Origin of the sequence: Paracidovorax oryzae ATCC 19882, assembly GCF_000687165.1 — a bacterium.
Lineage (GTDB): Bacteria > Pseudomonadota > Gammaproteobacteria > Burkholderiales > Burkholderiaceae_C > Paracidovorax > Paracidovorax oryzae.
In genome coordinates this window covers 1-54,548 of the sequence record NZ_JMKU01000030.1, presented here as the reverse complement: position 1 = coordinate 54,548, position 54,548 = coordinate 1, and the positions used below count along the sequence as shown (strand labels likewise).

The following is a 54,548-nucleotide window of genomic DNA, read 5'->3' as shown; positions in this document are numbered from 1 at the left end:
ACGGCGTTGACGGCGGAGGCGATGTCGGCGGCCGTGCCGGAGGCGGCGACGTTGACGGTCTTGGTCTGCAGGCCGGCGATCACCACCGTGCCGGCGGCGGCGCCTGCCGAGCCGGCCGAGGCGCCGGTGGTGGCTGCGCCGGAGGCCGAGGCCGTCAGCTGGGCGCCATAGTTGTTGGTGCGGAAGTTGCCCGTGGTGGCCGTGATGGTCTGGTTGGCGTTGGCGCCGACCTGGAAGGTGGCCGAGCCGAAGGAGCCGTCCAGCAGCTTCTGGCCGTTGAATTCGGTGTTGCCGGCAATGCGGTCCATTTCCGACAGCAGCTGGCCGACTTCGGCCTGGATGGCCTTGCGGTCACCGGAGGAGTTGGTGGCGTTGGCCGACTGCACGGCCAGTTCACGCACCCGCTGCAGGATGTCGCCGGTGGACTTCAGGGCGCCTTCCGCCGTCTGCGCCAGCGAAATGCCGTCATTGGCGTTGCGCACGGCCTGGTTCAGGCCGCGGATCTGCGAGGTGAAGCGCTCCGAGATGGCCAGGCCGGCGGCATCGTCCTTGGCGCTGTTGATGCGCAGGCCCGAGGACAGGCGCTGGATGGACGTGTTGAGCGACGACTGGCTCAGGCTCAGGTTGCGCTGGGCGGTAAGCGAGCTGACGTTGGTGTTGATGGTGGATGCCATTGCAAATCTCCTGAAAAGAACTGACTGGATATGGCGTTGCCGCCAACTGGGCCCAGAACGCCTGGCCACAGAGTTCACAGATCCTTGCGAGCCATCTGTTGAACGGCGGGCCGACTCGAGTGCTGCTCATACGTCCCGTTGGAGATGTTTTCGGGTGTCCGCCAGAAAACTTTAGGCACGAACACATGGATTGAGCGGTTTTTGTGTGTCTTATCCCCCCAATGCCCCGGGGCAGGCTCCCCAACAATCCTTCCATCGTTCCCACAAAGTCCGCCGGAGGGGTAGCGCTTGAGCCGGCAGTAATGTTTGTTCCCAGCCTCGCAGGAGTTCCGCCATGGCGTCCACCATCAACACCAACATCAGCTCGCTCACTGCCCAGCGCAACCTGAGCCTGAGCCAGTCGTCGCTCAACACCTCCATCCAGCGCCTGTCCTCGGGCCTGCGCATCAACAGCGCCAAGGACGATGCCGCCGGCCTGGCCATCTCGGAGCGCTTCACCTCGCAGATCCGGGGGATGAACCAGGCGGCGCGGAACGCCAACGATGGCATTTCGCTGTCCCAGGTGGCGGAAAGCGCGCTGGCGGGCGCGGGGAACATCCTGCAGCGGGTGCGGGAACTGTCGGTGCAATCGGCCAACGCCACCAATTCGGCCGGTGACCGCAAGGCCATCCAGGCGGAAGTCGGCCAGTTGCTGTCCGAACTCGACCGTATCGCCGGCACAACAGAATTCAACGGCCAGAAGCTGCTGGACGGCTCCTTCGGCTCGGCCACCTTCCAGGTCGGCGCCAACGCCAACCAGACCATCACGGCCACCACGGGCAATTTCCGTACCATCAACTATGGCGCCCAGCTGACGGCCTCGGCCTCCGGCGCGGCTACCTCCGGCGCGTCGGCCGGCTCGGCAGGCGCCGCTGCCGGCACGGTGGTGATCGCCGGCCTGCAGACCAAGACCGTCAACGTCGCCGCCTCCGGCACGGCCGCCGACATCGCCTCCGCCGTCAACGCCGTGGCCGATTCCACCGGCGTGACGGCCTCGGCCCGCAACGTCTCGGAACTGAAGTTCTCCGGCGCCGGCTCTTTCTCGCTGGCGGTCAAGGGTGAGAACAGCACGGCATCCAACGTGACGTTCAATGTCACGGCCACCAGCTCGGCCGCCGGCCTGGCCGAAGCCGTGAAGGCCTTCAACGACGTGTCTTCGCAAACGGGCATCACCGCCAAGCTCAACAGCGACAACACCGGCCTGATCCTGACCAATGAGTCGGGCAAGGACATCAACATCGCCAACGGCGCCAGCAGCGCCGCGGGCATCACGCTGGCTTCGCAGGACGCCACCCAGACGCTGTCCACAGGCGACCTGACGTTCACCACCGCCACGGCGGCCGGCACCGGCACCACCGTGGCCTCGCGCGGCACAGTGGAATACAACTCCGACAAGGGCTATACGGTGAGCGGCACGGGCGACACCATGACGACCACCACGGCCACCACCTCCAGCATGAAATCCGTGAGCACCATCGACGTATCCACGGTGGACGGATCCACGCGCGCACTGAAGATCATCGATGCAGCGCTTTCCGCGGTGAATGGCCAGCGTGCAAGCTTCGGTGCCTTGCAGTCCCGATTCGAGACCGCGATCGCCAACCTGAACACGTCGTCCGAAAACATGTCCGCCTCGCGCAGCCGTATCCAGGACGCGGACTTCGCCTCGGAAACCGCCAACCTGTCGCGCGCCCAGATCCTGCAGCAGGCCGGCACGGCGATGGTGGCCCAGGCCAACCAGTTGCCCCAGGGCGTGCTGTCCCTGCTGAAATAAGCCATCAAGCCGGCCGAAGGCCCCGCCGGCCGACGCGCGGCCATCGCCGCCGTCCCCTGTGGGTGGGTTTTCTTGTTTGCAGCAGGAGGATCGTGCTGGCGGCAATCCGTCGGGAAGTTGTCCTGGGGTCATCCGGCAGCACTGCGGCGCAACTGGCAGCTGCCATGCTTGCGCACAATACGCCCATGTGAAAACTTCTAGGGACTTCCCATGTCAGAACGGCAGCAAGAAACACCGGTTTACGTCACGCAGCCGTACCTCCCGCCCCTGGAGGAATTTCTTCCTTACCTGAGAGGCATATGGGACAGGAAGATCCTGACCAACAACGGCCCCTGCCACCAGGAACTTGAATTCAAGCTGCAGGAATACCTGGGACTGCAGCACATCTCCCTCTTCGCGAACGGAACGATTGCACTGGTCACCGCCCTGCAAGCCCTTCGTATTACCGGGGAAGTCATCACGACTCCCTACAGTTTCGTAGCCACCGCCCATTCGCTTCTCTGGAACGGTATCAAACCCGTTTTCGTGGACATCGATCCGCAGACATTGAACCTCGATCCAGCGAAGATCGAGGCAGCGATCACGCCCCAGACCACCGCGATCCTGCCCGTGCATTGCTACGGCCACCCCTGCGATGTTGCCGCCATCCAGAATATTGCCGACAACTACGGGTTGAAGGTGATCTACGACGCAGCCCATGCGTTTGGCGTGCGCGATACGGAGGGCAGCATATTGCGGCATGGCGACCTGTCAGTGCTCAGCTTCCACGCCACCAAGGTGTTCAACACATTCGAAGGGGGCGCCATCGTCAGCCCCGACGCGAAAACCAAGCGGCGCATCGACCACCTCAAGAACTTCGGATTCGTCGATGAAGTGACCGTAGTGGCGCCAGGCATCAACGGCAAGATGAGCGAGATCAATGCCGCCTTCGGCCTGCTGCAGTTGCAGCACATCGACAAGGTGATCGCGCGCAGGGCCGATATCCACGCCCGGTACCGGCGGCTGCTGGCCGGGATCGACGGCATTGCATTCATCCAGAGCGACGCGCACCGGCACAACCACGCATATTTCCCCATCCTGGTCGGCGAGGACTATCCCATTTCGCGCGATGCGCTCTACGAGCACCTGAAGCTCCATGGCATCCATGGCCGGAGGTACTTCCACCCGCCCATCAGCAGCTTCCCGATGTACAAGGCACTTCCGTCCGCCAACGCCCAGAACCTGCCGAATGCCCACCGCGCTTCGGCATCCATCCTCTGCCTGCCGATGTTTCCCGCCCTTGCAGACGACACGGTGGAGATGATTGCCGCCCTGATCAGGGACATCGGCAGTGGTGCAGCGGCAGCGTAAGCCAGCAGGCCACCGAAAGCCCCGGTTCATCCATGGAAAGCCCGGCACAGATGCAGCAGCAGATCGCAGGCAACGGCGGAATGCCGGAAAGAAGGGTCCTTGTATTTCCCGCCGGAACAGAAATCGGCCTGGAGATATTTGCAGCGCTCAAAGGCTGCCGCAACACGAGCCTTTTCGCAGCGGGCGAAGACATTCCCAATCACGCCCGCCTGCTCTACAGAGAGTACCATGTGCTCCCGCATGTGACCCATGCGGCATTCTCGTCAAAAATCGCCGGACTCTGCAGAAGGCTGGAGATCGATTACGTATTTCCTGCACACGACGATGCCCTGACGGCACTCAGCAAGATGCAGGCCTCGCTGGGCGCCAAGGTAATCGCTCCTTCCGCAGACACCTGCGAGATCACGCGCTCCAAACGGGCCACCTATCAACGCCTCGAAGCGTTCATCCAGACACCGAGGGTATTCCACGACCCTCGTTCCATCGACACGTTTCCCGTCTTCATCAAGCCCGACCGCGGCCAGGGTTCCCTGAATGCTTTTCGCGCGGATGACGAGGAGCAACTGGCACACGCCCTGAGAACCGCCCATGACCCGCTGGTATGCGAGTACCTCCCCGGCGAGGAATACACGGTGGATTGCTTTTCCTCGCTTCGCCAGGGGCTGCTCTTTTGCCATGCCCGCCGCCGCGACCGGATCCGCAATGGCATATCCAACTGCACGGTGACCGTGGAGCTGCCGGGCATCGACCACATGGCCCGGGCCATCGCGACCCAACTGGAGATGCGGGGCGCCTGGTTCTTCCAGGTGAAGCGCTCGTCTGCAGGAGCCCTCACGCTGCTGGAGGTGGCACCCCGTATTGCAGGCGCCATGGCGGCCCACAGGGTCCAGGGGATCAACTTCCCGCTGCTCAGCCTGATGGAACAGGACGGATTGAACCTTCAAATACAGCAAAACCAGGGCAGCGTGGAACTGGATCGCAGCCTGCGCAACCGCTATCGGCACGACATTGAATTCGACGCGCTCTACATCGACCTCGACGACACGCTCATTCTCAATGGCGAAGTGCATCTGGAAGCATTGAAGCTGATATTTCAGTGCATCAATGCAAAAAAGCCCGTCACGCTCCTGACACGGCACGCACTGGATATTGAAAAGACACTGCAGCAGCACCGGCTGCATGGCTTGTTCGACCGGGTGGTCCATATTACCGATGGGAGCATGAAGTCCGCCCACATCCAGCGCGATGGCCACCCCATCTTTGTGGACGACAGCTTTTCCGAACGCCAGGAAGTCCGGAAAACCCTGGGCATACCGACATTCGACCTGAGCATGATCGAACTTCTCACGGAGCAGGGTTTCGCGCCGCGCCCACACCCCCCATCGCTGGAGGAAACCCATCATGGATGAAAAGACGTTCCTGGAGAGCCTGGCTGCCACCTACACCACGGCTGACAGCCCCCAGGATGCGGCCATCAGATCCATGGCCATGCGGGCATTCACGCCCCATTTCGCCCAGCACAGCCATGCGCTGGAGCTTGGCTGTGACTTCGGCTACATGACCCAGCTGCTGGCACCGCATTTCGAAAGCCTCACGGTGGTGGACGGATCCTCCGTCTTTCTTCAAAAAGCCCGATCGCACGGCATTCCGAACGCGGTATTCATTCAGTCGCTGTTCGAAGAGTTCGAATCCACGACGACGTACGAGCATATTTTCCTGAGCTACGTTCTCGAGCACGTGATAGACCCCCGCGCCCTGCTGCGCAAGGTTCGCACCCTGCTCGCCCCACGTGGCAAGGTGTTCATTGTGGTGCCCAATGCGCGTGCGCTGTCCAGGCAGATGGCACGCCACATGGGACTGGTCGACGACCTTTATGAGCTGACGGATAACGACCGGCGGCACGGCCACAGGCGGACCTACGACCGCGTGCAACTGGCGAGGGACATCTCGGCAGGAGGACTTTCCAGCATGCATACAGGCGGCCTCATGCTGAAGCCGTTCGCGGACTTCCAGATGAATGCGATGTTCGCGGGCGGAATCCTGGGGGCCACCCAGCTGGAGGGCCTCTACCAGCTGGGGCTGGAATATCCTGATCTTGCAGGTTCCCTGTTTTCCATCTGCTGCGCAGCCAGTTAACGCCATCACCAGAGCACTTCCACCATGGCTTCTGTCCCCACCGACCTTTTCACGTGCCCGGTCTGCGGAAATGGCGTCACGCACTTCCTCCCCGTACCGGATCATTACGCTTCGTCCCTGCGCAAGCACGGCGCATCGTTTTCGATGTCGGATTTCGAGACACTGAACACCGCGCATTACAGCTGTCCTGCATGCATGGCCTCGGATCGCGATCGCCTGTATGCCTATTTCATTCGGCGCCACCTGCTGCGCCCCAGCCTGCCGCAGTTGCGGATTCTGGACATGGCGCCGGCCCCGGCGCTTTCCACCATGCTGCGAGGTCTCGGTGGGCGCAATTACCGGTCGGCGGATCTGCAATCCCCGCTCGCAGATGATCGCGTGGACATCACCGACATGCGGATCTATGCAGACGATTCCTTCGATCTCATCATCTGCTCGCATGTCCTGGAGCATGTGAACGACGATCAGCTGGCGATGCGCGAGCTGCACCGGGTCCTGGCGCCAGGCGGCTGCGCGATCCTGATGGTGCCCCTGCTGGCCACGGCCACGACCACGGACGAGGATCCCCAGGAGAACCGGATCGAAGAGCGCTGGCGCCGGTTCGGCCAGGACGACCACGTGCGGCTCTACGCGAAGAAGGACTTCATCGGACGCCTGCAGCATGCAGGTTTTGCGATGGCTTCGCTGACCCGGGACGACCTGGGCGCAGCGGCCTTTTCCGAGCATGGCATCAGCGCCGGCTCCGTCCTGCACATCGGGCGCAAGCCCGCCGAGCCAGGATGCGCCCATCCCAGCTGGTTGCTGCGCAGGGAAGCGGAGGACGGCGCCGGCGAGCAAGGCGAGCCGGATTCCGCGGCCCCCGTGCAGGTCACGGTGGCCATCCCGGCCTACAAGGCGACCTATCTCGACGCCGCGCTGCAAAGCGCGCTGGCGCAGGAGTTCGACAGCTTCGAGATCGTGGTCTGCGATGACAGCCGGGGTGATGCCGTCGAGAAAGCGGTCGCGCCCTACCTTCGCGGCAACGCACAGCCGCGGACATCGCCCGTGGCCATCCGCTACTTCAAGAATCCCGAACCTTTGGGGGAGGAAGGCAACGTCGGCAAATGCATCCGCCTGGCCCGCGGGGCCTACATCAAGTTTCTCTACGACGACGACATTCTCCTGCCGGGATGCCTGCGGACCCTTGCCGACGTGCTGGACCGGCATGACGACGTCTCGCTCGTGTCCTCGCGCCGGCAGGTCATCGACGAGCAGGGCCGCAGGCAACCGGACATCGCGGCAACCCAGTACCCTTTCACCGGAGACGTACTCGTAGAAGGCGGGGACCTCGTTTCCTTGCTGGCCGACTGGACCGTGAATTTCATCGGCGAACCCAGTACCGTCATGGTGCGCAGGGAGCATGTGCTGCCGCTGGCGGGCAGGCAGTTTTCGCTGGAGAACGAACCCGTCTACTGGCTTGGCGACGTGACGATGCATGTCCAGCTGCTGAGGCTGGGCCACCTCGCATTGCTGCAGGAGCCACTGTCCTGCCTGCGCATCTCGAACGAGCAGACCAGCCACCTCGGGCGGCTCCACGCCCATATCGGGAGAGAACGCTACGCCTACTTCAGCCGCACCCTGAAGCAGTTGGGGTGGGTCCGATCCACCAACAACCAGTTCGTCCGCGTCACGCCGCTGGCCCTGCCAGGGGTGTTCGATACGGTCGATCTGGGCACGCGCCTGGAGCGCATGCTGAGCGGTGCTCCACCACTGGTGGATGCGTTGGGGCCCTGGCTCTCCGCGCGCATGCCCTGCGAAGCCCAGCTGCAGTTGATGAAGGGTCATCTGCAAACCGTGGTGCCTGCACCGTCCGTGCACATCTTCGTGCGTGATGCCCAGGGAGACGGCAACCAGGTAGAGGCCACGCTTCACAGCCTGGAAGCACTGCGCTTGCCGGGGCTCGCATTGCAGGCCACCGTGCTTGCACGCGCTCCCGGCCCGGCCCGGCCCGGGGCCGAACATGTGGAAATGCAATCCCTGGCCGAATGGCCGGCGATCGCCAACCGGCAGGCGGCCGCGGCCGGTTCCGGCTGGTTGCTGTTCGTGGAGGCCGGTGAGGTTTTCACCCCCCATGGCCTGTGGACCCTGCTGCTGGAAGCCGGCAGCGCCCCGCAATGCCGGGCCATCTATGCAGACGAGTTGGTGGAAACGGGCACCGGCAGCCTGGGAACCCTGTTCCGGCCCGACTTCAACCTGGACCTGCTGCTTTCGTGCCCCCAGGGCATGGCACGGCACTGGCTCTTCAGGCGTGACGCATTCCTTCAGGCAGACGGTTTCGATCCGCAGGCCCCCGGGGCAGCGGAGCTGGATCTGATCCTGCGGCTGATCATGGCCGAAGGGATCGAATGCATCGGCCATGTCAGCGAGCCGCTGCTCGTTTCCGCCCTGCCGCATCTCTCCAGCCACCCTGACGAGATCACGGCCATCGCACGGCACCTGCATGCGCGGGGATATGTGCAGGCCAGGGTCGATGCCAACCTGCCGGGGCGCTACCGGGTGCACTATGGCCATGAGGCCACGCCGTCCGTCTCCATCATCATCCCGACCAAGGACCAGTTCGCCATGGTGGAGCGATGCGTGAGCTCCCTCCTGGAAAAGACCGCCTACCAGAATTACGAAATCATCCTGGTGGACAACCAGAGTTCCGAGCCTGCCGCCTGCGCGTGGCTGGACGGGCTGGAAGCGATGGACGATCCGCGCATCCGCGTGCTGCGCTATCCGCATCCGTTCAACTATTCCGCCATCAACAACGCGGCGGCGCGCATGGCGCGTGGCGAATACCTCATCCTGCTGAACAACGACACGGCCACGCTGCGCGGCGACTGGCTGGACGCCATGCTCAACCATGCGCAGCGGCCCGAGGTCGGCATCGTGGGGGCCAAGCTGCTGCACGCCGACGGCACCATCCAGCACGGCGGCGTCGTGCTGGGCCTGCGCGGCCCGGCAGACCACCCCTTCATCGGCCTGCCGGCCGATGCGCCCGGTTACATGAATCGCCTGGAGGTGGACCAGAACTACAGCGCGGTCACTGCTGCCTGCCTGATGATCCGCCGCTCGGTCTTCGAAGAGGTCGGCGGGCTGGACGAAGAAGCCTTCAAGGTGTCGTACAACGACGTGGACCTGTGCCTCAAGGTGCGCCAGGCCGGCTACCTCATCGTCTGGACACCGCACGCGGTGGTGCTGCACGAAGGCAGCGTGAGCCAGAAGTCCGTGGATGTGGCCACGCAGGAGGCCAAGCGGGCTCGCTTCATGGGCGAGCAGGACGCCATGTACCAGAAGTGGCTGCCCGTCGTGGCACGCGACCCGGCCTACAACCCCAACCTGTCGCTGCATGGCACCGGCTTCGACGTGGAGACCGACGCTGCCATCAACCGCCGCCCCCTGCCATGGCGGCCCCAGCCGGTCGTGCTGGCGCTGGCCGCCGACCATTCCGGTTGCGGCCACTACCGGGTGATCGAGCCGGTGCGTGCCATGCACGGCAGCGGCATCGCCGATGCGCGGTTCGCCAGCCGCTACTTCACGCCCGAGGAACTGCACCGGCTGCAACCCGACGCCCTGGTGCTGCAGCGCCAGGTGAATGAAGAACAGCTCCAGCTCATCCAGCGCATCAAGCGCCTGTGCCCGGGGTTCATGGTGGCCGAACTGGACGACTACCTGCCCAACCTGCCCCTCAAGAATACGCACCGCCAGGAGATGCCCAAGGACGTGCTGCGGCAGCTGCGCCGCTCCGTCGGCATGATGGACCGCTTCGTCGTCTCGACCGACGCGCTGGCCGAAGCCCTGAAGGGTATTCACCCGGACATGCGGGTGGTGCAGAACCGCCTGCCGCCGCGCTGGTGGCGCGGGCTGCAGGGCGGCCGCCAGACGGGCGGGCGGCCGCGCGTCGGCTGGGCGGGCGGCATCAGCCACCAGGGAGACCTGGAGCTGATCACCGATGTGGTGAAAGAGCTGCACCGCGAGGTGGACTGGATCTTCTTCGGGATGTGCCCGGACCGGATCAAGCCCTATGTGCGGGAATACCACGGTCCGGTGTCCATCGAGCGCTATCCGGCCATGCTCGCCAGCCTGAACCTGGACCTGGCGCTCGCCCCGCTGGAGCAGAACCTCTTCAATGAATGCAAGAGCAACCTGCGGCTGCTGGAGTACGGTGCGTGCGGCTATCCCGTGATCGCCAGCGACGCGCGGCCCTACCAGTGCGGGCTGCCGGTCACCCTGGTCAAGAACCGGTTCAAGGACTGGGTGGATGCCATCCGCGCCCATGTGCACGACCCGGCCGCCGCCGCACGGTCGGGCGATGCGCTCAAGGCCGCTGTCGAGCGGGACTGGATGCTCGAGGGGGCCCACCTCCAGAACTGGCTCCGCGCCTGGCTGCCGGAATAACGGACAGCGGAGCCCCGATTCCATTCAAGTGTGGAGAATGCTGTCCGATACCATTGATACGATCCGTATTCTCCCCTGGCCGCCTTCGCATAGTCCTGGAAGGCGGCCTTTTCCTGGCCCTGCATACCCTCGAGCACCTGCATGTTCGTCATCATCGGTTATATCGTCTGCCTGGGGTGCATCTTCGGGGTCTTCATCGCACACGGCGGCAATATCTCCGTGGTGCTGCATGCGCTGCCGTTCGAGATCGTCACCATCCTGGGCGGCGCCCTGGGCGCCTTCGTGGTGAACAACCAGCCCAAGGTGCTCAAGGCCACGCTCAAGGCCCTGCCCATGGCGTTCAAGGGCTCCAAGTACACCAAGGCGCGCTACATGGAGCTGATGGCGATGCTCTACGAGATCCTGCAGAAGGCCCGCAAGGAAGGCCTGATGGCGATCGAAAAGGACGTGGAGGCGCCCCACGAGTCGGAAATCTTCAAGAAATACCCCACGGTCGGGCACGACCACCACGTGATCGAGTTCACCACCGACTACCTGCGCATGATGGTGTCGGGCAACCTGAACGCGCACGAGATCGAATCGCTGATGGACAGCGAGATCGAGACCCACCACCAGGAGGCCCACGCCCCCGTGGCGGCCCTGGCCCGGCTGGCCGGCGCCCTGCCCGCCTTCGGCATCGTGGCCGCCGTGCTCGGCGTGGTGAACACCATGGGCTCGGTGGGCCAGCCGCCCTCGGTGCTGGGCGGCATGATCGGCTCGGCCCTGGTGGGAACGTTCCTGGGCATTCTGCTGGCCTATGGCGTGGTGGAGCCGCTGGGCGGCCTCGTGGAGCAGAAGCTCGAGGACGCCGCCAAGGAACTCCAGTGCATCAAGACCACCCTGCTGGCCAGCATGCAGGGCTACAACCCCGCCACGGCCATCGAGTTCGGCCGCAAGGTGCTTTTCTCGGGCGACCGGCCCAGCTTCGCGGAGCTGGAAGGGCACGTGAAGGGCAAGAAGTAACCCGGGCATCCGCCGGAGGTGCACGCCATGGCCGACAAGAAGCTCCAGCCCATCATCATCAAGCGCGTCAAGAAGGGCGGCCATGCCGCCCATGGCGGCGCCTGGAAGATCGCCTATGCCGACTTCGTGACGGCCATGATGGCGTTCTTCCTGCTCATGTGGCTGCTGGGCTCGACGGCCAAGGGCGAGCTGCAGGGCATCGCCGCGTATTTCGCGTCGCCGCTCAAGGTGGCGATGCAGGGCGGCGACGGCTCGGGCAACAGCTCCAGCATCATTCCCGGCGGCGGCAACGACCTCTCCAAGGTGCACGGCCAGGTCCGGCGCTCGGACTCCGACACCGCCACCAGCCGGCGGACCAACATCGAGAACGCCCGCGCCGAGCAGGCCCGGCAGGACCAGATGCGCATCAAGGCCCTGCAGGCCAAGATCGACGCGCTGATCTCGGAAAACCCGCGCCTGAAGGAGTTCAAGTCGCAGATCCGCATCGACGTGACGCCGGACGGCCTGCAGATCCAGATCGTGGATGACCAGAACCGACCGATGTTCGACAGCGGCAGTGCGTTGGTAAAACCCTACATGCGCGATATTCTTCGGGAAATCGGTGCGGCGCTCGGCGGGGTGGAAAACCGCATCAGCCTGGCCGGCCACACCGATGCCGCGCCCTACGGCAACGGCGACCGGGGCTACAGCAACTGGGAGCTGTCGGCCGACCGCGCCAATGCCTCCCGGCGTGAACTGGTGGCCGCAGGCATGCCCGACGCCAAGCTGGGCCGCGTGGTGGGGCTCGCGGCCAGCGATCTGCTGGAGCCCGAAAACCCGCGCGCACCCGTGAACCGGCGCATCACCATCACGGTTCTGACCAAGGAAGCCGAGGAACGGCTGCTGGGCAAAAAGGCCCCGCAGATCCCCATATCGGAACTGGCGGCCGAAAAGCGTGAAAATCCAGCATCGACACAGCAGCCGTAACGTCTTGTCACCAAAGCGGCTGCCCCTGACAATAGCTCCTGCAATTTCCGACCGAAAGGGTCCCACGTGACCACTGCCCTTCGCTTTTTGATCGTTGACGACTTCTCCACCATGCGGCGCATCGTGCGCAATCTGCTCAAGGAAAGCGGGTTCACCGACGCCGACGAGGCCGAAGACGGCGTCGTGGCACTGAACAAGCTGCGCAACAGCAAGTTCGATTTCGTGGTCACCGACATCAACATGCCCAACATGAACGGGTTCCAGTTGCTGGCCGAGATCAAGAAGGACGACAAGCTCAAGCACCTGCCCGTCCTCATGGTCACGGCCGAGGCCCGCAAGGAAGACATCGTCGCGGCCGCCCAGGGCGGCGCGGCCGGCTACATCGTCAAGCCTTTCACCAAGGCGACGCTGGAAGAAAAAGTCACGCTCATCCTCAAGAAGCTGGGACTCTGACCATGGACACGCCGGACCACGACGCCCCGGACTCCGCGGATGTCCACAACAAGATCGGCCAGCTCACCCGCCAGCTGCACGATGCGTTGCGGGAACTGGGCTACGCCGAGCAGTTGAAGGGCTCCATGGGCGAGCTGCCCGATGCCCAGAGTCGCCTGTCCTACATCGCCCGGCTTACCGGCGAGGCCGCGGAGAAGGTGCTCAACCGCGTCGAGCAGGCCAAGGCCCAGCATGATTTCATCGCCGAGGAGACGCGCCGCGTGGTGGCCTCCCTGGTGAAAGACCCGGTGGCCGCCGTGGCCAAGGGCGAGATCATGAACTTCCTGCACGACGTGGAGCGCGTGACCAAGGAAGCCGACGTGCATCTCACCGAGATCATGATGGCGCAGGATTTCCACGACCTCACCGGGCAGGTGATCGCGCGCGTGGTGAGCCTGGCCGGCACGATCGAGCAGCAGCTGGTGCAGCTGCTCATCCAGACGGCCCCCCCCCAGGCCCAGCCGGTCATGCCCGCGCCTGCCCCGGTCGCCGCCGCCCCCGAGCCCCGGCGCGAACACCTGGCCGGCCCGGTGGTGGATCCGGAAAACACCCCCAACGTCGTCTCCAGCCAGTCGGAAGTGGACGACCTGCTGGCCAGCCTGGGCTTCTGACCCCCGCCGGCCCGGCAGCGGGCACGGCAGCCCTGCGCCGGCCCGCCCCTGGTTTCCCGCACAGCCCTGCCCGGCCGGGCTTTTCCGGCCCGGCAGGCCGTTTTCGCAGCGGGCCTGCACGGCCACCGTCCCTGCCCCCTGGACGGCGCGGAGGAATAAGCGGCTTCCCGGCCGTCTATTCGCACTTTAGATTCCGGCACCCCTCACGACAATCGGCATGACCCCCTCCGTCATGCCACCATGGACTCCTCCAGCCAAGACAAACAGCTACCCGCGACCGAGCGCAAGCTCCAGCAAGCGCGCGAGGAAGGCCAGGCTGCGCGGTCCCGCGATCTTTCCCATCTCGCCGTCCTCGGCATGGGCGCGGTCAGCACCTATGCGCTGGCCCCTTCCCTGATCGAGCACCTGCAGCGGGCCATCGCGCACCACCTTTCGTTCAACGCCGAGACGGTGCACGCCACCAGTTCCATGCTGCAGCGGCTGCAGGACATGGCCTTCGTCGGGGTGGCAGCGAGCTTTGCCTTCGCCGTGCTGACCACCGTGGCCGCCGTGGCGAGCGCGATCGGCTCCGGCGGCTGGCTGTTCACCTTCAAGCCGGTGATGCCCAATTTCAGCCGGGTCAACCCTATTTCCGGCTTCTCGAACCTGTTCTCGAAGCAGCATATGGTCACCGTGCTCAAGATGGTGCTGATGACCGGCATCCTCGCCGCCGTGGCCTGGAGCTTCATGAGCACCAGCATCGAGAAGATCGCGATGCTGGTGCTGCAGCCCTCCCCCGTGGCCCTGCGCTACGTGGCCGAGTGGATCACCGGCGGCATGGCGTTGCTGCTGCTGGTCGTGTTCCTCGCGGCCCTCATCGACGTCCCGCTGCAGATCTTCTTCTTCAAGTCGCGGCAGAAGATGTCGCACGAGGAAGTGAAGCAGGAGCACAAGCAGTCCGAGGGCAGCCCCGAAGTCAAGGGCCGCCAACGCCAGCGTGCGCGCGAGATCGCCAACGGCGCCAGCCTGGGCAACGTGGCCAAGGCCGACTTCGTGGTGATGAACCCGACCCACTACGCCGTGGCGCTGCGCTACGACGAGGCCACCATGGGTGCGCCGCAGGTGGTGTCCAAGGGCACGGACCTGCTGGCATTCAAGATCCGCGAACTGGCCAACCAGCATTCCGTGCCGGTGCTGCAGTCGCCCATGCTGGCCCGTGCGCTCTATGCCAATGCCGAGCTGGAGCAGCCGATTCCCTCCCAGCTGTACGCGGCCGTGGCGCAGATCCTGGCCTACGTGTACCGGCTCAAGGCCGCACTGCGCGGCGAAGGCCGCATGCCAGACGCCCAGCCCGACCCCTACGTGCCACCGGAGCTCGATCCGCTCACGAAGGCCGCCCCGTCCGACGCTTCCACTGCAGGTGACGCGCCATGAAGACCCCCACGATCGCCTCCGCCCGCCAATGGGCCGGCACCAATGTCTCCGCACTGCAGGGCCTGTCGGCCCCGCTGCTGGTGGTGGCCATCCTGGCGCTGATGGTGCTGCCCATCCCCGCCTGGCTGCTGGATACCTTCTTCACGCTCAACATCGCCGTGGCGCTCATGGTGATGATGGTGGCGGCCTACATGCTGCGGCCGCTGGATTTCGCGGCCTTCCCGTCCGTGCTGCTGCTCACGACCCTGATGCGGCTGTCGCTGAACGTGGCCTCCACCCGCGTGGTGCTGCTGGAAGGCCACACCGGCCCGGGCGCCGCCGGCGCGGTGATCGAGGCCTTCGGGCACTTCCTGATCGGCGGGAACTTCGCCGTCGGCCTGATCGTGTTCGCCATCCTGGTGGTGATCAACTTCGTGGTGGTGACCAAGGGCGCCGAGCGCATCGCCGAGGTCTCGGCACGCTTCACGCTGGATGCCATGCCCGGCAAGCAGATGGCGGTGGATGCCGACCTGAGCGCCGGCCTGATCGACGAGAAGGAGGCCAAGCGCCGCCGCGCCGAGGTGCAGGAAGAAGCGAACTTCTTCGGCTCGATGGACGGTGCCTCGAAGTTCGTGCGCGGCGATGCCGTCGCCGGCATCCTGATCCTGCTCATCAACATCGTGGGCGGCTTCGCCATCGGCATGCTGCAGCACGACCTGTCCGCTTCGCAGGCCGCCAACAGCTACATCCTGCTGGCCGTCGGCGATGCGCTGGTGGCGCAGATTCCCGGCCTGCTGATCTCGGTGGCTGCCGCCATGGTGGTGTCGCGCGTGGGCAAGGACCAGGACATGGGCCGCCAGATCGTGCAGCAGCTCTTCATGTCGCCGCGCGTGCTGGGCGTGGCCGCCGCGATCCTGATCATGCTGGGCCTGATCCCCGGCATGCCGCACGCCGTGTTCCTGGTGCTGGGCAGCGGCATCGGCTATGCCGCCTGGCTGCTGTACCAGCGCGCGAACGCACCCAAGCCGGTGGAGGCGCCGCCCGCCCCCGCGGGCGACGGGGAGGCCAGCTGGGACGACCTGCAGCCGGTGGACCTGCTGGGCCTGGAACTGGGCTACCGGCTGATCTCCCTGGTGGACAAGAGCCGCCAGGGCGACCTGCTGACCCGCATCAAGGGGGTGCGCCGCAAGTTCGCCCAGGAAGTGGGCTTCCTGCCCCCCGCCGTGCACGTGCGCGACAACCTCGAGCTCAAGCCCAGCGCCTACCGCATCACTCTGCGCGGCGTGGTGGTGGGCGAGGGCGAGGCCTTCCCGGGCATGTTCCTGGCGATCAATCCCGGCGGCATCAGCACGCCGCTCATCGGCACGCCCACCACAGACCCGGCATTCGGCCTGCCGGCCCACTGGATCGACGAGCACCAGAAGGAAGCCGCACAAATGGCAGGTTTTACGGTCGTTGATTCCGAAACCGTGATGGCCACCCATTTGTCACACTTGATGCAAGTACAGGCCGCCAAGCTCCTGAGCCGCACCGAAACGCAGCAGCTCGTGGAACACGTCGGCAAACTGGCCCCCAAGCTCATCGAGGAAGTGGTTCCGAAAATGGTGTCGATCGCAACGTTCCAGAAGGTGCTCCAGCTGCTGCTGGAAGAGTCCGTGCACATCCGGGACATCCGCACCATCATCGAAACCCTCGCCGAGCATGCGGGCACCGTCAGCGATCCGGTGGAACTGGCGCGCCGCGTGCGCATCGCCCTCTCCCCGGCCATCGTGCAGCAGATCTACGGCCCGACCCGCGAGCTCAACGTCATCGCGATCGAGCCGGGCCTGGAGCGCCTGCTGGTGCAGGCCCTGGGCAACGCAGCCGGCCCGTCGCTCGACCCGGGCGTGGCCGACATCCTCACGCAGAAGGCCGCGGAAGTGGCCATGCGGCAGGAAGAGATGGGCATGCCCGCCTGCCTGCTCGTACCCGACGCCATCCGCAACGCCGTCTCGCGCCTCGTGCGCCGCGTCGCCCCGCGCCTGCAGGTGCTCGCCCACAGCGAGATCCCTGAAACCCACACCATCCGCATCGGCCCGATCCTCAAAGGTGCAGCATGAACATCAAACGCTTTACCGCTCCCACCTCCCGTGAGGCCCTGGCCAAGGCACGCATGGCCTTCGGAGACGGCACGCTGATCCTGTCGAACCGCCAGATCGCCGGAGGCGTCGAGGTGATGGCCACCGCGGAAGACACGCTGTCCTCGCTGGAGAGCGCCGCTGCCGAGCCGGCGCCCGTCGCCTCCAGGCTCCAGGAACGCGCCCCGGCCGCCTCCCGGCTGCAGGAACGCGCCGCCGACATGGCCGCCAACCCGGCGCAGTCGAGCCGGCCGCTGCGCGCAGCGCAACGGGCCGAGGCCCCGCGCAACCCGGTGGCGCAGGACACGGAACAGCTGGCGATGAGCACGCTCTCCTTCCAGGACTACGTGCGCGAGCGCATGCTGCGCCGCCGCCACGAAGCCATGCACGGCGCTGCACCGGCTCCCGCAGCCGCGCCGCAACAGCTCCTGCAGCCCGAACGCGCGCCGCTGTCCCGCCCCGAAGCCCCGCGCATGGCCGAACGCGCCATGGCGCCTGCCAGCGCCCCGCTGCCGCGGCACAACCCGATGCATGCCATCCCACTGGGGCTGCCGCCCGAGCAGCCAGTGCGCGAACGCCGCGTGCAGGCCCCCGTGCCCTCGCTCGCCCAGGAAGCGGGCCAGCAGAACCTGATGAGCGAGCTGCAGTCCATGAAGGACCTCATCGAGGACCGCTTCAACACGCTGGCCTGGCTGGGCCAGGCACGGCAGAACCCGATCCAGTCCAACCTGATGCTCAAGCTCATCCGGGCGGGCTATTCGCCCTCGCTGGCGCGCGCCGTGCTGGAGCGCCTGCCCGAAGAGCTGGGTGCCGGCCATGCCGTGCGCTGGCTGATGGAAGTGCTGGAACGCAACCTCAAGACCGATGCGCACCAGCGCCCGCTGTATGAAGAAGGCGGGGTGTATGCGATGGTGGGGGCCACCGGCGTGGGCAAGACGACCACGACCGCCAAGCTCGCCGCCCTGTGCGCCCGCATCCACGGCCCGGCCAGCGTCGGCCTGATCACCCTGGACACCTACCGCGTGGGCGCCCACGAGCAACTGCGCTCCTACGGCCGCATGCTCGGCGTGGTGGCGCACCTCGCCCACGACCGCGCCGCCTTGCAGGACCTGCTCGGCCTGCTGGCCGGCAAGAAGATGGTGCTGATCGACACCACCGGCATCGCCCCGCGCGACCCGCGCAAGCGCGACATGCTCGACGTGCTCGACCTGCCGGGCGTGAATCGCCTGCTGGTGCTCAACGCGGGCTGCCACGGCGACACGCTGGACGACGTGCTCACCGGCTTCAAGACCAGTGGGTCGCAGCAGGCCATCCTCTCCAAGGTGGACGAGGCCGTGAAGCTCGGCCCGGCCGTGGATGCGCTGATCCGCCACCAGATGGTGCTGCGCGGCGTGACCAACGGCCAGCGCGTGCCCGAGGACTGGGAAGCGGCCGATGCCCAGAAGCTGATCGCCACCTCCATGCGCTCGCCCGCGAAGTCGGCGTTCGACCCGAAGGCTTCGGACCTGAACTTCTTCTTCTCGCACTCTCCCGAACTCGCCACGGAAAGGGCCCTGGTCGATGCTTGACACTGCCTTCCACCAGGGCGCGAGCCTGCTGCGCCTGATGCCCGAGTCGCCCCTGCGCCTGCTGGCCATCCTGGCGCAGCCGGATGCAGCCTACGGGCTCGAAACCTTCTTCCAGGTGTGCTCGGCCCTGCAGCGCATGGGCTATCCCGTGGCCGTGCTCGACGGCACCGCGCGCGAGACTGATGCCTCCCCCGGCCTGGCCCATCTGCTGGCCGAGCCGTCCTGGCAGGATGGCGCGCCGCTGGACACGGGCGGCGCCGCGGCGGCCTCGCTGGCCGTGCTGCCGGCCGCCTACGGACTGCGCCGGCTGGCCCGGCAGAGCGCCGACGCGGTGGCCGCCCAGCAGACCCTGCAGCCCTTCTTCCGCTCCTACGCGGTGCTGGCGATCTATGCCCCTGCGGAGGCACTGGCGCCCCTCGTGCGCGACACGGCCGCGGTGCCGCTGCTGATCGCCGAGGGCGGCGACCATGCGATGCGCAGCTACCGCCAGCTCAAGCACATGGCGCTGCACGCGGGCGTGCCCTGCACGGTGGCCTCGGTACTGCCCACCGACCGGCCCGCGGGCCTGCACCGGGTCCATGCCACGCTCGCCACCCTGCAGCGCTGCGCCGAGCGGCACCTGGGCAGCGAACTGCGCACCACCACCCTGCGGGCCAACCATCCGCAGGATCTGCAGCGCCTGGCCTTGCAACTGCTGGAAAACGCGGGCACCATTGGCGCCGCGCCGGTCGCTGCCACCCCGCCCTTCGGTACGCAGCGGCCTGCCCAGCCCTTCGCACGGAGCCACTGATCCGATGTACACCGCCAAAGGACAGCTCAACCGCGATGCATTGATCCGCCAGCACGCGCCGCTGGTCCGACGGATCGCGCACCACATGATCGCGAAGCTCCCGCCCAACGTGGAGCTGGACGATCTGATCCAGGTCGGCATGATCGGGCTCAGCGAGGCGCTGTCGCGCTACGAGGTAACGCAGGGCGTGCAGTTCGAGACCTTCGCCTCCCAGCGCATCCGCGGCGCCATGCTCGACGAGCTGCGCGAGGGCGACTGGATGTCGCGCAGTTCACGCAAGAGTCAGAAGGAGATCGAGCACGCCGTGACCCGGCTGGAGCAGAAGCTCGGCCGCAGCCCGCTCGAATCCGAGATCGCCACGGAGCTCGAGCTCAGCCTGGCGGAATACCAGTCCCTGCTGAGCAAGGTGCGCGGCACCCAGCTGGTCTACCTGGAAGACATGACGCACGGCGACGACGACGACGGCTTCCTCGACCGCCACGTGGCCGACAGCGCGGCCGACCCCATGGCCATGCTGCGCGACCAGCGCCTGCGTGCCTCCCTGGTGGCGGCGATCAAGGCGCTGCCGGAGCGGGAGCAGCAGATCATGGGCATGTACTACGAGCACGACATGAACCTGAAGGAAATCGCCGCGGTGCTGGGCGTGACCGAATCGCGCATCTGCCAGCTGCACAGCCAGTCGATCGCCCGGCTGCGGGCGAAGATGCGCAGCCACTGACGCCGCCGGATGCCGGCATCCCGGCCGTCCGGGACAGCCATGAGAAAGAAAAAGGGCCCCTCGGGGCCCTTGGTCTTTGTGGCGCAGAACTCCTTGCCTGGGCCGGCCGACAGGCGCCGTTCAGCCCTGCGAGCGGTAGATCCGGGCAGCCCCGCCGTGCATGCCGGTGCCGGCAGGGCCGCGGCTGCCATAGGTGGCGCCGTTCTGGTCCGGAGGCAGGAAGGTGGCCACCTGGCGGTTCGTGAGCGCGGCGAGCCGGGCCAGCTGTTCGCGCTGCAGCGACAGCTGGCCGCGCACGGCCTGGATGCGGCGCGCCCAGTCGTCCGGCAGGGGCGGCGCGGAGGCGGGCCGGCTTTCCAGGAAGCGGGACAGGTCGAGCGCTGCCTGCTGCAGCAGCGGGGCGCGGCGCTCGAGCGCGGGCGCATCGGCCTGCAGCAGCAGGGCCCCCACGTCGGCCAGGAGCGACTCGACGGCGCCGAGCAGGCTTTCAGGAGAGCGGGGGGAAGACGGGGAGGCGGGAGAGGGGTGCATGGGTCGGTCCTGTGCCGACCGGCCCATGCGGAGCGCGGACCGTGTGCGCTACGGCCACGCCGGGACAAGGGCCGGGATCAGTGGCTCTTGGGAGAGTGGGCGATGATTTCCTGGGCGTTCGAGAGCAGCTTGCCGGCGATGGCATCGGCATCGACCTTGAAGGTGCCCTTGTCGATGGCCGCGCGCACGGCCTTGACCTTGTTGGCATCGAAATCCGCGCTGCTGCGCAGCGACGGGTCCAGGGCCTTGGCGGCACTGGAGAACGTCACGGGCGTACCGCCCGAGGTGGCGACCGTGGTCGCGGTCTTGGTGGCCTCTTCGGCGGCGGGCGCAGGGGCGGCCGCCTTGGCCTGTTGCTTGGCAGCCTGGACCTGCTGCGTCAGCGAATTCGGCAATTCCGGGTTTTGACTGATCTTCATCGCACTCTCCCACCCCGTTCGATGTGGGGCACAGTAGCAATGTTTTCGACCATCGGAGCGCGGACTTTAGGCTTTTATCGGAAACAGGACGTCACAAGCCGACCTCGACCGTTCCATCACTGGACACAATGCCAGCGATGATCCGGCCATTGTCCATGCGGACACGCACAGTCTCTCCGATCGAGCCTGCCGTGACGGCCTGCCCCGCGGATGTTACCGAATAGCCGCGTCCCTGGGCAACGACCCGCACCGGCGATCCGGCGCGGAAGGCCATCGGGGCCTTCACCATGTGCTGGCGCAGCGCCTGCCCGGCCATGAGCGGCCGGGATGCCACCTGCCCCACCCAGTTTTCCGGATTGGCCACGATGGCGGTCGTCTCGGCCGCCCAGTCCACTTCGGCCTGGGTGGCATCGGCCTCGGTCAGCACGGCGCCGGAGGCGACGTTGCCGGTGAGCACCCAGGCGGGACCGTAGGCCTTGACGGTGACGGGCAGGAAGACATTCCACGCCGTGGCACCCTCGACGCAGCGCAGGCCCAGCCGCGTGCGGCCCCAGAGCCGGGAGCCGGCGGGAAGATAGGGCTCCACCCGGGCGCAGGGCGCGAGGCGCAGCCGCGAATCGAGCTGGCCGACGCTGACTTCCATGCGCAGCGGCATGGAGCCGCCCGACACCTGGCTGCGCTGCAGGGCGTCATCGATCCAATGCTGGGTGATGGAGCCCAGGTCGGCCGTCGCGTCCGCTGCGGGCGCGCCCTGGGCATGCACGGCCGCGGCGGCGCTCCAGGCCAGCAGCGCGGCGCCGGCCATGCGGGCCAGCGCCCGGGCGCGGCACGGGGCGGGGCGGGAAGACGGCAGGTGGGAATGGGGGGACATGGGGGCCTCCTGGGCAGCCGGGCTGCGGCGATGGACGGGGCCGGCCGGACGGGGCGGTCCGCGGGCCATTGCACAACCTGAACTCTAGGGCGTGGGGCAGGCAGCGATGGACCGAACTGCGCGCCAATCCCCGCGTTCTTCGCGCTTTAGAAAAAAGGGGCCGTTTCCATAATCGGACCACGCCGGAAAACCCGTGGCCCCGTGCCGCGCGGCGACCCCGATTCCCCCGATCTCCGCAAGGTGCCCCATGCTCGACAAGTTGACCGAAAGGCTGGATTTCCACGGCAACGCGCTCATGCTGCGTGCCGAGCGCCAGCGTGCGATCGCGAGCAACATCGCCAATGCCGACACCCCCGGCTACGTGGCGCGCGATTTCAATTTCGCCGATGCGCTGCGCGATGCCACCGGCCAGGGCGAGGGCGCCTCGTTCAGCGCGGTGGAGCGCGCCCTGCAGCGCCAGCAGAGCACGACCGATCCGCGCCACATCCCGCTGCCCGGCGCCACGACCGGCAGCAGCGCGCCCGGCACCCTGGGCTACACGGTGCAGACCCAGCCGAGCCTGGACAACAACACGGTGGACCTGGACCGCGAGCGGGCCGCGTTCGCCGACAACGCCGTGCGCTACGAGGCCACGCTGCGTTTCATCAACGGCAACGCGCGCACCATGCTGAGCGCGATCCAGGGCCAGTGAGGGCGCACGCACGCCTTCGCCGCCCGCAACGCACCAGGAAAGCGATCACCGCCATGTCCATGTTCTCGATCTTCGGCGTCTCCGGCAGCGCGATCAGCGCGCAGGCGCAGCGCCTCAACGTGGTGGCCAGCAACCTCGCCAACGTCGATGCCGTGGCCGGCCCCGACGGCCAGGCCTACAAGGCGCGCCAGGTGGTCTTCCAGACGGCGCCCATGGGCGACGAAGGCGCGGCCGGCGTGCGCGTGAGCGCCATCAGCGAGAGCCAAGCACCCGGCAAGCGCGTGCTCGATCCCACCCATCCGCAGGCCGACGCGGAGGGCTACGTCACGCACTCCAACGTGAATCCGGTGGAAGAGATGGTCAACATGATCTCGGCCTCGCGCTCCTACCAGAACAACGTCGAGGTCCTCAACACCACCAAGTCGCTGCTGCTCAAGACGCTGCAGATGGGCCAGTAATCCCTTCCCGAAGGACCGCACCATGATCCTCAACCCCATCGGCTCCACGGCCACCGTGAACACGGGCTCCAGCTCGAACTCCGCCACCGACCCGGCCGCCGCGCAGGACCGTTTCCTGAAACTGCTGGTGGCGCAGCTCAACAACCAGGATCCGATGAATCCGCTGGACAACGCCCAGATGACCTCGCAGATGGCGCAGATCAACACGGTGACGGGCATCCAGCAGCTCAACCTGAGCATGCAGACCATGGCCGAGCAGTTCACGACCATGCAGACCCTGCAGGGCACGATGATGATCGGCCGCAACGTGCTGACCGAAGGCAGCAAGATGACCTTCAAGGACAGTGCCGGCACCGGGTCCTTCGACCTCAAGGGCGCCGCCACCGACGTCAAGGTGGAGGTCGTCACGCCGGGCGGCCAGGTGGTCGATACGGTGGACGTGGGCGCGAGCGCGGCAGGACGCCACGATTTCAGCTGGGACGGCAGCAAGTACAGCGGCACCCGCAGCGACCTGAGCTTCCGCGTGGTGGCATCCACCAAGGACGGCGCCGTCGAGGCGACGCCGCTCATGCAGGCCAAGGTGGTGGGCACCGGCTCCAACGCGGGCGCCCTCACGCTGAACCTGGACACGGGCGGCACCGTGAACTACAGCAACATCCGCGCGGTGCTCTGACGGCCTCGCGCATTCCGCAAGACAAACAACCCCTTTTCCGTCCCCCGAGGAGAGCACCATGAGCTTCCAGCAAGGCCTGTCCGGCCTCAACGCCGCCAGCAAGAACCTGGACGTGATCGGCCACAACGTGGCCAACTCCGGCACCGTCGGCTTCAAGTCCTCGCGCGCCGAATTCGCCGAGATGGTGGCCAATGCCATCGGCTCCGCGGGTGGCACCAATGCCGGCATCGGGGTGGAACTGTCGGCGGTGGCGCAGCAGTTCAACCAGGGCAACATCTCCGTCACGGGCAACAGCCTGGACGTGGCGATCAACGGCGACGGCTTCTTCACGCTGCAGCAGCCCGACGGCTCGCGTGCCTACACCCGCGCCGGCAACTTCAAGCTCGACAGCAACGGCCAGCTGGTGACCAACACCAAGGCACAGGTCATGGGCTATGCGCTGGACCCGGTCACCGGCAAGCGTACGGCCAGCAACGCCGCGCCGCTGTCCTTCCCCACGTCCAAGCCGATCCCCGCCAAGCAGACCACGGCGATCACGGCGGAATTCAACCTCGACGCACGCGCCCCCGATGCCGCAGGCGACGCCACGGCCACGCCGCCCGTGCCCGCCACGCCGCGCTCCACCTACGGCACGTCCATCAACGTGTACGACAGCCAGGGCGTGGCCAAGCCGGTGAGCCTGTACTTCCAGAAGAACGGCGCCAACACCTGGGACGTGTACGACAAGCTCGACGACGCCACGGCCACGCCGCCGGTGGTGGCCACGCCCATCGGCCAGATCAAGTTCGACAACAGCGGCAAGATCGTCTCGCCGACCGCGACCGCCCCGGAAACCGGCTTCCAGATGCCGCTCACCGTGAAACCCACGCCGCCCAACCCGAACGGGCTGGCCGACTACACGGTGAACATCAAGCTCGACGGCGTGTCGCAGTACGGCAAGGCCTTCGCGGTGTCCAACCTGTCGCAGGACGGCTACACGGCCGGCGAACTCACGGGCATCAGCATCGAGAACAACGGCACGGTGATGACCCGCTACTCCAACGGCGTGACGCGCGCCGAGGGGCAGGTGGCGCTGGCCAGCTTCCGCAACACGCAGGGCCTGGCCTCGGTGGGCAACAACAACTGGGTGGAAACCTTCCAGTCGGGCCAGCCGGTGCTGGGCACGCCCACCGAAGGCAAGTTCGGCGGGCTGCGTTCCGGCGCACTGGAGGATTCCAACGTGGACCTCACGGCCGAGCTGGTGAACATGATGACCGCACAGCGCGCCTACCAGGCCAACGCCCAGACCATCAAGACGCAGGACCAGGTGATGTCCACGCTGGTGAACCTGCGCTGACGGCCCGATCCCGCTGATCCGCCACTGAACCCCGAACCCCTTCCTTCATCCAGGCCGAGCGATGGACCACATCATCTACACCTCCATGACGGGCGCCAGCGCTGCCGCGCAACGGCAGGCGGTGCTGGCCAACAACCTCGCGAACGCCTCCACCAACGGCTTCCGCGCGGAGATGTCCACGTTCCGCTCGGTGCCCGTGCAGGGCGACGGCTCCAAGACCCGCGTGTTCGCGCTGGAGGCGACCTCCGGCCATGTGGAGACGCCCGGCCCCGTGCAGCGCACCGGCCGCAACCTGGACGCGATGGCAGTGGGCAACGCATGGTTCGCGGTGCAGGGCCTGGACGGCACCGAGGCCTATACACGCAACGGCAGTTTCGAGGTCAACGCGGAGGGCCAGTTGCGCACCTCCAACGGGCTCACCGTTCTGTCCGACGGCGGCGGCCCGATCGACGTGCCGCCCGGCGCCGACGTGACCCTGGGCTCGGACGGCACCATCACCGCGCGCGTGGCGGGCCAGCAGCCCACCCCGATCGGACGGCTGAAGCTCGCCACCCCGACGGCGGAAGACCCGCTCAAGCGGGGCGACGACGCGCTCTTTCGCACCGCATCGGGCGACCCGATCCCCAATGACCCGAACGCGCGGCTGCTGTCCGGCGCGCTGGAGGGCTCCAACGTGAACGCCGTGGAAAGCATGGTCGGCATGATCGCCGCCTCCCGGCAGTTCGAAGCCCAGATGCGGCTGCTGCAGACGGCCGAGAGCAATGACAAGACGGCCGCCCAGCTGCTCAACCTGAACGGCTGACGCCGGCGCCGACGCCCTCCCCCGCACGCACCGCACGCATTCCCCGAGGAACCGCCATGATCAACTCGCTCTGGATCGCCAAGACCGGCATGTCCGCCCAGCAAACGCAGCTGGACGTGATCTCCCACAACCTCGCCAACGTCTCCACCACCGGCTACAAGCGCAACAACGCGGTGTTCGAGGACCTGATCTACCAGAACCTGCGCCAGGTGGGCGCGCAGACCACCGAGCAGAACCAGCTGCCCACCGGCCTGCACCTGGGCCTGGGCGTGCGCACGGTGGCCACCAGCCGCAACTTCACGCAAGGCAGCCTGGCGCAGTCCAACAACAACCTGGACGTGGCCATCAACGGCAACGGATTCTTCCAGGTGACGATGCCGGACGGCACCACGGGCTACACGCGCGATGGATCGTTCCAGCTCGATTCCCAGGGGCGCCTGGTCACCTCCAGCGGCCTGCCCGTGGCCAACGGCATCACCGTGCCGGCCAACGCCACGGGGATCAGCATCAGCACGGACGGCATCGTCTCGGCCACCGTGCCGGGCACGACCGCGCCGCAGCAGATCGGCACGCTGGGCATGGCGAGCTTCATCAACTCGGCCGGCCTGGAGCCGATCGGGCAGAACCTGTTCAAGGAATCCGCGGCGTCGGGCCAGCCCCAGCAGGGCACGCCCGGCACCAACGGCCTGGGCATCATCCGCCAGGGCTTCCTCGAAACCTCCAACGTGAACGTGGTGGAAGAGCTGGTGTCCATGATCCAGACCCAGCGCGCCTACGAGATGAATTCCAAGGCCATCCAGACATCCGACCAGATGCTGGCCAAGCTCGCGCAGCTGTGATGCGCGCCCTCCCCTTCCTGACCACCGCCGGGACACCGACCATGCCGCACACCGCCGCCTCCCTCTTCCTCCGCGCAGCACCGCTGCGCCTCGCCGCCGTGGCCGCCCTGCTGGCCGCCACGGGCTGCGCCTCCGTCAATCCGCCGCCACCGATCGACATGCCGCCCACCCAGGCGCCGATCGCCGTGCAGACGGCGCCCCGCGCGACCGGGCCGGCCACCGGCAGCCTCTTCCATGCGGCCAGCTACCGGCCGGCCTTCGAGGACCGCCGCGCGCGGCTCGTGGGCGACATCGTCACCATCCAGATCGTGGAGACGATCTCCGCATCGCAGAAGTCCAGCTCCAAGGTGGACCGCACGGCCGCCAACACGGCCGGCGTGAGCGCGTTCCCCTTCATCGGCGCGAGCGACCTCGGCAAGCTGAAGCTGGGCGGCAACAGCACCAACAACTTCGAAGGCAAGGGCGACCTGCAGAGCACCAACACCTTCACCGGCACCATCACCACCACGGTCGTGGACGTGCTGCCCAACGGCCACCTCGTGATCGCGGGCGAGAAGCAGATCGGCGTGGCCGAGAACGTGGACGTGCTGCGCTTCTCGGGCACCGTGGACCCGCGCTCGCTGCAGCCGGGCAGCGTGGTCAGCTCCACCCTGGTGGCGAATGCCCGCGTGCAGTCGCGCGGCAGGGGCTCCCCGGCCGAGGCGCAGGCCATGGGGTGGCTGGCTCGGGCGTTCAATTCGGTGGCGCCGTTCTGAGCTGACATCGGCGCCGGAACCCGGCCACTCCCTTTCTCCCGGCCCGCATCTCCTGGCCCGTATCGCCCTTGCGGCGGTGCGGGCTTCTTGCTTTCTGCAGTCTGGCGGCACCTTGCCTGGAGAGGCCCCCCTTTTTGTTCCCTCAAAAAGCGGGTGATCCGGCGGCTTTTCCCTCCATCCCCCGGCGCCCTTAGCTCCCACAATCGGTGCCATGAAGTCTCCTGCCCCCTCCTCCTTCCTCGCACGCGCGCACCGGGCCGCCCTGCGGCTGGGGATCGCGCACGGTCTCGCCGCGCTCGCCCTGCTGGGGGCGATGGTGCCCGCGCACGCGTTGCGCATCAAGGAAGTGGCGGCCGTGCAGGGGGTGCGCAGCAACCAGTTGACGGGCTACGGCCTGGTCGTGGGCCTGGACGGCACGGGCGACCAGACGACGCAGATGCCCATCACCACGCAGGCGCTCACCAACTACCTGCAGCAGATGGGCATCAGCCTGCCGCCCGGCACGGCGGCGCCGCAGCTCAAGAACGTGGCCACGGTGATCGTGACGGCGCAGCTGCCGGCGTTCGCCCAGCCCGGGCAGTTCATCGACGTGAACGTGTCCTCCATGGGCAATGCCAAGTCGCTCAAGGGCGGCACGCTGATCGCCACGCCGCTGCGTGGCGCCGACGGCGAGATCTACGCGCTGGCGCAGGGCAACCTGGTGGTGGGCGGCGCGGGCGCTTCGGCCGGCGGCAGCAAGGTGCAGATCAACCACCTGAGCGCGGGGCGCATTCCCGAAGGCGCGCAGGTGGAACGCGGGGTGCCCACGCCACTGAACGACGGCGACACGATCAACCTCGGGCTCAACGCCTCGGATTTCCAGACCGCGCGCAAGGTGGCGCGGGCCATCAACGACAAGCTCGGCAAGGGCGCGTCCATCGCCACGGCGCTGGATGGCCGCACGGTGCAGGTGCGCGCCCCGCAGGACCCGGGTGGCCGCGTGAACTTCATCGCCGACCTGGAAGAGATTCCGCTGGCCGACGCCACGCCGGCGGCCAAGGTCGTGATCAACGCGCGCACCGGCTCCATCGTGCTCAACCAGGCCGTGACGCTGGGCCCCTGCGCGATCGCGCACGGCAACCTGTCGATCACGATCAGTTCCACTCCGGTGATCAGCCAGCCCAATCCGCTCTCGCAGGGCCAGACCGTGGTCGCGCAGAAGAGCGACATCGCGATCAAGCAGGAGCCGGGCAACATCATCCAGATGCCGCCCTCCCCGCAGCTCGCCGACGTGGTGCGCGCACTCAACACGCTGGGCGCCACGCCCCAGGACCTGCTGGCCATCCTGCAGGCCATCAAGGCGGCGGGTGCGCTCAATGCCGAACTGGAGGTCATCTGATGGCCGCCGCGCCCGCCACCGCCTGACCGCAGGGAGACCGCCATGTCCCTCAGCCTGACGTCCTCCGCCCCCGCCACGGCCTCGAATGCGCTGGCGGTGGATGCGCGCTCGCTGGACGCGCTGAAGTTCCAGGCCGGGCAGAACGACCCGAAGGCCGCGAAGGAAGCGGCCAAGCAGTTCGAATCGCTCTTCATGCGCGAGATGATCAAGAGCATGCGCGAGGCGACGATGAAGTCCGGCCTGATGGAAGGCGAGCAGGGCAACCTCGGCCAGGACATGCTGGACCAGCAGTTCTCGGTGCAGATGTCGGGCCTGCAGGGCGGGCTCTCGGAAGCCATCCAGCGCCAGCTCACGCGCCAGATCGGCGGCGGCCAGGAGGCCGCGCCCACGTTTTCCCCGCCGTCCACGCTGAGCCTGCAGCCGCAGCAGTCCGCGCGTGCCGCAGCAGCCGCCAACGCCTACGCCCCGGCACCCAAGGGCCGCGATGGCTTCGTGCAGCACCACCGCGATGCGGCCGAGCGCGTGTCGCAGGAAAGCGGCATCCCCGCGAGCTTCATGCTCGGGCAGGCCGGGCACGAGACCGGCTGGGGCCGCAGCGAGATCCGCAGCAAGGACGGCAGCAATTCTTTCAACCTGTTCGGCATCAAGGCCGGCAAGGGCTGGACGGGCAAGGTGGCGGAGGTGACCACCACCGAGTACATCAACGGCACGCCGCGCAAGGTGACGGCCAGGTTCCGCGCCTACGATTCCTACGAGGATTCCTTCAAGGACTACGCGCGCCTCATCAACGACAACCCGCGCTACGAAAAGGCCCGCAGCAAGACGCATTCGGCCGTGGCCTATGCGGCCGAGCTGCAGAAGGCCGGCTACGCCACGGACCCCGAGTACGCGCACAAGCTGAGCCGGGCCATCCACAGCACGCTGCGCGTGGGGCCCTCGGCATGAAGGCGGGTGAACGCACATGAGTCTGCTCAACGTCGGCGCGCGCGCCCTCCTCGCCAACCAGGTGGCCCTGCAGACCGCGGGCCACAACATCGCCAACGTCAATACCGCGGGCTACTCGCGGCAGACGCTGTCGCTGCAGACGGTGCAGGGGCAGTTCACGGGCGGCGGCTACATCGGCCAGGGCGTGGACGTGCAGACCATCCTGCGCAACCACGACGAACTGCTGACCCGGCAGGCCGCCGCGGCGGATTCGGCGCAGTCGGCCGACAAGACCCGCGCGGAGCGGCTGTCGCAGCTGCAGGACGTGTTCGGCGGAGGCACGAGCGGGCTGGGTGCGGCCATCACCGACATGCTCAACTCGTTCAAGGACGTGGTGGCCTCGCCCATGGACATGACCGCGCGGACCGTGTCCATCACCCGCATGGACGAGACCGCCGCGCGCATGCGCTCGGCGGCCGGGCGCGTGGACGAGATCCAGTACACGGTGAAGGAACAGCTCAACGGCGACGTGAACGCGCTCAACGCCCTGGCCAAGCAGATGGCGAGCGTGAACGAGCAGATCGCGCGCGTGAAGGGCAACGGGCAGACACCCAACGACCTGCTGGACCAGCGCGACCAGATCATCCGCCAGATCAACCAGTACGTGCAGACCACGCAGGTGGCGGCCGACGACGGCACCGTGGGCCTGTTCGTGGCGGGCAGCCAGCCACTGGTGCTGGGCACCACCGCCACGCCGCTGCAGGTGCAGGAATCGAGCATGTTCCCGGGCAGCGGCCAGCTCAAGGTGTATTTCAGCCCGCCCGGTACCAAGCCCATCGAACTGGACGATGGCATGCTCGGCGGGGGCGAGCTCTCCGGCCTGCTGCGGTTCCACAACAACGACCTGGCCGAGGGCCGCAACCTGCTGGGCCGCATGGCGCAGGCCATCGGCATGACGATGAACGCGCAGCACAAGCTGGGCCTCACGCTGGACGGGCAGGCCGGCAAGGACCTGTTCACCGTGCCGGCCAGCATGCCGGGCTATACGAAAGGCACGGCGGTGGGCAATGTGTCGTTCTCCGACGCCACCAAGTTCGCCGCCTCGGACTACGAAGTGCGCTTCACCACGCCGCCCGCGGGCCAGGTGGTGCGCCTGTCCGACGGCAAGGCCACGGCCTTCACCGACCTCGCGAACCTCGCGGGGCAGCAGATCGACGGGCTCACGTTCAACATGACGGCCGCGGGCGCCGTCGGCGAGCGCGTGATGTTCAGGCCGTTCAGCAGCGCGGCGCGGGACATCGAGGCCAAGGTGCTGTCGCCGCGCGACCTCGCCGCCGCGAGCCCCGTCAACGCCGCGATGGGCACGGCGAACAACGGCTCGCTGCAGCTCAGTTCCATCAAGGCCACTGCGAGCCCCTACACGCCCCCCCCCACGCCGGGCGGCGTGACGCTCACCTTCACCGCGGGTCCGCCCACCACCTATGGCGTGACGGGATCGACCTCGCCCGCATCGGGCACCACGGGCCTGGCCTACACGCCGGGCCAGCCCATCACCATCGACGGCTGGCAGATCACGCTCAAGGGGACGCCGGGCACGGGCGACACCGTGAAAGTGGGCAACGCGCTGGATGCGCAATACGGCGACGCCTACAAGCGCAACGCCGGCAACGCCTCGGCGATCGATGCGCTCGGCGACGTGAAGATGTTCGACGATGCCACCATGAGCGATGGCTACGCCGGGCTCATGGCGCAGGTGGGCACGCGCATGCAGAACGCCAAGTACGCATCGGATGTCTCGGCCACGATCTCCACCAACCTCGAGCGCGACCGCTCCGCCGTGGCGGGCGTGAACCTGGACGAGGAAGCCGCCAAGCTGATCCAGTACCAGCAGGCCTACCAGGCCTCGGCCAAGGTGCTGCAGATCGCGCAGAGCATTTTCGACAACCTGATCCAGACGATGGGCCGCTGACGCCGCCCGCGCCGCATCGCCCCCGGCCCACCGGAGCACGCCATGAGTACCTTCTACCGCACTGCCAGCGCCAACCAGTACGAAAACGCACTGCGCAACCTGTCGCAGCGCCAGACCGCGCTCTCCAACCTGCAGGAAAACCTCACTTCCGGCAAGCGCGTGGTGCGCGCGAGCGACGATCCGGTGGCGGCCGCCCAGGCCGAGCGCGCGATCACGCGCATCTCGCGCGTGCAGAGCGAGCAGCGGGCGCTGGAGAACGCGCGCAATACCGTCACCCAGGCCGAATCCACGCTCGGCCAGGCCGTGGACATCGTGCAGGAACTGCGCCAGCTCGTCGTGAGTGCGGGTGGCGGCACGCTCAAGCCCGAAGACCGCAAGACCATCATGAACCAGGTGCAGGGCCTGCGCGAGCAGCTGTCCGACATGGTCAACCGCAAGGACACGAACGGCCTGCCGCTGCTGGGTGCGCTGGGCAGCGCGCTGGCGCCCTTCCTGGGCCCGCAGTCGGGCACCCCCGACTACAGCTTCGCCGGGCTGCCCGGGCAGGCCTCGGGCTCCGCCACCTCGCTGCCGATGTCGCTGGACGGCGAGTCCGCCTTCATGTTCCAGCCCAAGCGCGACGGCGTCTATACGGCTTCGGTGAGCAACATTCCCACGGGCCGCCTGCTGACGACCGATGGCGTGAAGGCCGGGGACACCTCCCTCGTCACCGGGGACGACTACCAGATCGTGTTCAGTGGCGTGGGCCCCGGCGCGACGGCCGGCACCACCACGGCCACCTACACCATCACCAACATGACCACCGGCGTGGCATCCGCGCCCGTCACGGTGCCGGACTTCCCGGCGGACAAGCCCGTGTCGATCGCGGTGACCGGCATCCCGGGCGTGAGCTTCAACATCACCGGCACGCCCACCCGGCAGAACGACGGCACCTACAACTTTTCTCCAGCCAACGGCGACACCATCTCGCTCAAGCCCAGCGCCAGCATCTTCAGCAGCATCGACCAGGCAGTGCGCGACATCGGCGGCGCGACCAACGGCAACGCGGCCGCGCAGGCCGTGGGCCAGGCACTGAACAACATCGACATCGGCCTGGAGCGCATCCAGAACATGCGCGGCTACGCGGGCGAGCTGCTCAATCGCGCGGACCGCATCACGGGTGACCAGAACAAGCGCGCGGACCAGCTCGAGGCGGACCGCTCGCGCGCCGAGGATCTCGATATGATCAAGGGCATCTCCGATTTCCAGAACAACCAGACCGGCTACCAGGCAGCGCTGCAGTCCTATGCCCAGGTGCAGAAGCTGTCGCTGTTCAACTACATCAGCTAAGCGGAAGCGAGGCAAGCGGGGCACCGGGCCCGGCCTCCTCCGCCTGCCCGCTCCGCAAAGCCCAACATGGTCCAATCCGTCCTCGGCAGCCTGATCCTGGGCTATCGCCCTCTCTGGAACGCCGCGCGCCGGCTCACGGCCGTGCAGCTGCACGTTCACAACGCCGGCGAGGCCGTGGTCGATGCGCCGCACCTGCTGCGCACGCTGCAGGAGCTCTGGAGCTCGGGTTCGCCGCCGCTGCTGCTGTCGCCGCAGAGCCCGCAGTTGCTCATCGACCTGCTGGCCCAGGCGCCGCGCGGATCACCCTGGATCAGCGTGCCCGATGCATGGCTGGCCGACGCCGGCATCTTCGAGCGCGTGCGCTCGGCGCACCAGCGGGGCCTGAAGCTGGTCTGGCGCGGCGCGCTGGACCGGCTTCCGCCAGCGGAGGTCGCGGCCTGCTTCGACAACAGCCTGCTGTCGCTGTCGGCCACCGACGCCATGGCGGCCCTGCGCGCGGCCGGCGGCCAGATCCGCGGCGCCCCCGCGCAGCCCAGCCCGGTGATCGCGGGCCAGATCTACGAGAACATCGCGAGCCGCCCGCTCATGGAGCATTGCCTGGACCGGCACGGCGCGCTCGCCATCGCCGGCTGGCCTTCGGAGGACGTGCTCTACAGCCTGCGCCACCAGCAACTGCACCCCGCCCACGAGACCGTGCACAAGCTGATGCGGGCCATCGACGCGGAGCAGTCGCTGGAGGCCTTCGAGCAGATCCTCGGCGAGGACCCCCTGCTCGCCTACCGGTTCATGGTCTATACCAACTCCGCCGCGCTGGGGCTGCGCACGGGCGTGGATTCGCTGCGGCGCGGGCTGGTGATGATGGGCTATGGGTCGCTCCAGCGCTGGCTGGGCGACCAGTTGCCGCATGCGAGCACCGATCCCAACCTGCAGCCCATCCGCGAGTCCATGGTGATCCGCGCACACCTGACCGAGCGCCTGCTCGACGCCGGGGTGGAGAGCGACCTGCGGCGCGAGGTCTATCTCTGCGGGCTGCTGTCGCAATTGGGCGAACTGCTGTCCGAGCCGCTGGGCGCCATCCTGCGGCGCCTGCCCCTGTCCGAGCGCATCTACGACGCGGCCGTGCTGCACCAGGGGCCCTATGCCGCCAGCCTGGAGATGGCGTGCGCGCTCGAATCCGAGGATGCCGCACCGATCCGCCAGCTCTGCGAGACGCACGAGATGGACCTGGAGGAAATCAACCGGGGGCTGCTGCGGGTGATCTCGGACCTGGTAGTGGAGCGGCCGGCGGGGAAGTGAAGCCCACCCTCCCCGCTCTGCGGCGGCACGGCTACGTTTGGCCATGCAGGATTTCGCACGGGGGATTGATGGCGCGCGCACGCCGTGAAAGATGGGTGCAATTGCATTTCTCTTCTTTCAAACATGGAAAATTCACGGATTTCTCGCGGATCGGCGGCGACGCTCCCATCCATGCCCCCCGATGCACGCGGCGAAAATTCACCGTTGGACAGAAACCGTTCCCGACAATGCCCGGCGCACGATGCAAGATGGGACGCCTTGCCAAGGCGTGCTGCCGATGGCCGGATTCCCTGCGTTGCCATGCCCGGGCGGTCACCTGTCATCCATGGAATATGCGCATCCCACCATCGGGCCGATGAACCCGCCTATGCGCCAGGAGCGTCCGGCTGGGCAGCGAAGCGCTCTGCGGCATTCGACCAGGCCAGCGCCCTGTCGCGCGTCGATCCGGATCACCTGGGAGCCTGCGTGATCTACAGCCTGCTGTGGATGAACGACGTCACCACCGGGCAGGGCAACGCAGCGGCCAGGATGGCCCGGCTGGACCGCTCGACGCCGGAGATCATCTCCCTGCATCAGCAATACATGGACAGGGTGGAACACAGCAACCAGGACCCGCATCACCGGGAAGACCCGCTGCTGCAGACAGCGCGCGCACACGGAGTCGAGAGTGCCGGCAATACCATGGCAGTCGATATCCTCACGAACGAGGGAGCGGCCATGGCGGAAATCGCCGGCATCCTCAGCAGGCCCGGCAGTTCCCACCTGCTGTGGCTGGGAAACCTGGGCTCCAGCCATCATGCGATCGCCGCGCATGCGGCAGGCGGCCGGTGCATCCTGTTTGACGCGAACCTGGGTGAATTCCGGCTCAGGCCTTCGGAGGTGCCGCTGGTCATGCGCGAGATCGTCGCCCGGAATTCGCTGAACTTCGCCATTCCCGAGATCCTGGTCATGCCGATGCGGACGCAGGCCTGAAACCCGGTCAGAGGCCCCGGGCCGCCCGCTGGAACACCTTCCAGAACCCCGGATCCTGCGTGGTCGTGAAATTGATGCGCATGAGCGTGCAGGGCCGGCGGGTGGCATGGAACAGCGCACCGGGCGCGATGAGGTAGCCCTCGTCGAGCATGCGCTGGGCGAGCATGTCGGTGTCCACGCCCGTCTCCACCCAGCCGAACATGCCTGCGGGCTCGGCCGCGAAGCGCTGCCCGGCTTCCAGCGCGATCTGCACGCTGCGGGCCCGCGCCTGGGCCAGGCGCAGGCGCATGCGCTCTGCGTGTCGGCGCAGCTGGCCCTGCTCGATGCACTGCGCCAGGGCCTTCTCGAGGATGGAAGGCGTGGTCAGCGTGGACAGCAGCTTGGTGTCCAGCAGCCGCTCCACCAGGCCCTCGGGCGCGGCCAGGTAGCCCACCCGCCAGTTGGGCGCGAGGATCTTGGCGAAGCCGTTCACGTAGATGGTGCGGCGCAGCCCGTCCAGGGCCGACAGGCGCGTGGCGTGGTCGGGCGCGATGTGGCCGTAGGTGTCGTCCTCGACGATGTGGAAGCCGTGCCGGTGGGATAGCTGCAGGATGCGGTGCGCATGCCCCGGCGACAGGCTGTAGCCGGTGGGGTTGTGCAGCACGCTCACGCTCACGAACAGCTTGGGCGCATGGGCCTCGCAGTAGCGAGCCATCACGTCCAGGTCCGGCCCCTCGGGGCCGCGCGGCACGGGCAACACGCGCATGCCCAGTGCATCGAGCCGCGCGAACTCCACCGACCAGCCGGGCTCCTCCACCATGACCGGGTCGCCGGCCTTCAGCAGCGTGCGGCTCACGATGTCCAGGGCATGCGTGGCGCCGATGGTGGTGATGATCTGCGCGGGTTCTGCCGGCACGCTGAGGTCGGCCAGCCGCCGCGCGAGCGCAGCGCGCAGCCCGGCGTCGCCCCGGGGCTCGCCATAGGCCAGGGAGCCGTCCTGCAACGCACGCCCCGCGGTGACGCGGCGCACGGCGGCGAACATGAAGCGCGCATCTTCCAGCCAGCCCGGCGGAAACACGCCGGCCCCCGGCTGGGGCTTGGACGAGGCCTGGTGGAACATGCCGCGGATCAGGGTGGTGGCGTTGATGTGCGAGCCCGACATCGGCAGTGCGGCGGCGCCCAGGATCGCGGCTCCCGCAGCCGGTGTGCCCGGAGCGGCCGTTCCGCCCGGGGGCGAGCCGGCGGGAGCGCCCGCCACCGCGGGCGGAGACCTCTGCCCCGCATCGCGCACGAAGAACCCGCGCTGGCGCCGCGCCTCCACGAGGCCCTGCGCCAGCAGTTGGTCGTAGGCAGCGACCACGGTGTGGGTGCTCACGCCCTGCTGCCGCGCGCATTCGCGCACCGACGGCAACCGCGCGCCGACGGGCAGCAGCCGGCTGCGGATGCGTTCCGCGAATCGATCGGCGAGTTGCTCGGTCAGGGTGCGTTCGGGCGTGCGGGTCAGCATGGAAGGCTTTCTGGAAACTGTGTTGTCCAGCGCACCGGTACAGTTCATGAACTTGTGCAGCTGTCTGTATCGGCACTGTAGCGGAATCATGCCTACAGTGGGTCCCGTAACCGCACGTATCCAGCCCGCAACCCGCAGTACCCATGCCCCTGGTCGAATTCACCGCACTCCTGGTCCTGGCGACTGCCATGAGCTTCTCGCCCGGCCCGAACACCACGCTGTCCACCGCCATCGCGGCCAACCGCGGCCTGCGGCCGGCCATGCGCTTCGTGTGCGCCGTGCCGCTGGGCTGGTCGGCGCTGCTGCTGGTGTGCGCCGCGGGCATCGGCAGCCTGGTGGTGGCCGTGCCCGCCCTGCGCACCGGCATCAAGGCGGTGGGCATCGCCTACCTGCTGTGGCTGGCCTGGAAGCTCTCGCGCAGCGGCCGGCTCGCCGATGCCGACGCGGCCCGCATGGACGTGGGCTTCTGGTCCGGTGCCGCACTGCAGTTCGTGAACATCAAGGCCTGGCTGCTGGCGCTCACCATCGTGGCGGGCTGGGTGGCCGGCAGGCCCGACAGCCTGCCGCGCCTGGCGGTGGTGGTGCCCGTCATGATCGTGTTCGCCTTCGCGAGCAACTTCCTCTACGCCGCCACCGGTGCGCTGCTGCGCCAGTGGCTGGCCCACGGCGCCCGCCTGCTCTGGTTCAACCGCGGCATGGCGGCGGTGCTCGCGGCCACCGCCGCCTGGATGGTGACGGCATGAGTGCCGTGCCCGCATCCACGGCATCCCCCGCGCCGCGGCCCGTGGCGGTGCGTTCCGCCGAAACCCGCGGCCTGCTCTGGGGGCTGCTGGGCGTGGCGATCTTCGCGCTCACGCTGCCCATGACGCGGCTGGCCGTGGGCACGCCCGAGGCGCCACAGCTGCCGGGCGCGTTCGTGGCCATCGCCCGCGCCGCCATCGCGGGGCTGCTGTCGGCGGCCCTGCTGCTGGTGCAGCGCGCGCCGCTGCCGGCCCGCGAAGACTGGCTGCCGCTCGCGGCCACGTCGCTGGGCGTGGTGTTCGGCTTCCCGCTGCTGACCTCGCTGGCCATGCGCCATGTGGCTGCGGTGCACGCCAGCGTCATCATCGGCCTGCTGCCGCTCGCCACCGCGCTGGTGGGAGCGCTGCTGCACCGCCAGCGGCCGTCGCCGCGCTTCTGGCTCTGTGCGCTGGCCGGCACCACGCTGGTGGTGGCCTTCGCCCTGCAGCGCCCTGGGGGCGGCGGCGGGCTGGCATGGCACCCGGCCGACCTGCTGCTGCTCGCCGCCGTGCTCTGCGCGGCCGTGGGCTACGGTTTCGGCGGGCGCCTGTCGCAGCGCATGCCGGCCGGCGCGGTGATCTGCTGGGCGCTGGTGATGGGGTTGCCCGTGGCGCTGCCGGCTGCCTGGTTCTTCGCGCCTTCGCCCGATGCCGCGGCGGCCGTGTCCCCTGCCGCCTGGGCGGCCCTGGCGTACGTATCGGTGTTCTCCATGTGGCTGGGCTTTTTCGCCTGGTACCGGGGCCTGGCCCTGGGCGGCACCGTGCGCGTGAGCCAGGTGCAGCTGGTGCAGCCGTTCCTGGGCATGCTGTTCGCCGTGCCGCTGCTCGGCGAGCGGCTGGATGCGGCCAGCCTGGGCGTCGGGCTCGCCGTCATGGCCACGGTCCTCATCGGCCGCCGCGCGCCCGCCGGGCAGCGCGCTCCCGCAGGCCCCGCCACCCCGGGGAGGCCGCCGCGCAGTTAAGCTCTTTTCCTGGCGGGGCCCACCCCTTGCCCCTCCGACCGGCCGCACGACGGCTTTTTCGACAACGACGACACGAACGAGGCACGGCCCCTTTTCTTTCCGGGGCGTGCCGCAGGAGATGATTTCCATGACGACCTGGACCCTGGCCCAACGCGCCGCGAAGATGAACCCCTCGGTGATCCGCGAGATCCTGAAAGTGACCGAGAAGCCCGGCATCATCAGCCTGGCGGGCGGACTGCCCTCCCCCAAGACTTTCCCGGTCGATGACTTCGCACAGGCCTGCGCGGCAGTGCTGGGCAACGACGGCGCATCTTCGCTGCAGTACGCGGCGAGCGAGGGCTACCTGCCGTTGCGCCAGGCCGTGGCCGACTTCCTGCCCTGGGACGTGTCGCCCGACCAGATCCTGATCACCACCGGCTCGCAGCAGGGCCTGGACCTGGTGGCCAAGGTGCTCATCGACGCGGGCAGCCGCGTGCTGGTGGAGACCCCGACCTACCTCGGCGCCCTGCAGGCCTTCACGCCCATGGAGCCCGACGTGCACAGCGTGGCGAGCGACGACGAAGGCCCGCTGGTGGATGACCTGGCGGCCAAGGTGGGCTCGGGCGCGGACCGCGCGCGCTTCATGTACCTGCTGCCCAACTTCCAGAACCCCACGGGCCGCACGATGACCGAAGCGCGCCGCGTGGCGCTGTCGGCCAAGGCCGCCGAACTGGGCCTGCCGCTGGTGGAGGACAACCCCTACGGCGACCTCTGGTTCGACCAGCCCCCTCCGCTGCCGCTCACCGCGCGCAATCCGGAAGGCTGCATCTACCTGGGCTCGTTCTCCAAGGTGCTGGCCCCCGGCCTGCGCCTGGGCTTCCTGGTGGCGCCGCACGCGCTCTACCCCAAGCTGCTGCAGGCCAAGCAGGCGGCCGACCTGCACACGCCCGGATTCAACCAGCGCATGGTGGCCGAGGTGATGAAGGGCGGCTTCCTGGACCGCCACGTGCCCACCATCCGCGCGCTCTACAAGCAGCAGCGCGACGCGATGCTCTCGGCCATGGAACGCGAGATGCAGGGCCTGGGCGTGACCTGGAACCGCCCCGACGGGGGCATGTTCCTCTGGGCCCGCCTGCCGGAAGGCATGAGCGCGCTGGATCTCCTGCCCGAGGCCGTGGAGCGCAACGTGGCGTTCGTGCCCGGCGCGGCCTTCTATGCGGACAACGCCGACGCGCGCACGTTGCGCCTGTCCTTCGTCACCGCGAGCGCGCAGCAGATCCAGGAAGGCATCGCCGCGCTGGCCGCCGCCATCCGCGCGCGCCTGCCGCAAACCGCGGAGGCCTGACGCCATGCTGAGACTCTGGGGACGCGTGTCGTCCATCAACGTGCGCAAGGTCCTCTGGGCCGCGCAGGAGCTGGGGCTGGAGCTGCAGCGCACCGACGCCGGCGGCCAGTTCGGGCTCGTGCGCGAGCCGCAGTTCCTGTCGCTCAACCCCAACGGCCTCGTGCCGCTCATCGAGGACGAGGGCACCACGCTCTGGGAATCGAACACCATCGTGCGCTACCTCTGCGCGCGCCATGCGCCGGGTGATCTGTACCCCGAGGACCTGCCCACGCGCTTCCTCGCCGAGCAATGGATGGACTGGCAGCAGACCACCCTCAACCCGGCCGGCCGCGACGCGTTCCTGCAGTGGATCCGCACGCCCGCGGCACAGCGCGATCCGGCGGCGATCGCCCGTTCGGTGGCGGCCACCGAGCCGCTGATGGAACTGCTCGACGCGCACCTGGCCCGGCATGCCTACCTGGCGGGCGACCGCTTCACGATGGCGGACATTCCCGTGGGCTGCGAAATCCACCGCTGGTGGGGCCTGCCGCAGGACCGACCCGCCCGGCCGCACCTGGAGCGCTGGTTCGCCGCGCTGCGCGCGCGCAGCGGCGCCCTGGGCGTGCTGGACCAGCCGCTCGCCTGACGCCGCCCGCGGCGGCTTTCACCCGATGCCGCGGCGGCCCGGACGGCCGCCGGGGAGGGTTGTGCCCGTTCGTTTTTTCCACAGGAGCCCACCATGCGCCAGCGACCCTTCAAGCAAGTCGATGTGTTCACCGACCGCCCGTACCTCGGCAACCCCCTGGCCGTGGTGCTCGACGGCGAAGGCCTGTCCACCGAGGAGATGCAGCACTTCACGAACTGGACCAACCTCTCCGAAGCCACGTTCCTGCTGCCCCCGACGGACGAGGGACGTGCGGCCGGGGCGGATTACCGCGTGCGCATCTTCTGCCCCGGCCGCGAACTGCCGTTCGCGGGCCATCCCACGCTCGGCAGCTGCCACGCCTGGCTCGAGGCCGGCGGCCGGCCGCGCACCCCGGGCCGCGTGGTACAGGAATGCGGCGTGGGCCTGGTCACGCTGCGGCAGGACGGCAGCCGGCTGGCCTTCGCGGCCCCACCGCTCAAGAAGAGCGGCCCGCTGCCGGAGGCGGACGTGGAACTCATCGCACGCGGGCTGGGGCTGGCGCGCACCGACATCGTCGGCCATGCCTGGTGCGACAACGGCCCGAACTGGCGCGGCGTGATGCTCTCCTCGGCCGAGGCCGTGCTCGCGCTGCGGCCCGACGGGGCCGTGCTGGGCGCCCTCGACGTCGGCGTGGTGGGGCCCCGCGGCAAGGTGGGCGTGATCGGCAGCCACCCCGGCGGGGAGGCGGACGCGCCGGATTTCGAGGTGCGTGCCTTCTTCCCCGGCAACAACGGCCTGGCCGAGGATCCGGTGACCGGCAGCCTGAACGCCGCCCTGGCGCAATGGCTGATCGGCGCCCACCTGGCCCCGCCCCGCTACATCGCCAGCCAGGGCACCGCCCTGGGGCGCGCGGGCCGCGTGCATGTCGAGCAGGACGGCGAGCACATCTGGGTGGGGGGCGGCTCCATCACCTGCGTGGACGGGCAGGTGCTGCTGTGAGCCCTGCGGCCTTCGACCCGGCCCGGGCCGCATGCGTCGACCACCTCGTGGTGGTGGCCGCCTCGCTGGACGAAGGCAGCCGCTGGTGCCGCCGGACCCTGGGCGTGGACCCCGCGGCCGGCGGCGCGCACCCGCTCATGGGCACGCACAACCGGCTGCTGAACATTTCCGGGCCCGCGCACCCGCGCGCCTACCTGGAGGTCATCGCCATCGATCCCCAGGCGCGGCCTGCCCTGGCGCCGGGCCGCCGCCGGTGGTTCGACATGGACGACGAGGCCCAGCGCTCGCGCGTGGCGCGGCATGGGCCGCAACTGGTCCACTGGGTGGCGTCTGTGCCCGACATCGCCGCGGCGCACGCCGCGCTGGCCGCGCGCGGCGTGGACCGGGGCGAGATCATCACCGCCGGGCGCCCGACACCCTTCGGCCTGCTGGAGTGGCGCATCACCGTGCGGCCCGATGGCGCCCGCCTGATGGATGGCTGCCTGCCCACGCTGATCAAGTGGGGCGAGCGCCATCCGTGCCACAGCCTGCCGGACAGCGGCGTCACGCTGGAGTCGCTCGCGCTGGAACACCCCGACGCCGCGGCGCTGCAGGGCGCATGCGCCGCGGCGGGCGTGCGCGGGCTGCTGCGCGCACCCGCTGGCCGGTCTTCCGCCCCACGCATCGTGGCGACCCTTGCCACGCCGCTCGGCTCCGTCACCTGCACATCGCTGCTCCAGGAGAACGCACCGTGATGTCCGCCTTCACCTTCACCCCGCAGGAACTGCTGCTCTTCGCGCTCGCGGCGCTGGTGCTCGTGCTCACGCCCGGCCCGAACATGGTCTATTGCGTCTCGCGCAGCCTGACCCAGGGCCCGCGCGCCGGGCTGCTCTCGCTCGCGGGCGTGGTGGCCGGCTTCGGCGTGCACCTGCTGGCCACGGCACTGGGGCTGTCGGCGTTGCTGGCGGCCGTGCCGCTGGCCTTCGACGTGCTGCGCATCGCGGGCGCCGCCTACCTGCTGTGGATGGCGTGGCAGGCCGTGAAGCCCGGTGGCAGCGCGCCGTTCGAGGCACGTGACCTGCCGCACGACGGCCCCCTCAAGCTGGTCCTCATGGGGTTTCTCACAAGCGCGCTGAACCCCAAGGTGGCCATGTTCTACGTCTCCTTCTTCCCGCAGTTCCTGCACCCGGAGCGTGGCCAGTGGCTCGCGCAGACCTTCACGCTGGGCGCGCTGCAGATCGGCATCAGCGCGCTGGTCAATGCCCTGCTGGTGCTGTTCGCCGCGCGCGTGGCCCGCTTCCTGCATCGCAGCGCCGCCTGGGTGCGCGCGCAGCGCTACCTGATGGGCACCGTGCTCGGCGCGCTCGCCCTCAAGATCCTCTTCACCGAAAGAAAGGCCACGCCATGAACGCCGTGCTCCCCGCCTCCGCGCCCGATGCATCCGCCCGGCTGCACGCCGCGCTGCCCAGCCTGTCGGACATCGAGGCCGCGGCGGACGTGGTCTATGCCGACTTCGCCCCCACCCCGCAGTACCGCTGGGCGCTGCTCGGCGAGCGCCTGGGCGCCGAATGCTGGGTCAAGCACGAGAACCACACCCCCGTGGGCGCGTTCAAGATCCGCGGCGGGCTCACGTATTTCGACCAGCTCGCCAAGCGCGGGGAGATGCCCCGCGAGGTGATCAGCGCCACCCGCGGCAACCACGGCCAGAGCCTGGGCTGGGCCGCGCGCCGCCACGGCGTGGCCTGCACCATCGTCGTGCCGCATGGCAATTCGGTCGAGAAGAATGCCGCCATGCGCGCCCTGGGCGTGTCGCTCATCGAACACGGGCAGGATTTCCAGGAAGCGCGCGAGCACGCCATGCAACTGGCGGCCGGGCGCGGCGCGCACATGGTGCCGAGTTTCCACGCCGACCTGCTGCGCGGCGTGGCCACCTACTGGTGGGAGTTCCTGCGCGCCGTGCCGCACATGGACGTGGCCTACGTGCCCATCGGCCAGGGCTCGGGCGCGTGCTCGGCCATCGCCGCCCGGCATGCGCTGGGGCACGGCGTGCGCATCGTCGGCGTGGTGAGCGCCCACGCCACCACCTACGCGGACTCGATCGCCGCCGGCCGCGTGGTGGAAGCACCCGTCTCCACGCAACTGGCCGACGGCATGGCCTGCCGCGTGGCGGACCCGGAGGCCCTGGCCATCCTCGCGCCCGGGCTGGACCGCGTGGTGCGCGTGACCGACGACGAGGTGGCCGCCGCCATGCGCGCGCTGTTCGCCGACACGCACAATGTGGCCGAAGGCGCGGGCGCCGCCGCCCTGGCCGCCGCAATGCAGGAACGCGGCCGCCTGGGCGGGCAGGTGGTCGGACTGCCGCTCACGGGCGGCAACGTGGACGCGCAGGCGTTCGCGGGTGTGCTGGCCGGCCACTGAGACGGCAAGGCGACTGCACCGGCAACCGCCGGCACGGCGCAGCGCATCCGCGACACCCCGTCGCTGCCGCGACATCACCCGGCAGGCGGTTCTGCCACATTGCCGTGCATGGGAACCCTCTACCTCGTGCGCCATGCGCAGGCCTCCTTCGGCGCCCAGGACTACGACCAGCTCAGCCCCCGCGGCCACGAGCAGGCGGTGCGGCTGGGCACCTACTGGCGCGAGCGCGGCATGCGCTTCGATGCCGCCTATACCGGCACGCTGCGACGGCACGCGCAGACGCTGGCAGGCATCGCCGAAGGGTTGCAGTCGGCGCCCGAGCCTTTGCAGGCGCTGCCTGCGCTGAACGAATACGACAGCGCCGCCCTGATCGGCGCCATCCACCCGCAGCCCCTGCCACCGGCGGAGACGCCCGAGCTCTACCGCCAGCACTTCCGCCTGCTGTGCGATGCACTGGCGCAATGGATGGGCGGCACCATCAGCCCGGCCGGCATGCAGAGCTGGACCGGCTTCTCGGACGGGGTGCGCGCGGTGCTGGACCACGTGCGGCGCCACCATGCGGGCCAGAATGTGCTGCTGGTCTCCAGCGGCGGCCCGATCTCCACCGCCGTGGGCGCGGTGCTCTCCACCCCGCCGGAAGTGACCATCGCCCTCAACATGCGCATCCGCAACACTGCGGTGACCGAATTCAGCATCGCTCCCAAGCGGCTGATGCTGCAGACCTTCAACGCCCTGCCGCACCTCGACACGCCCGAGCACGCGGGATGGGCCACCCACGCCTGAGACCTGCCCCGGGTCTTCCGTCAGCCGAACCGCAGCGCCGCCACGCCCGCCAGGATCACCGCCGTGCCGGCGGCGCGCTGCGCCCCGAAGGGCTCGCGCAGCCAGAGGGTGCCGATGACAGCGGCGAAAAGCACCGAGGTCTCGCGCAGCGCGGCCACCGCCGCCACCGGCGCGCGCGTCATGGCCCAGAGCGCGATGCCGTAGCTGCCCAGCGAGGCGGCCGTGCCCAGCGCCGCGATGCGCCAGCGGCCCGCCATGTAGCGCAGGGCGGCACGGCGCTCGCCCTCGCCCTTGCGCTGGTGGAGCACCAGCAGCAGGTAGGGCAGGCCGTCGAACAGGAACAGCGCCGCCACGTAGCTCAGGGCGTTCCCCGAGGCGCGCACGCCCAGGCCGTCGATGACGGTGTAGAGCGCGATGATGGCGGCATTGGCCAGGGCGAAGCGCAGCGCCTTGCCGCGATGGCCGCCGCCCTGCAGGCTGGCGGGCGACAGCCCCAACAGCAGCACGCCGGCGCAGATGCCGGCCACGCCCCACCAGGCGCGGCCCGAGAGCGCTTCGCCGATGAACGCCTGGCTGGAAAGCGCCACCAGCAGCGGTGCGCAGCCGCGCATGACCGGGTATGTCAGCCCCAGGTCGCCGTGGCGGTAGGCCCCCGCGAGCGCCGCGTAGTAGCCGATGTGGACGAGTGTGGATGCAGCGATGTAGGGCCAGGCCGCGAGGGCCGGCAAGCCGGCCGCGGCCAGCAGCGGCACGGCCGCGATGCAGCCCAGGCTGTGGATGAGGGCCGTGTCCAGGGCCTTGTCGGCCGCCGACTTGATGAGCGCGTTCCAGCCGGCATGCAGCAGCGCGCCGCACAGCACGGCCAGGACGACGCCGCCGGCCAGGTTCACGCGGCCGCCGCAGCCGCCTTGCGGCCGGCCTTGCCGCGCGCGGCCTTCGGGGACGGCGCGGCCTGGGCGGGGGCCGCCGTGCCCGCCCCTGCGGCGGTGCGGCGGCTGGCCTCCAGCGTGCGGGCGCGGCTGTTCATCACATGCTGGAACATGGCCTGGCCCGCCGCCTCGGGGTCGCCCGTCGCGATGGCCTTGACGATCTGCTTGTGCTCGCGCGCATAGATGGCCATGGATTCCTCGTTGAGGTTGCGGCGCCGGTAGAGCGACAGTTCCTTGACCAGCTTGCGGTAGGTGGCCACCAGCTTGGCATTGCCCGCCAGCTCCAGCAGCCGGTCGTGGAAAGCCAGGTTGGTGGCGTGGAAGTCCTGCGCCTCGCCCGCACGGGCGGCGCGGTCCATGGCGTCGGCCAGTTGCCGCAGCTCGCGCACCTGGGCCGGCGTGGCCGTCTCGGCCAGCTTGCGGCCGACGTAGAGGTCCATCACGGCACGCACCTCGAAGATCTCCAGCGCCTCTTCGATGGAGACATCGCGCACGAACACGCCCCGGTTCTTCTCGGTGCGCACCAGGCCGCCCTCGTCGAGCGTGCGGAAGGCTTCGCGCACCGGACCGCGCGAGACGCCGAGCCGGTCGGCCAGCGTGGCCTCGGTGAGCTTGGCGCCCGGCGCCAGGTCGCCTTCGAGGATCAGGCGCTCGATCTCGGTCTGCACCAGGCCCGCCAGCGAGTTGCTCTGCAGCTGGGCGATGTCCGGCAGCGGCGATGTCTTTCGTTCGGTCATGGGCCGGATGCTAAGCCAGAATCACAGATTGTCTGCAATCTGCAAAAGACAATCTTCGATCTGCCTTGGTTTTGACACGTTCCCGTCACTGCCGGAAAGCACATTACCGGCTTTCTTCCAAGGAGTTCGCCATGCGTTCGCTCAAGCTTTTCACGGCCCTTGCCATCGGCCTCGCCAGCGCCACGGGCGCGTTGGCGCAGAAGACCCAGCTCACCGTCTATACCGCCCTGGAAACCGACCAGATCAAGGCCTACCAGACCGCCTTCAACAAGGTCGAGCCCGACATCGAGATCAAGTGGGTGCGCGACTCCACCGGCGTCATCACCTCCAAGCTGCTGGCCGAAAAGGCCAGCCCGCAGGCCGATGCCGTGTGGGGCGTGGCCGCCTCCAGCATGGCGCTGTTCGAGCAGCAGGGCATGCTCGAGCCCTACGCGCCGCTGAACCTCGACGCGATCATGCCGCAGTACCGCGACAAGAAGACCCCGCCCGCCTGGGTCGGCATGGACGTGTTCGGCGCCGTGGTGTGCTTCAACACCGTCGAGGCCAGGAAGAAGGGCATTCCCGTGCCCACCACCTGGAAGGACCTGCTCAAGCCCGAATACAAGGGCCAGGTGGTGATGCCCAACCCGGCCTCTTCGGGCACCGGCTACTTCGACGTGGCCGCCTGGCTGCAGCTCTGGGGCGACGACGCCGGCAAGGGCGGCGGCTGGAAGTACATGGACGCGCTGCACCAGAACATCGCCCAGTACACCCATTCCGGCTCCAAGCCCTGCAACATGGCCGCCGCCGGCGAATACGTGGCCGGCATCTCGTTCGAATACCGCGGCTACACCAACAAGGCCAAGGGCGCGCCGATCGAGCTGGTGTTCCCCAAGGAAGGCCTGGGCTGGGACCTGGAAGCCTTCGGCATCTACAAGGGCACGCCCAAGATGGCGGCAGCCAAGAAGCTGGCCGACTGGGCCACGTCCAAGGACGCGATGATGCTCTACGGCAAGAACTTCGCCGTGACCGCGCAGCCCGGCGTGGCGCCCAAGCTGGCCGGCATTCCGGCCGACTACGAAGCGCGCCTGATCAAGATGGACTTCGAGAAGTCCGCCGCGAACCGCGAGCGCATCCTGGCCGAGTGGACGAAGCGCTACGACGCCAAGAGCGAGGCCAAGAAGTGATGAACGCGCCGGCAGCGCGCGCCTTCGGCGCGGAACGCAGTGCCGGCGCAGGGCCGGCCGCCGCGCTGACGACGGATGCCGCCGCGCCGGCTGCGGCGGGCCATCTGCGGCTGGAAGGCATCCACAAGCGCTTCGGCGCGTTCACCGCGCTGGAGCACATCGACCTCTCCATCTCGCGCGGCGAATTCGTCTGCTTCCTCGGCCCCTCGGGCTGCGGCAAGACCACGCTGCTGCGCATCATCGCGGGGCTGGAGGCGCAGACGCGCGGCCGGCTCTGGCAGGGCGGGCGCGACATCTCCTGCCTGCCGCCCGCCCAGCGCGACTACGGCATCGTGTTCCAGTCGTATGCGCTGTTTCCCAACCTGAGCGTGGCGGACAACGTGGCCTACGGCCTGGCCAACCGCCGGCAGCCGCGCGCGGCCGTGCAGGCGCGCGTCGAAGAGCTGCTGCAGCTGGTCGGCCTGCCCGGCAGCGGCGGCAAGTACCCGGCCCAGATGTCCGGCGGCCAGCAGCAGCGCGTGGCCCTGGCTCGGGCACTGGCCACCTCGCCCGACCTGCTGCTGCTGGACGAACCCCTCTCCGCGCTCGACGCCATCGTGCGCGTGCATCTGCGCAAGGAACTGCGCGCGCTGCAGCGCCGCCTGGGCGTGACCACCATCATGGTCACGCACGACCAGGAAGAGGCCCTGACGCTCGCCGACCGCATCGTGGTGATGAACCACGGCGTGATCGAGCAGGTGGGAACGCCGCTGCAGATCTACCGCGAGCCGGCCTCGCCCTTCGTGGCCGACTTCGTGGGCAAGGCCAACCGCCTGCGCGCGGTGGCCGAGGGCGACCGCTGGTTCCGCTGCGGCGGCCTGCGCCTGCGCTGCACCGAAGGCCATGGCGCCGAGGCGCTGCCCGCCGGCAGCGAGGCCTGGCTCTACCTGCGGCCCGAAGACCGCATCATCGAACGCCTGCCGCCCGACCTGCCCGGGCTGTGCTCCGGCACCGTGCAGCGGCTCGAATTCCTGGGCGGCACCTGCCTGGCGGAGCTGGACGTGCAAGGCCTGCCCGGCCAGCCCCTGCTGCTGCAGTTCTCGCTCAACCAGATGGACGAATTCGGCGTGCAGGAAGGCCGCCGCCTGGAATTCGCCCTGCGCGAAGACCGCCTGCGCGCCTTCCCGCTGGCAGATGGCCGGAGCTGACGCCATGAGATCGCTGCCCCGGCCCCCGTCCGCGGCCGCGCCCCGCCAGCGCACGGCCTGGAGCGACCGGCTGGCGCAGGCCGCGCTGCTGGCCCTGGTCGCGCTGCTCTGCGTGGGCCTGCTCGGCCCCCTGGCCGCCGGCCTGGGCCAGGCTTTCGCGCCCGCCGGCGCCGGCAGCGGCGGGGACAGCGGCGGCAGCAACGCCTTCGCCGACTACCTGCGCTCGCCCGCGCTGCTGCAAAGCCTGGCCAACAGCCTGCAGGTATCGCTGCTGACCACCGCCATCGTCATCCCGCTGGCCTTCGGCTTCGCCTACGCGCTCACGCGCAGCTGCATGCCGCTCAAGCGCCTGCTGCGCGGCATCGCGCTGCTGCCGCTGCTGGCGCCCTCGCTGCTGTCCGCCATCGCGCTGATCTACTGGTTCGGCAACCAGGGGCTGGCGCGCGCGTTCTGGCAGGCGCTGGGCTTCGACAGCATCTACGGCGCGCCGGGCATCGTGCTGGCCCAGTGCTTCGCCACCTTCCCGCACGCGCTGATGATCCTCGCCACCGCGCTGGCGCTGGCCGATGCGCGGCTCTACGAGGCGGCCGACGCCATGGGCACGCGCCCGCTGCGGCGCTTTCTCACCATCACCCTGCCGGGGGCCAAGTACGGGCTGGTGTCCGCCGCGCTGGTGACCTTCACCCTGGCCATCACCGATTTCGGCATCCCCAAGGTGGTGGGCGGCAACTTCAACGTGCTGGCCACCGACGTGTTCAAGCTGGTCATCGGCCAGCAGGACTTCCGGCGCGGCGCGGTGGCCTCCCTGCTGCTGCTGGCGCCGGCCGTGCTCACCTTCTGCATCGACCACCTGGTGCGGCGCCGGCAGACCGCCGCGCTGGGCGCGCGGGCCTTGGTGCTGGCCCCGAAGCCCGCGCCCGCCTTCGACGCCGCCATGACCGCGTTCTGCGGGCTGGTCGCGGCGCTGATGCTGGCGATGTTCGGCATGGCGGTGTTCGCCTCGCTCGCCACGCTCTGGCCCTACAACCTCGCGCCCAGCTGGAACCACTACGTCTCCGGCCTGGTCGATGCCGAGATGGGCGATGCGCTCGCCAACAGCCTGATGCTGGCGGCCGGCACCGCCACCTGCGGCACGGCGGCGGCCTTCGCGGGCGCCTACCTGCAGGAGAAGATGCAGGGCATGGCGGCGCTGCGCACGCTGCTGCGGCTGATCGCCATGCTGCCCATGGCGGTGCCGGGCCTGGTGCTGGGCCTGGGCTACATCTTCTTCTTCAACGCGCCCGGCAATCCGCTGCACGGGCTCTACCAGACCATGGCGCTGCTGGTGCTGTGCACGGTGGTGCACTTCTACACCACCGGCCATCTCACGCTGGTGACCGCGCTCAAGGCCATCGACGGCGAATTCGAGGCCGTCTCGGCCTCGCTCAAGGTGCCGTTCTACAAGACGCTCTGGCGCGTCACCCTGCCGATCTGCCTGCCCGCGCTGCTGGACGTGGCGCGCTACTTCTTCGTGAACGCGATGACCACCGTGTCCGCCGTGGTGTTCATCTACGCGCCGCAGACGCGGCCCGCCTCGGTGGGCATCCTCAACCTGGACGACGCGGGCGACACGGCCGGCGCCGCCGCCATGGCGGTGCTGGTTTCGGCCGTCTCCATCGCGGCCAGCCTGCTCTTCCTGCTGGCGGGCTACTGGGCCGAGCGCCGCACCCAGCGCTGGCGGGCGCGCTGAGGCCGCCCACAGCATCCACCCTACGCATCCGCCAACATGCAAGCACAGCACTCTTCACCGCATTACGACCTGATCGTCGTCGGCGCCGGCATCGTCGGCCTGGCGCACGCCTACACCGCCGCCCGCCGGGGCCTGTCGGTCTGCGTGATCGACAAGGACGCCGCCTGCGTCGGCGCGTCCATCCGCAACTTCGGCTTCGTCACCGTCACCGGCCAGGGCGCGGGCGACACCTGGCGCCGCGCCCGGCGCTCGCGCGAGGTGTGGGGCGAGGTCGCGCCCCAGGCCGGCATCGACATCGTCCACCAGGGCCTCTGGCTCGCCGCCCAGCGTCCGCAGGCCCTGCGCGTGCTGGAGGAATTCATGGCGACCGAAATGGCCGAAGGCTGCGAGCTGCTGCCGCCGCAGGAGGCCGCGCGGCGCGCCCCGGCGCTGCGGCTGGACGGCGAACGCGGGCCGGTCCAGGCCGTGCTCCACAGCCCGCACGAGGCGCGCGTGGAATCGCGCACCGCCATCGCCCGGCTGGCCCGCTGGCTGGCCGAAGCCCACGACGTCGCCTTCCGCTTCGGCGAGCAGGTGCTGGAAGTGGCCACGCCCCGCGTGCGCACCGCACGCGCCACCTTGCATGCCGAGCGGGTGGCCGTCTGCACCAATGCCGAGCTGGGCGGCCTGCTGGCCGAGCGCATCGCCCCGCACGGGCTGCGCCTGTGCCAGCTGCACATGCTGCGCGTGCAGCCGCCGGAGGGCTTCCGGCTGCCCGGCTCGGTGATGGGCGACCTGAGCCTGGTGCGCTACCTCGGCTACAGCCGCCTGCCCGCCGCCCGGGCCCTGCGCGCGCAGCTGGACGTGGAGGAAGGCGAATCGCTGGCCCACGGCATCCACCTGATCGTGGTGCAGAGCGCCGACGGCTCGCTGGTGGTGGGCGATTCGCACCACTACGGCCCGGTGGTCGAGCCCTTCGCCGACACGCGCGTGGACGACATCATCCTGCGCCATCTGCAGGAAGCCCTGCACCTGCCCACATTCCGCGTGACCCAGCGCTGGCTGGGCACCTATCCCTCGTCGCCCGTCACCGACTGCCTGATCGACGCGCCCGACGATGCCACGCGCCTGGTACTGGTCACCAGCGGCACCGGCGCCAGCACCGCCTTCGGCATCGCCGAGGATGTCTTCGCCTCCTGGTAGGCCCTTCCCATGACCCACAGCACCCCACCGCTTCGCCTGCAGGCCGCCGTCTTCGACTGGGCCGGCACCATCATCGACTTCGGCTCCCGCGCCCCCATGGGCGCCTTCGTGCGGCTCTTCGCGCAGTTCGGCGTGGAGATCAGCACCGCCGACGCCCGCGGCCCCATGGGCATGGCCAAGTGGGACCACATCCAGGCCCTGGGCCGGCTGCCCCATGTGGCGGCCCAGTGGCAAGCCCGGCACGGCCGGCCCTTCGGCGATGCCGACGTGGACCATCTGCACGAGGTCTTCACGCCCATGAACGCCGCCGTCATCCCCCAGCATGCCGATTTCATCCCCGGCGCGCTGGAGGCCGTGGCCGCGCTGCGTGCGCGGGGCCTGAAGATCGGCTCCACCACCGGCTACAACCGCCCCATCATGGAAGTGCTGGCCCCCATCGCCCGCGCCGCAGGCTACGTGCCCGACAACCTGGTATGCGCGGGCGACCTGGCCGCCGGCCGGCCCTCGCCGCTCATGATGTACCGCTGCTTCGCCGACCTGGGCGTGTGGCCCGCCGCCACGGTGGTGAAGGTGGACGACACCGGCGTGGGCGTGCAGGAAGGCACCGCCGCCGGCACCTGGGCCGTGGGCCTGGCCATCAGCGGCAACGCGGCCGGCCTGTCGCTGCAGGAATGGAATGCGCTGGACGCCCCCGCGCGGCAGCAGGTGCGCGACCAGGCCACCGCCGAACTCCGGGCCGCCGGCGCGCACTACGTGATCGACACCGTGGCGGACCTGCTGCCCGTGCTGGATGACATCGACGCCCGGCTGGCGCGGGGCGAAACGCCGCCCACCGCCTGATCGGGGGCGTTAACAGGCCCTAAGGCCCTTCCACCAGCGTGCCGTCCGGCAGGTCGGCGATCTCGCCGAGCAGCGCCGCCAGTTGCGCGGCCGCGGCCTCGACCACGGCGCGCCCCTTTTCCGCGCTGGCCCCGGCCGCATCGCCCACCGCGCCCGCCGGGTGGTAGTCCTGGATGGCCCAGCCCATCCTGGCGCTGCGGCCGTTGCCCAGGATGGGGTAGCGTTCCGCCCGGTCCTGCGAGGTCGAGCGGAACCGCCCGGCATGCGCCATGCGCACGGTGTCCGGCGCGAGGTGCAGCATCATCGACGTCTCCACCTGCCCGCCGTGGATGCCGAAGCGGTGCTCCTCGGCGCTGAACAGGCCATGCACCGCCTCCGGCAGCGGCAGGCTGAACCAGCTCGCGCTGTACACCAGCAACCCATGCCGCTGCCGCAGTTCGCGCGCCACGATGTCCATCACGCTCACCTGGCCGCCGTGGCCGTTGAAGAGCAGGAGCTTGCGGATGCCGGCGCGCGCCACGCAGGCGCCCAGCTCGCTCCAGAGCGCGATCACCGTGGCCGGCGACAGCGTGAGCGTTCCCGGGAAGGCCGTGTGCTCGGTGCTCAGGCCCACATCCTGCGGCGGCAGGAACAGCACGGGCAGGTCCGGTGGCAGCGACGGCAGCGCGGCATCGATCACGCCCCGCAGCAGCGCGGCATCCACGCTGAGTGGCAGGTGCGGCCCGTGCTGCTCGATGGCGGCCACGGGCAGCACGGCCACGGTGCGCGCCGCCAGGCCCGAGGCCCGGGCCTCGGAGAAATCGCGGGTGGAGAGTTCGGCCCAGAAGCGGGAGGGATAAGGCATGGACGCATCGTAGGGCATGGCACGCGCGGGAAGCGATCACTCCGCCTGCGTGCATAGGCATCGCCTTCCTTTATCACCTTGTATTGAATAAAAACAATAAGTAACAATTATCGAAGTGATAGCGTCTTATACGTTCCATAGCAAACCGCCATAAGGGAGGAATTCGTGAACTTCTTGAAGAACATCCGGCTCGGAGCCATGCTCGGCACTGGCTTCGCCATCGTGATCGCCATCGGCTTCCTGGTCGCTGCCTACGGGCGCATCCAGCTCGACCGCACGGGCTCCAACCTCCAGGCGCTGTCGCGCGACCGGCTCGACATCCTGCTGCATCTGCAGCAGGTCAAGGACAACACCAACGTCGCCGCCCGTGCCGTGCGCAACCTTGCGTTGCTGGAAGACGACGCGGCCATGGCCGAAGAGAAAAAACGGCTCGACGGCGTGATCGCGGAGACGTCGGAACTCATGGGCAAGCTGCAGCAGCGCGTGCGCTCGCCCGAAGGCCGGGCCCTGATGGACCGCATCGGCGAAGCACGGCCGCAATTCCTCGCCACCGTCGAGAAGGCCGCGAAGCTCGGCCTCGCCAACGACATGGCCAATGCGCGCACCGTGGTGCTCGGCGAAATGCGCACCGCGCAGAACGCCTACTTCAGGGCGGTGGAGGACATGATTGCCTTCCAGCGCAAGGTGACCACCGACATGGCGGAATCCTCCAGCAGCGAGGCCGGCGCCGCCGGCAACACCATGGTCGTGCTGGCCGTGCTGTCGGCCGCACTGGGCGTGCTCGTCGCCTGGTCGATCACGCGGCGCGTGAAGGGCCAGCTCGGCGGCGAACCCGCCTATGCCGCACAGATCGCCCAGGAAGTCGCCCGCGGCAACCTCGCCGTCCAGGTCGATCTGCGCCCCGGCGACTCCTCCTCCGTCCTCGCCGCCATGGGATCCATGCGCGCCAACCTCGCACAGGTCGTCTCCGAAGTCCGCCACAGCAGCGAATCCATCGCCACCGGCGCATCCCAGATCGCCACCGGCAACGCCGACCTCAGCCAGCGCACCGAGGAGCAGGCCTCCAACCTCCAGGAAACCGCCGCATCCATGGAGCAGATGAACTCCACCGTCAAGCAGAACGCCGACACCGTACGCACCGCATCCCAGCTCGCCTCCTCCGCTTCCGCCACCGCCGCGCGCGGCGGCGAGGTCGTCGGCAACGTCGTGCGCACCATGCAGGACATCACCGACTCCTCCCGCAAAATCGGCGACATCATCGGCGTCATCGACTCCATCGCCTTCCAGACCAACATCCTCGCACTCAACG

At 68.7% G+C, this 54,548-nt stretch carries 50 protein-coding genes; 42 read left to right on the top strand and 8 right to left on the bottom strand.

Going from position 1 to position 54,548, the window contains the following annotated elements; all coding sequences use genetic code 11:
* Window positions 1-674 (bottom strand): flagellin N-terminal helical domain-containing protein (locus tag T336_RS0119460; protein WP_026433800.1); only part of this gene is annotated, 674 nt, incomplete at its 3' end.
* 334 nt (window positions 675-1,008) lie between these two features.
* On the opposite strand from T336_RS0119460, the gene T336_RS0119455 reads away from it, so the two are divergent.
* From T336_RS0119455 to T336_RS0119390, 14 genes are all read left to right on the top strand, one after another.
* Complete coding sequence (locus tag T336_RS0119455) at window positions 1,009-2,487, top strand: flagellin N-terminal helical domain-containing protein (protein ID WP_026433799.1); 1,479 nt, start codon at window positions 1,009-1,011, stop codon at window positions 2,485-2,487.
* Between the two features lie 210 nt (window positions 2,488-2,697).
* Complete coding sequence (locus T336_RS0119450; protein WP_026433798.1) at window positions 2,698-3,837, top strand: DegT/DnrJ/EryC1/StrS family aminotransferase; 1,140 nt, start codon at window positions 2,698-2,700, stop codon at window positions 3,835-3,837.
* A gap of 50 nt (window positions 3,838-3,887) precedes the next feature.
* Window positions 3,888-5,246, top strand: a complete 1,359-nt coding sequence (locus T336_RS0119445) for an ATP-grasp domain-containing protein (protein WP_035226618.1) — start codon at window positions 3,888-3,890, stop codon at window positions 5,244-5,246.
* Window positions 5,239-5,973, top strand: a complete 735-nt coding sequence (locus tag T336_RS0119440) for a class I SAM-dependent methyltransferase (protein ID WP_026433796.1) — start codon at window positions 5,239-5,241, stop codon at window positions 5,971-5,973. Before T336_RS0119445 ends, T336_RS0119440 begins: the two co-directional genes overlap by 8 nt.
* A 24-nt stretch (window positions 5,974-5,997) precedes the next feature.
* A complete protein-coding gene (locus T336_RS0119435; protein WP_167333661.1) occupies window positions 5,998-10,392 on the top strand; it encodes a glycosyltransferase in 4,395 nt (1,464 codons plus the stop codon).
* Window positions 10,393-10,533: 141 nt separating this feature from the next.
* A complete protein-coding gene (gene motA, locus T336_RS0119430) occupies window positions 10,534-11,394 on the top strand; it encodes a flagellar motor stator protein MotA (protein ID WP_013596656.1) in 861 nt (286 codons plus the stop codon).
* Window positions 11,395-11,421: 27 nt separating this feature from the next.
* On the top strand, window positions 11,422-12,360 hold the full coding sequence (motB, locus tag T336_RS0119425) for a flagellar motor protein MotB (RefSeq protein WP_013596657.1): 939 nt from the start codon (window positions 11,422-11,424) through the stop codon (window positions 12,358-12,360).
* A gap of 66 nt (window positions 12,361-12,426) precedes the next feature.
* Window positions 12,427-12,813: a chemotaxis response regulator CheY gene (gene cheY, locus T336_RS0119420; RefSeq protein ID WP_011797421.1), complete on the top strand. Its 387-nt coding sequence runs from the start codon at window positions 12,427-12,429 to the stop codon at window positions 12,811-12,813.
* Between the two features lie 2 nt (window positions 12,814-12,815).
* Window positions 12,816-13,463, top strand: coding sequence for a protein phosphatase CheZ (locus T336_RS0119415; RefSeq protein WP_013596658.1), 648 nt, complete (start codon window positions 12,816-12,818; stop codon window positions 13,461-13,463).
* A gap of 240 nt (window positions 13,464-13,703) precedes the next feature.
* Window positions 13,704-14,876, top strand: a complete 1,173-nt coding sequence (locus T336_RS0119410) for an EscU/YscU/HrcU family type III secretion system export apparatus switch protein (RefSeq protein WP_026433794.1) — start codon at window positions 13,704-13,706, stop codon at window positions 14,874-14,876.
* Window positions 14,873-16,954 (top strand): flagellar biosynthesis protein FlhA, encoded by a 2,082-nt coding sequence (flhA, locus tag T336_RS0119405; protein ID WP_026433793.1) that lies wholly within the window; start codon window positions 14,873-14,875, stop codon window positions 16,952-16,954. Before T336_RS0119410 ends, flhA begins: the two co-directional genes overlap by 4 nt.
* Entirely contained in the window at window positions 16,951-18,540 is a 1,590-nt protein-coding gene (gene flhF / locus T336_RS0119400) for a flagellar biosynthesis GTPase FlhF (RefSeq protein WP_019702200.1), read from the top strand. The genes flhA and flhF overlap by 4 nt, the downstream gene beginning before the upstream one ends.
* On the top strand, window positions 18,533-19,330 hold the full coding sequence (locus T336_RS0119395; protein WP_026433792.1) for a hypothetical protein: 798 nt from the start codon (window positions 18,533-18,535) through the stop codon (window positions 19,328-19,330). Before flhF ends, T336_RS0119395 begins: the two co-directional genes overlap by 8 nt.
* Window positions 19,331-19,334: 4 nt before the next feature.
* The gene (locus tag T336_RS0119390) at window positions 19,335-20,048 is read left to right on the top strand and encodes an RNA polymerase sigma factor FliA (RefSeq protein ID WP_013596663.1); all 714 of its coding nucleotides are present in this window, start codon (window positions 19,335-19,337) and stop codon (window positions 20,046-20,048) included.
* 120 nt (window positions 20,049-20,168) lie between these two features.
* Here T336_RS0119390 and T336_RS0119385 read toward each other — a convergent pair whose 3' ends face one another.
* The 3 genes from T336_RS0119385 to flgA form a co-directional block, all read right to left on the bottom strand.
* Complete coding sequence (locus tag T336_RS0119385; protein WP_020424885.1) at window positions 20,169-20,579, bottom strand: hypothetical protein; 411 nt, start codon at window positions 20,577-20,579, stop codon at window positions 20,169-20,171.
* A gap of 77 nt (window positions 20,580-20,656) precedes the next feature.
* A complete protein-coding gene (gene flgM / locus T336_RS0119380; protein WP_019701768.1) occupies window positions 20,657-20,998 on the bottom strand; it encodes a flagellar biosynthesis anti-sigma factor FlgM in 342 nt (113 codons plus the stop codon).
* Window positions 20,999-21,089: 91 nt separating this feature from the next.
* Window positions 21,090-21,869, bottom strand: coding sequence for a flagellar basal body P-ring formation chaperone FlgA (gene flgA / locus T336_RS0119375; RefSeq protein ID WP_019701769.1), 780 nt, complete (start codon window positions 21,867-21,869; stop codon window positions 21,090-21,092).
* A gap of 247 nt (window positions 21,870-22,116) precedes the next feature.
* Between flgA and flgB the strand changes: the two genes are divergently transcribed.
* From flgB to T336_RS27155, 13 genes are all read left to right on the top strand, one after another.
* Window positions 22,117-22,560: a flagellar basal body rod protein FlgB gene (flgB, locus tag T336_RS0119370; protein WP_026433791.1), complete on the top strand. Its 444-nt coding sequence runs from the start codon at window positions 22,117-22,119 to the stop codon at window positions 22,558-22,560.
* A 53-nt stretch (window positions 22,561-22,613) separates the two neighbouring features.
* Window positions 22,614-23,018, top strand: coding sequence for a flagellar basal body rod protein FlgC (flgC, locus tag T336_RS0119365; protein WP_013596668.1), 405 nt, complete (start codon window positions 22,614-22,616; stop codon window positions 23,016-23,018).
* A 22-nt stretch (window positions 23,019-23,040) separates the two neighbouring features.
* Window positions 23,041-23,691 carry a flagellar hook assembly protein FlgD gene (locus T336_RS0119360; RefSeq protein WP_013596669.1) on the top strand — a complete coding sequence of 217 codons (651 nt, stop codon included), beginning with the start codon at window positions 23,041-23,043 and terminating at the stop codon, window positions 23,689-23,691.
* A gap of 58 nt (window positions 23,692-23,749) precedes the next feature.
* Entirely contained in the window at window positions 23,750-25,027 is a 1,278-nt protein-coding gene (gene flgE / locus T336_RS0119355) for a flagellar hook protein FlgE (protein ID WP_019701771.1), read from the top strand.
* 61 nt (window positions 25,028-25,088) lie between these two features.
* Complete coding sequence (gene flgF / locus T336_RS0119350) at window positions 25,089-25,829, top strand: flagellar basal-body rod protein FlgF (protein WP_026433790.1); 741 nt, start codon at window positions 25,089-25,091, stop codon at window positions 25,827-25,829.
* A 56-nt stretch (window positions 25,830-25,885) separates the two neighbouring features.
* Complete coding sequence (flgG, locus tag T336_RS0119345; protein WP_011797436.1) at window positions 25,886-26,668, top strand: flagellar basal-body rod protein FlgG; 783 nt, start codon at window positions 25,886-25,888, stop codon at window positions 26,666-26,668.
* Between the two features lie 41 nt (window positions 26,669-26,709).
* On the top strand, window positions 26,710-27,423 hold the full coding sequence (locus T336_RS0119340; RefSeq protein WP_050858871.1) for a flagellar basal body L-ring protein FlgH: 714 nt from the start codon (window positions 26,710-26,712) through the stop codon (window positions 27,421-27,423).
* 211 nt (window positions 27,424-27,634) lie between these two features.
* On the top strand, window positions 27,635-28,801 hold the full coding sequence (locus T336_RS0119335) for a flagellar basal body P-ring protein FlgI (protein ID WP_026433788.1): 1,167 nt from the start codon (window positions 27,635-27,637) through the stop codon (window positions 28,799-28,801).
* Between the two features lie 42 nt (window positions 28,802-28,843).
* The gene (flgJ, locus tag T336_RS0119330) at window positions 28,844-29,746 is read left to right on the top strand and encodes a flagellar assembly peptidoglycan hydrolase FlgJ (RefSeq protein WP_019701775.1); all 903 of its coding nucleotides are present in this window, start codon (window positions 28,844-28,846) and stop codon (window positions 29,744-29,746) included.
* Window positions 29,747-29,762: 16 nt separating this feature from the next.
* Window positions 29,763-31,694 (top strand): flagellar hook-associated protein FlgK, encoded by a 1,932-nt coding sequence (flgK, locus tag T336_RS0119325; protein ID WP_026433787.1) that lies wholly within the window; start codon window positions 29,763-29,765, stop codon window positions 31,692-31,694.
* A 42-nt stretch (window positions 31,695-31,736) separates the two neighbouring features.
* A complete protein-coding gene (gene flgL, locus T336_RS0119320; protein ID WP_026433786.1) occupies window positions 31,737-33,023 on the top strand; it encodes a flagellar hook-associated protein FlgL in 1,287 nt (428 codons plus the stop codon).
* A gap of 66 nt (window positions 33,024-33,089) precedes the next feature.
* A complete protein-coding gene (locus tag T336_RS0119315; RefSeq protein WP_026433785.1) occupies window positions 33,090-34,319 on the top strand; it encodes an HDOD domain-containing protein in 1,230 nt (409 codons plus the stop codon).
* Window positions 34,320-34,442: 123 nt separating this feature from the next.
* Window positions 34,443-35,291, top strand: a complete 849-nt coding sequence (locus T336_RS27155; RefSeq protein WP_084151469.1) for a YopT-type cysteine protease domain-containing protein — start codon at window positions 34,443-34,445, stop codon at window positions 35,289-35,291.
* A 7-nt stretch (window positions 35,292-35,298) separates the two neighbouring features.
* Here the strand turns inward: T336_RS27155 and T336_RS0119305 are convergent, their stop codons facing one another.
* A complete protein-coding gene (locus T336_RS0119305) occupies window positions 35,299-36,777 on the bottom strand; it encodes an aminotransferase-like domain-containing protein (RefSeq protein WP_026433784.1) in 1,479 nt (492 codons plus the stop codon).
* Window positions 36,778-36,920: 143 nt separating this feature from the next.
* On the opposite strand from T336_RS0119305, the gene T336_RS0119300 reads away from it, so the two are divergent.
* The 9 genes from T336_RS0119300 to T336_RS0119260 all read left to right on the top strand — a co-directional run bounded on the left by T336_RS0119300 (window position 36,921) and on the right by T336_RS0119260 (window position 44,625).
* Entirely contained in the window at window positions 36,921-37,520 is a 600-nt protein-coding gene (locus T336_RS0119300; protein ID WP_026433783.1) for a LysE family translocator, read from the top strand.
* Window positions 37,517-38,518 (top strand): DMT family transporter, encoded by a 1,002-nt coding sequence (locus T336_RS0119295; RefSeq protein WP_026433782.1) that lies wholly within the window; start codon window positions 37,517-37,519, stop codon window positions 38,516-38,518. The genes T336_RS0119300 and T336_RS0119295 overlap by 4 nt, the downstream gene beginning before the upstream one ends.
* Before the next feature lie 127 nt (window positions 38,519-38,645).
* Window positions 38,646-39,842 (top strand): aminotransferase-like domain-containing protein, encoded by a 1,197-nt coding sequence (locus T336_RS0119290; protein WP_013596681.1) that lies wholly within the window; start codon window positions 38,646-38,648, stop codon window positions 39,840-39,842.
* 4 nt (window positions 39,843-39,846) lie between these two features.
* On the top strand, window positions 39,847-40,467 hold the full coding sequence (locus T336_RS0119285) for a glutathione S-transferase (protein ID WP_026433781.1): 621 nt from the start codon (window positions 39,847-39,849) through the stop codon (window positions 40,465-40,467).
* 93 nt (window positions 40,468-40,560) lie between these two features.
* On the top strand, window positions 40,561-41,445 hold the full coding sequence (locus tag T336_RS0119280) for a PhzF family phenazine biosynthesis protein (RefSeq protein ID WP_026433780.1): 885 nt from the start codon (window positions 40,561-40,563) through the stop codon (window positions 41,443-41,445).
* Window positions 41,442-42,179 carry a VOC family protein gene (locus tag T336_RS0119275; RefSeq protein ID WP_026433779.1) on the top strand — a complete coding sequence of 246 codons (738 nt, stop codon included), beginning with the start codon at window positions 41,442-41,444 and terminating at the stop codon, window positions 42,177-42,179. Before T336_RS0119280 ends, T336_RS0119275 begins: the two co-directional genes overlap by 4 nt.
* Entirely contained in the window at window positions 42,179-42,832 is a 654-nt protein-coding gene (locus T336_RS0119270) for a LysE family translocator (RefSeq protein WP_026433778.1), read from the top strand. Before T336_RS0119275 ends, T336_RS0119270 begins: the two co-directional genes overlap by 1 nt.
* Window positions 42,829-43,842 (top strand): threonine dehydratase, encoded by a 1,014-nt coding sequence (locus tag T336_RS0119265; protein ID WP_051647344.1) that lies wholly within the window; start codon window positions 42,829-42,831, stop codon window positions 43,840-43,842. Before T336_RS0119270 ends, T336_RS0119265 begins: the two co-directional genes overlap by 4 nt.
* A 108-nt stretch (window positions 43,843-43,950) precedes the next feature.
* Complete coding sequence (locus tag T336_RS0119260) at window positions 43,951-44,625, top strand: histidine phosphatase family protein (RefSeq protein WP_026433776.1); 675 nt, start codon at window positions 43,951-43,953, stop codon at window positions 44,623-44,625.
* 20 nt (window positions 44,626-44,645) lie between these two features.
* On the opposite strand, the gene T336_RS0119255 is transcribed toward T336_RS0119260, so the two are convergent.
* Window positions 44,646-45,515, bottom strand: coding sequence for an EamA family transporter (locus T336_RS0119255; protein ID WP_051647341.1), 870 nt, complete (start codon window positions 45,513-45,515; stop codon window positions 44,646-44,648).
* Window positions 45,512-46,291 carry a phosphonate utilization associated transcriptional regulator gene (locus tag T336_RS25410; RefSeq protein ID WP_084151468.1) on the bottom strand — a complete coding sequence of 260 codons (780 nt, stop codon included), beginning with the start codon at window positions 46,289-46,291 and terminating at the stop codon, window positions 45,512-45,514. Before T336_RS25410 ends, T336_RS0119255 begins: the two co-directional genes overlap by 4 nt.
* Window positions 46,292-46,422: 131 nt before the next feature.
* On the opposite strand from T336_RS25410, the gene T336_RS0119245 reads away from it, so the two are divergent.
* The 5 genes from T336_RS0119245 to phnX are packed head-to-tail and all read left to right on the top strand — an operon-like array spanning window position 46,423 to window position 52,395.
* Window positions 46,423-47,457 carry a putative 2-aminoethylphosphonate ABC transporter substrate-binding protein gene (locus tag T336_RS0119245; protein WP_026433774.1) on the top strand — a complete coding sequence of 345 codons (1,035 nt, stop codon included), beginning with the start codon at window positions 46,423-46,425 and terminating at the stop codon, window positions 47,455-47,457.
* Window positions 47,457-48,644 carry a putative 2-aminoethylphosphonate ABC transporter ATP-binding protein gene (locus T336_RS0119240; protein ID WP_051647340.1) on the top strand — a complete coding sequence of 396 codons (1,188 nt, stop codon included), beginning with the start codon at window positions 47,457-47,459 and terminating at the stop codon, window positions 48,642-48,644. Before T336_RS0119245 ends, T336_RS0119240 begins: the two co-directional genes overlap by 1 nt.
* Before the next feature lie 4 nt (window positions 48,645-48,648).
* On the top strand, window positions 48,649-50,373 hold the full coding sequence (locus T336_RS0119235; protein ID WP_026433772.1) for a putative 2-aminoethylphosphonate ABC transporter permease subunit: 1,725 nt from the start codon (window positions 48,649-48,651) through the stop codon (window positions 50,371-50,373).
* Between the two features lie 36 nt (window positions 50,374-50,409).
* Window positions 50,410-51,555, top strand: a complete 1,146-nt coding sequence (locus tag T336_RS0119230) for a TIGR03364 family FAD-dependent oxidoreductase (protein WP_026433771.1) — start codon at window positions 50,410-50,412, stop codon at window positions 51,553-51,555.
* A 9-nt stretch (window positions 51,556-51,564) separates the two neighbouring features.
* Window positions 51,565-52,395 carry a phosphonoacetaldehyde hydrolase gene (phnX, locus tag T336_RS0119225; protein ID WP_026433770.1) on the top strand — a complete coding sequence of 277 codons (831 nt, stop codon included), beginning with the start codon at window positions 51,565-51,567 and terminating at the stop codon, window positions 52,393-52,395.
* A 19-nt stretch (window positions 52,396-52,414) separates the two neighbouring features.
* Here phnX and T336_RS0119220 read toward each other — a convergent pair whose 3' ends face one another.
* Window positions 52,415-53,257 carry a creatininase family protein gene (locus T336_RS0119220; RefSeq protein ID WP_026433769.1) on the bottom strand — a complete coding sequence of 281 codons (843 nt, stop codon included), beginning with the start codon at window positions 53,255-53,257 and terminating at the stop codon, window positions 52,415-52,417.
* Window positions 53,258-53,404: 147 nt separating this feature from the next.
* Here T336_RS0119220 and T336_RS0119215 point away from each other — a divergent pair.
* Window positions 53,405-54,548, top strand: a 1,144-nt coding sequence (locus T336_RS0119215; protein WP_035226604.1) for an MCP four helix bundle domain-containing protein, incomplete at its 3' end; no start/stop codon positions are given.

Bases quoted from the DNA above. Each gene is read 5' to 3' on its own strand.
- T336_RS0119340 (WP_050858871.1), top strand. From the start codon at position 26,710: ATGCCGCACACCGCCGCCTCCCTCTTCCTCCGCGCAGCACCGCTGCGC.
- T336_RS0119455 (WP_026433799.1), top strand. From the start codon at position 1,009: ATGGCGTCCACCATCAACACCAACATCAGCTCGCTCACTGCCCAGCGC.
- T336_RS27155 (WP_084151469.1), top strand. From the start codon at position 34,443: ATGGAAAATTCACGGATTTCTCGCGGATCGGCGGCGACGCTCCCATCC.
- T336_RS0119360 (WP_013596669.1), top strand. From the start codon at position 23,041: ATGATCCTCAACCCCATCGGCTCCACGGCCACCGTGAACACGGGCTCC.
- flgM (WP_019701768.1), bottom strand. From the start codon at position 20,998: ATGAAGATCAGTCAAAACCCGGAATTGCCGAATTCGCTGACGCAGCAG.
- T336_RS0119230 (WP_026433771.1), top strand. From the start codon at position 50,410: ATGCAAGCACAGCACTCTTCACCGCATTACGACCTGATCGTCGTCGGC.
- flgG (WP_011797436.1), top strand. From the start codon at position 25,886: ATGATCAACTCGCTCTGGATCGCCAAGACCGGCATGTCCGCCCAGCAA.
- T336_RS0119445 (WP_035226618.1), top strand. From the start codon at position 3,888: ATGCAGCAGCAGATCGCAGGCAACGGCGGAATGCCGGAAAGAAGGGTC.
- phnX (WP_026433770.1), top strand. From the start codon at position 51,565: ATGACCCACAGCACCCCACCGCTTCGCCTGCAGGCCGCCGTCTTCGAC.
- flgK (WP_026433787.1), top strand. From the start codon at position 29,763: ATGAGTCTGCTCAACGTCGGCGCGCGCGCCCTCCTCGCCAACCAGGTG.
- T336_RS0119300 (WP_026433783.1), top strand. From the start codon at position 36,921: ATGCCCCTGGTCGAATTCACCGCACTCCTGGTCCTGGCGACTGCCATG.
- T336_RS0119285 (WP_026433781.1), top strand. From the start codon at position 39,847: ATGCTGAGACTCTGGGGACGCGTGTCGTCCATCAACGTGCGCAAGGTC.
- T336_RS0119220 (WP_026433769.1), bottom strand. From the start codon at position 53,257: ATGCCCTACGATGCGTCCATGCCTTATCCCTCCCGCTTCTGGGCCGAA.
- T336_RS0119305 (WP_026433784.1), bottom strand. From the start codon at position 36,777: ATGCTGACCCGCACGCCCGAACGCACCCTGACCGAGCAACTCGCCGAT.
- T336_RS0119440 (WP_026433796.1), top strand. From the start codon at position 5,239: ATGGATGAAAAGACGTTCCTGGAGAGCCTGGCTGCCACCTACACCACG.
- T336_RS0119395 (WP_026433792.1), top strand. From the start codon at position 18,533: ATGCTTGACACTGCCTTCCACCAGGGCGCGAGCCTGCTGCGCCTGATG.
- T336_RS0119315 (WP_026433785.1), top strand. From the start codon at position 33,090: ATGGTCCAATCCGTCCTCGGCAGCCTGATCCTGGGCTATCGCCCTCTC.
- flgJ (WP_019701775.1), top strand. From the start codon at position 28,844: ATGTCCCTCAGCCTGACGTCCTCCGCCCCCGCCACGGCCTCGAATGCG.
- flhA (WP_026433793.1), top strand. From the start codon at position 14,873: ATGAAGACCCCCACGATCGCCTCCGCCCGCCAATGGGCCGGCACCAAT.
- flgF (WP_026433790.1), top strand. From the start codon at position 25,089: ATGGACCACATCATCTACACCTCCATGACGGGCGCCAGCGCTGCCGCG.
- flgB (WP_026433791.1), top strand. From the start codon at position 22,117: ATGCTCGACAAGTTGACCGAAAGGCTGGATTTCCACGGCAACGCGCTC.
- flgL (WP_026433786.1), top strand. From the start codon at position 31,737: ATGAGTACCTTCTACCGCACTGCCAGCGCCAACCAGTACGAAAACGCA.
- motA (WP_013596656.1), top strand. From the start codon at position 10,534: ATGTTCGTCATCATCGGTTATATCGTCTGCCTGGGGTGCATCTTCGGG.
- T336_RS0119335 (WP_026433788.1), top strand. From the start codon at position 27,635: ATGAAGTCTCCTGCCCCCTCCTCCTTCCTCGCACGCGCGCACCGGGCC.
- flgE (WP_019701771.1), top strand. From the start codon at position 23,750: ATGAGCTTCCAGCAAGGCCTGTCCGGCCTCAACGCCGCCAGCAAGAAC.
- T336_RS0119410 (WP_026433794.1), top strand. From the start codon at position 13,704: ATGGACTCCTCCAGCCAAGACAAACAGCTACCCGCGACCGAGCGCAAG.
- T336_RS0119270 (WP_026433778.1), top strand. From the start codon at position 42,179: ATGTCCGCCTTCACCTTCACCCCGCAGGAACTGCTGCTCTTCGCGCTC.
- T336_RS0119265 (WP_051647344.1), top strand. From the start codon at position 42,829: ATGAACGCCGTGCTCCCCGCCTCCGCGCCCGATGCATCCGCCCGGCTG.
- T336_RS0119295 (WP_026433782.1), top strand. From the start codon at position 37,517: ATGAGTGCCGTGCCCGCATCCACGGCATCCCCCGCGCCGCGGCCCGTG.
- T336_RS0119240 (WP_051647340.1), top strand. From the start codon at position 47,457: ATGAACGCGCCGGCAGCGCGCGCCTTCGGCGCGGAACGCAGTGCCGGC.
- flgA (WP_019701769.1), bottom strand. From the start codon at position 21,869: ATGTCCCCCCATTCCCACCTGCCGTCTTCCCGCCCCGCCCCGTGCCGC.
- motB (WP_013596657.1), top strand. From the start codon at position 11,422: ATGGCCGACAAGAAGCTCCAGCCCATCATCATCAAGCGCGTCAAGAAG.
- T336_RS0119290 (WP_013596681.1), top strand. From the start codon at position 38,646: ATGACGACCTGGACCCTGGCCCAACGCGCCGCGAAGATGAACCCCTCG.
- T336_RS0119235 (WP_026433772.1), top strand. From the start codon at position 48,649: ATGAGATCGCTGCCCCGGCCCCCGTCCGCGGCCGCGCCCCGCCAGCGC.
- T336_RS25410 (WP_084151468.1), bottom strand. From the start codon at position 46,291: ATGACCGAACGAAAGACATCGCCGCTGCCGGACATCGCCCAGCTGCAG.
- flhF (WP_019702200.1), top strand. From the start codon at position 16,951: ATGAACATCAAACGCTTTACCGCTCCCACCTCCCGTGAGGCCCTGGCC.
- T336_RS0119415 (WP_013596658.1), top strand. From the start codon at position 12,816: ATGGACACGCCGGACCACGACGCCCCGGACTCCGCGGATGTCCACAAC.
- flgC (WP_013596668.1), top strand. From the start codon at position 22,614: ATGTCCATGTTCTCGATCTTCGGCGTCTCCGGCAGCGCGATCAGCGCG.
- T336_RS0119435 (WP_167333661.1), top strand. From the start codon at position 5,998: ATGGCTTCTGTCCCCACCGACCTTTTCACGTGCCCGGTCTGCGGAAAT.
- T336_RS0119385 (WP_020424885.1), bottom strand. From the start codon at position 20,579: ATGCACCCCTCTCCCGCCTCCCCGTCTTCCCCCCGCTCTCCTGAAAGC.
- T336_RS0119245 (WP_026433774.1), top strand. From the start codon at position 46,423: ATGCGTTCGCTCAAGCTTTTCACGGCCCTTGCCATCGGCCTCGCCAGC.
- T336_RS0119450 (WP_026433798.1), top strand. From the start codon at position 2,698: ATGTCAGAACGGCAGCAAGAAACACCGGTTTACGTCACGCAGCCGTAC.
- T336_RS0119280 (WP_026433780.1), top strand. From the start codon at position 40,561: ATGCGCCAGCGACCCTTCAAGCAAGTCGATGTGTTCACCGACCGCCCG.
- T336_RS0119260 (WP_026433776.1), top strand. From the start codon at position 43,951: ATGGGAACCCTCTACCTCGTGCGCCATGCGCAGGCCTCCTTCGGCGCC.
- T336_RS0119390 (WP_013596663.1), top strand. From the start codon at position 19,335: ATGTACACCGCCAAAGGACAGCTCAACCGCGATGCATTGATCCGCCAG.